The 57,671-nt window shown below is 69.5% G+C and carries 47 protein-coding genes and 1 tRNA gene (2 of these 48 cut by a window edge); 44 read left to right on the forward strand and 4 right to left on the reverse strand.

Annotated elements, in window-relative coordinates:
• The 35 genes from KF709_13480 to recG all read left to right on the forward strand — a co-directional run.
• Positions 1-1,447, forward strand: the 3' portion of a protein-coding gene (locus tag KF709_13480; protein ID MBX3175421.1) for a chemotaxis protein CheA. Its footprint begins 521 nt before the window's first position; 1,447 of the gene's 1,968 nt are visible here — the last part of the coding sequence; its start codon lies off the left edge, out of view; its stop codon occupies positions 1,445-1,447.
• Positions 1,444-2,073: a chemotaxis protein CheC gene (locus tag KF709_13485; GenBank protein MBX3175422.1), complete on the forward strand. Its 630-nt coding sequence runs from the start codon at positions 1,444-1,446 to the stop codon at positions 2,071-2,073. The genes KF709_13480 and KF709_13485 overlap by 4 nt, the downstream gene beginning before the upstream one ends.
• Positions 2,070-4,781, forward strand: a complete 2,712-nt coding sequence (locus KF709_13490; GenBank protein ID MBX3175423.1) for a tetratricopeptide repeat protein — start codon at positions 2,070-2,072, stop codon at positions 4,779-4,781. Before KF709_13485 ends, KF709_13490 begins: the two co-directional genes overlap by 4 nt.
• Positions 4,781-5,758: a DUF4388 domain-containing protein gene (locus tag KF709_13495; GenBank protein MBX3175424.1), complete on the forward strand. Its 978-nt coding sequence runs from the start codon at positions 4,781-4,783 to the stop codon at positions 5,756-5,758. Before KF709_13490 ends, KF709_13495 begins: the two co-directional genes overlap by 1 nt.
• 13 nt (positions 5,759-5,771) lie before the next feature.
• Entirely contained in the window at positions 5,772-6,644 is an 873-nt protein-coding gene (locus tag KF709_13500; protein MBX3175425.1) for a tetratricopeptide repeat protein, read from the forward strand.
• Positions 6,641-6,982 carry a roadblock/LC7 domain-containing protein gene (locus tag KF709_13505; GenBank protein ID MBX3175426.1) on the forward strand — a complete coding sequence of 114 codons (342 nt, stop codon included), beginning with the start codon at positions 6,641-6,643 and terminating at the stop codon, positions 6,980-6,982. The genes KF709_13500 and KF709_13505 overlap by 4 nt, the downstream gene beginning before the upstream one ends.
• A complete protein-coding gene (locus KF709_13510; GenBank protein MBX3175427.1) occupies positions 6,979-7,452 on the forward strand; it encodes a hypothetical protein in 474 nt (157 codons plus the stop codon). Before KF709_13505 ends, KF709_13510 begins: the two co-directional genes overlap by 4 nt.
• Before the next feature lie 32 nt (positions 7,453-7,484).
• Entirely contained in the window at positions 7,485-8,084 is a 600-nt protein-coding gene (locus KF709_13515) for a GTPase domain-containing protein (protein ID MBX3175428.1), read from the forward strand.
• Positions 8,084-9,982 (forward strand): ATP-binding protein, encoded by a 1,899-nt coding sequence (locus KF709_13520; GenBank protein MBX3175429.1) that lies wholly within the window; start codon positions 8,084-8,086, stop codon positions 9,980-9,982. The genes KF709_13515 and KF709_13520 overlap by 1 nt, the downstream gene beginning before the upstream one ends.
• Positions 9,983-11,599 carry a tetratricopeptide repeat protein gene (locus KF709_13525; GenBank protein MBX3175430.1) on the forward strand — a complete coding sequence of 539 codons (1,617 nt, stop codon included), beginning with the start codon at positions 9,983-9,985 and terminating at the stop codon, positions 11,597-11,599.
• Positions 11,599-12,429: a protein-glutamate O-methyltransferase CheR gene (locus tag KF709_13530; protein MBX3175431.1), complete on the forward strand. Its 831-nt coding sequence runs from the start codon at positions 11,599-11,601 to the stop codon at positions 12,427-12,429. The genes KF709_13525 and KF709_13530 overlap by 1 nt, the downstream gene beginning before the upstream one ends.
• Positions 12,426-12,902 (forward strand): hypothetical protein, encoded by a 477-nt coding sequence (locus tag KF709_13535; GenBank protein ID MBX3175432.1) that lies wholly within the window; start codon positions 12,426-12,428, stop codon positions 12,900-12,902. Before KF709_13530 ends, KF709_13535 begins: the two co-directional genes overlap by 4 nt.
• Entirely contained in the window at positions 12,892-13,968 is a 1,077-nt protein-coding gene (gene cheB / locus KF709_13540; protein ID MBX3175433.1) for a chemotaxis-specific protein-glutamate methyltransferase CheB, read from the forward strand. Before KF709_13535 ends, cheB begins: the two co-directional genes overlap by 11 nt.
• Positions 13,969-14,004: 36 nt before the next feature.
• Positions 14,005-14,865 carry a tetratricopeptide repeat protein gene (locus KF709_13545; GenBank protein MBX3175434.1) on the forward strand — a complete coding sequence of 287 codons (861 nt, stop codon included), beginning with the start codon at positions 14,005-14,007 and terminating at the stop codon, positions 14,863-14,865.
• A gap of 23 nt (positions 14,866-14,888) precedes the next feature.
• Positions 14,889-15,917, forward strand: a complete 1,029-nt coding sequence (locus KF709_13550; GenBank protein ID MBX3175435.1) for a hypothetical protein — start codon at positions 14,889-14,891, stop codon at positions 15,915-15,917.
• A gap of 54 nt (positions 15,918-15,971) precedes the next feature.
• A complete protein-coding gene (locus KF709_13555; protein MBX3175436.1) occupies positions 15,972-16,151 on the forward strand; it encodes a hypothetical protein in 180 nt (59 codons plus the stop codon).
• 32 nt (positions 16,152-16,183) lie between these two features.
• Positions 16,184-16,257: transfer RNA gene (locus KF709_13560), tRNA-Val, on the forward strand.
• Positions 16,258-16,333: 76 nt separating this feature from the next.
• Entirely contained in the window at positions 16,334-18,118 is a 1,785-nt protein-coding gene (locus tag KF709_13565) for a tetratricopeptide repeat protein (GenBank protein ID MBX3175437.1), read from the forward strand.
• Between the two features lie 88 nt (positions 18,119-18,206).
• Positions 18,207-19,166 (forward strand): 16S rRNA (cytosine(1402)-N(4))-methyltransferase RsmH, encoded by a 960-nt coding sequence (rsmH, locus tag KF709_13570; GenBank protein MBX3175438.1) that lies wholly within the window; start codon positions 18,207-18,209, stop codon positions 19,164-19,166.
• 2 nt (positions 19,167-19,168) lie between these two features.
• Positions 19,169-19,462 carry a hypothetical protein gene (locus KF709_13575; protein ID MBX3175439.1) on the forward strand — a complete coding sequence of 98 codons (294 nt, stop codon included), beginning with the start codon at positions 19,169-19,171 and terminating at the stop codon, positions 19,460-19,462.
• Entirely contained in the window at positions 19,459-21,429 is a 1,971-nt protein-coding gene (locus KF709_13580) for a hypothetical protein (protein MBX3175440.1), read from the forward strand. The genes KF709_13575 and KF709_13580 overlap by 4 nt, the downstream gene beginning before the upstream one ends.
• Entirely contained in the window at positions 21,426-22,943 is a 1,518-nt protein-coding gene (locus tag KF709_13585) for a UDP-N-acetylmuramoyl-L-alanyl-D-glutamate--2,6-diaminopimelate ligase (GenBank protein ID MBX3175441.1), read from the forward strand. The genes KF709_13580 and KF709_13585 overlap by 4 nt, the downstream gene beginning before the upstream one ends.
• Positions 22,940-24,283, forward strand: a complete 1,344-nt coding sequence (locus KF709_13590; GenBank protein ID MBX3175442.1) for a UDP-N-acetylmuramoyl-tripeptide--D-alanyl-D-alanine ligase — start codon at positions 22,940-22,942, stop codon at positions 24,281-24,283. The genes KF709_13585 and KF709_13590 overlap by 4 nt, the downstream gene beginning before the upstream one ends.
• A gap of 14 nt (positions 24,284-24,297) precedes the next feature.
• The gene (gene mraY, locus KF709_13595) at positions 24,298-25,431 is read left to right on the forward strand and encodes a phospho-N-acetylmuramoyl-pentapeptide-transferase (protein MBX3175443.1); all 1,134 of its coding nucleotides are present in this window, start codon (positions 24,298-24,300) and stop codon (positions 25,429-25,431) included.
• Positions 25,431-26,825, forward strand: a complete 1,395-nt coding sequence (gene murD, locus KF709_13600) for a UDP-N-acetylmuramoyl-L-alanine--D-glutamate ligase (protein ID MBX3175444.1) — start codon at positions 25,431-25,433, stop codon at positions 26,823-26,825. The genes mraY and murD overlap by 1 nt, the downstream gene beginning before the upstream one ends.
• A complete protein-coding gene (locus KF709_13605) occupies positions 26,822-28,084 on the forward strand; it encodes an FtsW/RodA/SpoVE family cell cycle protein (protein MBX3175445.1) in 1,263 nt (420 codons plus the stop codon). The genes murD and KF709_13605 overlap by 4 nt, the downstream gene beginning before the upstream one ends.
• Before the next feature lie 58 nt (positions 28,085-28,142).
• Complete coding sequence (locus KF709_13610; GenBank protein MBX3175446.1) at positions 28,143-29,228, forward strand: UDP-N-acetylglucosamine--N-acetylmuramyl-(pentapeptide) pyrophosphoryl-undecaprenol N-acetylglucosamine transferase; 1,086 nt, start codon at positions 28,143-28,145, stop codon at positions 29,226-29,228.
• Position 29,229: 1 nt separating this feature from the next.
• Positions 29,230-30,606, forward strand: a complete 1,377-nt coding sequence (gene murC, locus KF709_13615) for a UDP-N-acetylmuramate--L-alanine ligase (GenBank protein ID MBX3175447.1) — start codon at positions 29,230-29,232, stop codon at positions 30,604-30,606.
• A gap of 3 nt (positions 30,607-30,609) precedes the next feature.
• Positions 30,610-31,383, forward strand: a complete 774-nt coding sequence (locus KF709_13620) for an FtsQ-type POTRA domain-containing protein (GenBank protein ID MBX3175448.1) — start codon at positions 30,610-30,612, stop codon at positions 31,381-31,383.
• Positions 31,380-32,648 (forward strand): cell division protein FtsA, encoded by a 1,269-nt coding sequence (ftsA, locus tag KF709_13625; protein MBX3175449.1) that lies wholly within the window; start codon positions 31,380-31,382, stop codon positions 32,646-32,648. The genes KF709_13620 and ftsA overlap by 4 nt, the downstream gene beginning before the upstream one ends.
• A 288-nt stretch (positions 32,649-32,936) precedes the next feature.
• Complete coding sequence (gene ftsZ / locus KF709_13630) at positions 32,937-34,109, forward strand: cell division protein FtsZ (GenBank protein ID MBX3175450.1); 1,173 nt, start codon at positions 32,937-32,939, stop codon at positions 34,107-34,109.
• Entirely contained in the window at positions 34,109-35,365 is a 1,257-nt protein-coding gene (locus tag KF709_13635) for a M23 family metallopeptidase (protein MBX3175451.1), read from the forward strand. Before ftsZ ends, KF709_13635 begins: the two co-directional genes overlap by 1 nt.
• A gap of 36 nt (positions 35,366-35,401) precedes the next feature.
• On the forward strand, positions 35,402-36,985 hold the full coding sequence (locus tag KF709_13640) for a hypothetical protein (GenBank protein MBX3175452.1): 1,584 nt from the start codon (positions 35,402-35,404) through the stop codon (positions 36,983-36,985).
• Positions 36,986-37,017: 32 nt separating this feature from the next.
• A complete protein-coding gene (gene ftsY, locus KF709_13645; protein MBX3175453.1) occupies positions 37,018-37,932 on the forward strand; it encodes a signal recognition particle-docking protein FtsY in 915 nt (304 codons plus the stop codon).
• Positions 37,929-40,034: an ATP-dependent DNA helicase RecG gene (gene recG, locus KF709_13650; protein ID MBX3175454.1), complete on the forward strand. Its 2,106-nt coding sequence runs from the start codon at positions 37,929-37,931 to the stop codon at positions 40,032-40,034. Before ftsY ends, recG begins: the two co-directional genes overlap by 4 nt.
• A 68-nt stretch (positions 40,035-40,102) precedes the next feature.
• On the opposite strand, the gene KF709_13655 is transcribed toward recG, so the two are convergent.
• Positions 40,103-40,612: an SET domain-containing protein-lysine N-methyltransferase gene (locus KF709_13655; GenBank protein MBX3175455.1), complete on the reverse strand. Its 510-nt coding sequence runs from the start codon at positions 40,610-40,612 to the stop codon at positions 40,103-40,105.
• 142 nt (positions 40,613-40,754) lie between these two features.
• On the opposite strand from KF709_13655, the gene KF709_13660 reads away from it, so the two are divergent.
• Positions 40,755-41,711: a carbon-nitrogen hydrolase family protein gene (locus KF709_13660; GenBank protein MBX3175456.1), complete on the forward strand. Its 957-nt coding sequence runs from the start codon at positions 40,755-40,757 to the stop codon at positions 41,709-41,711.
• A 139-nt stretch (positions 41,712-41,850) separates the two neighbouring features.
• Here KF709_13660 and KF709_13665 read toward each other — a convergent pair whose 3' ends face one another.
• Entirely contained in the window at positions 41,851-45,408 is a 3,558-nt protein-coding gene (locus KF709_13665) for a PD40 domain-containing protein (GenBank protein ID MBX3175457.1), read from the reverse strand.
• Between the two features lie 155 nt (positions 45,409-45,563).
• On the opposite strand from KF709_13665, the gene KF709_13670 reads away from it, so the two are divergent.
• From KF709_13670 to KF709_13685, 4 genes are all read left to right on the forward strand, one after another.
• On the forward strand, positions 45,564-47,645 hold the full coding sequence (locus KF709_13670) for a PAS domain-containing protein (GenBank protein MBX3175458.1): 2,082 nt from the start codon (positions 45,564-45,566) through the stop codon (positions 47,643-47,645).
• 61 nt (positions 47,646-47,706) lie between these two features.
• Positions 47,707-49,014 (forward strand): asparagine--tRNA ligase, encoded by a 1,308-nt coding sequence (asnS, locus tag KF709_13675; GenBank protein MBX3175459.1) that lies wholly within the window; start codon positions 47,707-47,709, stop codon positions 49,012-49,014.
• A 76-nt stretch (positions 49,015-49,090) separates the two neighbouring features.
• Positions 49,091-50,038 carry a deoxyribose-phosphate aldolase gene (gene deoC / locus KF709_13680; protein ID MBX3175460.1) on the forward strand — a complete coding sequence of 316 codons (948 nt, stop codon included), beginning with the start codon at positions 49,091-49,093 and terminating at the stop codon, positions 50,036-50,038.
• 25 nt (positions 50,039-50,063) lie between these two features.
• Positions 50,064-52,457 (forward strand): aldehyde dehydrogenase family protein, encoded by a 2,394-nt coding sequence (locus KF709_13685; GenBank protein ID MBX3175461.1) that lies wholly within the window; start codon positions 50,064-50,066, stop codon positions 52,455-52,457.
• 140 nt (positions 52,458-52,597) lie between these two features.
• Here the strand turns inward: KF709_13685 and KF709_13690 are convergent, their stop codons facing one another.
• Together KF709_13690 and mazG are read right to left on the reverse strand one after the other, a co-directional pair.
• Positions 52,598-53,830 carry a queuine tRNA-ribosyltransferase gene (locus KF709_13690; GenBank protein MBX3175462.1) on the reverse strand — a complete coding sequence of 411 codons (1,233 nt, stop codon included), beginning with the start codon at positions 53,828-53,830 and terminating at the stop codon, positions 52,598-52,600.
• Positions 53,831-53,862: 32 nt separating this feature from the next.
• On the reverse strand, positions 53,863-54,657 hold the full coding sequence (gene mazG / locus KF709_13695; GenBank protein ID MBX3175463.1) for a nucleoside triphosphate pyrophosphohydrolase: 795 nt from the start codon (positions 54,655-54,657) through the stop codon (positions 53,863-53,865).
• Between the two features lie 34 nt (positions 54,658-54,691).
• Between mazG and alr the strand changes: the two genes are divergently transcribed.
• The 4 genes in view from alr to KF709_13715 are tightly spaced (at most 2 nt apart) and all read left to right on the forward strand, a layout consistent with a single transcriptional unit that may run on beyond the window.
• Positions 54,692-55,801, forward strand: coding sequence for an alanine racemase (gene alr, locus KF709_13700; GenBank protein ID MBX3175464.1), 1,110 nt, complete (start codon positions 54,692-54,694; stop codon positions 55,799-55,801).
• A gap of 2 nt (positions 55,802-55,803) precedes the next feature.
• Positions 55,804-56,970, forward strand: a complete 1,167-nt coding sequence (locus KF709_13705) for a phosphopentomutase (GenBank protein MBX3175465.1) — start codon at positions 55,804-55,806, stop codon at positions 56,968-56,970.
• Positions 56,967-57,380, forward strand: coding sequence for a cytidine deaminase (gene cdd, locus KF709_13710; GenBank protein ID MBX3175466.1), 414 nt, complete (start codon positions 56,967-56,969; stop codon positions 57,378-57,380). Before KF709_13705 ends, cdd begins: the two co-directional genes overlap by 4 nt.
• On the forward strand, positions 57,377-57,671 hold the beginning of the coding sequence (locus tag KF709_13715) for a hypothetical protein (protein MBX3175467.1). Its footprint extends 1,001 nt past the window's final position; the window shows 295 of its 1,296 coding nt (coding positions 1-295); the start codon lies at positions 57,377-57,379; its stop codon lies beyond the right edge, outside the window. Before cdd ends, KF709_13715 begins: the two co-directional genes overlap by 4 nt.

Below are 57,671 nucleotides of genomic sequence, written 5' to 3' on the forward strand. Positions count from 1 at the left end.
AGGCGTGCGTGCGTTCATGACGCTGCAGAAGCTGCGGGCGCTGGGCGCGGTGACCGGCGTCGAGCCCGCCGAGGCACGGCTGCAGGCCGCCACCACGCCGCAGGCATTCACGGTGCGCCTGCGCAGCACGGCGGGCCGGAGCGAACTGGAGGCCGCCGTACGTTCGGCCGGCGATGTGGCGTCGGTCGTGATCACGCTGCCGGCGTCGATGCGAGAGGCGGAGGCGGTCGGCGGCCATCCGATGCGTCGCGCCAGCGATGTCTTCGCTGCGGACGCGCTGGGGCCCGCCGAGCGCGGCGAGGCGCCGCGCGCGCGGCACGTGCGCATCGAGCTGTCGCGGCTGGACCGGTTGCTGGACTTGATCGGTGAGTTGGTGATTGTCCGCGGCCGGCTCGAGTCGATCGCCGACGGCCTGCGCGTGCAGGCGCTCGACGACACAATGCGCGAGGCCTCGCGGCTTGTCGGCGACCTGCAGGCGGAAATCATGACCAGCCGCCTGGTGCCGGTGGGGCAGGTGTTCGACCGCTTTCCGCGCCTCGTGCGCGACATCGCGCGGCAGCTGGGGAAGGACGTGGTGTTCGCGATCGAGGGCAAGGAGATCGAGATCGACCGTTCGGTGCTCGACGAGATCGGCGAGCCGGTCGTGCACTTGCTGCGCAACGCGATCGACCACGGCCTGGAGTCGCCGGAAGCGCGCGCCGCCGCGGGCAAGTCGCGCGCGGGCCGCCTCACGCTCGCGGCCCAACGCGAGCGGAACGCCGTGGTCATCACGGTGCAGGACGACGGGCGCGGCATCGACCGCGCCAAGGTGCTGGAGCGCGCGCGCGACGCCGGCATCGTGCCGCCAGAGACCACGGAGCTTGACGACGACGCGCTGTTGCGCTGCATCGCGCAGCCGGGCCTCTCCACCTCGGAGCACGTCAGTGAGGTGTCGGGGCGCGGGGTGGGTGTGGACGCCGTCTTGAGTCGCACGCGGGCGCTGGGTGGCGCGGTGAGCCTGACGTCGCTGCCCGGGCAGGGCACGACGCTCACGCTACGGCTCCCGGTCACGCTGGCCATCGTGCGGGCCGTGCTGGCCCGCGTCGGCAGCGAACGCTACGCGCTGCCGCTCACGCACGTGCGCGAGACGCTGGAGCGCAGGCCGTCGGCGGTGGCTCGTGAGGACGGCCGCGAGGTGCTCCGCCTTCGCGAGGAGTCGCTGCCCCTGCTGCACCTGCGGGAAATCGTCCGTTTGCCCGATGCGACAGCGCCGCAGGACGAGGAGATCGTGGTGATTGCCCGCGGTGAGCGTCGCGCGGGGTTGGTGGTGGACGAGTTGACCGGACAGGAGGACATCGTGGTCAAGCGCTTCGACGGCGCACGCGATGGCCTCGCCCTCTTCAGCGGCGCGACGATCCTCGCGGATGGCGTGCCCGCCCTCATCGTGGACGTCGGGAGCCTCCTATGAGCACGGACCAGCCAACGGACGATGTGCGCAACTTCTCGCGCGAGGCGCTGGATGCGCTGCGCGAGGTGGCGAACATCGGCGCCGGCCACGCCGCCACGGCGCTGAGCCAGATCACGGGCCAGCGCATCATGATCTCGGTGCCGCATATCACGGTCGCCGCGCTGGAGTCCGTCCCCAACCAGATCGCCGCGGGGGAGGACCCCGTCGCCGCCATCGCGATGCGCATCGACGGCGACCTCACGGGCGTCACGCTGCTCATCTTCCCGCAAGCCATCTCCCTGCGCATCGCCGGCCTGATGATGGGCAAGGAAGTGCAGGCGCTGGGCACCATCGAGGAGTCGGCGCTGAAGGAAGCCGGCAACATCCTCAGCGGTGCGTATCTCAATGCGCTGGCCGAGTTCCTGGAGATGCGCATCCTGAATTCCCCGCCGGCCTTGGCGGTGGACATGAGCGACGCGGTGCTCAACTCCACCTACCTCGAGGCCTCGCACGGCTCCGAGTACGTCTTCTGCGTGGAGAGCGAGTTCCAGTTGGCCAACGACACGATGCCGCTGCGGGGCTACTTCCTCCTGCTGCCGGACCCGCCGAGCCTGCGTCGCATGCTTGAGGTCATTCACGTCACGTGACCGCCCCGCACGCCGCCCACCCCGTGTCCGAGCGGGACCGCGAGGTCCTGCGCGGTTTTGCGCGTCGCATCGACCCCTCCGATGCCGGCGCGCACAACAACCTTGGCGTGCTCTACTACACGAAGGGGCTGTACGAGGAGGCAGTCGACGCCTTCACGAAGGCCCTGGAGCTGGACCCGAAGATGCAGGTCGCCCAGCGCAACCTCGAGGTGGCCTACTTCAACACCGGCTACTACGACCAGCGCGTGGCGCAGCTGCGCGAGCGGCTGCGCTTCCGCGCCGACGACCGCGAGGCGCGCTGGGAGCTGGGCCGTGCCTTCGCCCTGCTCGGACAGCCCGAGGATGCCATCCCGGAGTTCCAGGCGCTGCTGGCCATCCGCCCCGGCGATGTCGGCGCCATGATCCAGCTCGGTCTGGCGGAGAAGTCGTTGGGACGCCTCGGCACGGCGCTCAGCTGGTTCCGGACGGCGCTCTCGCGCGACCCGCAGAGCTCGCTGCTGCACTTCTACGTCGGCGAGGTGCTCTACAACCAGGGCGCCTTCGACGAGGCGCTCACGGCGCTGCAGCGGGCCATCCAGCTCAACCCGGACCATCCGGACGCGCACTTCCTGCTCTCCTTCGTACTCGGCGACATGGGCCGGCACGACGAGGCGCAGGCCGCGTCCAAGCGTGCCGTGCAGCTGAATCCGGCCCTCTCACGGGCGCAGGCCAACCTGTCGCTCGACGAGTACGACCCCAAGCGCTATGAGCAGTTGGTGCCGGGACGCCAGGCGCGGAAGTCGCAGCAGCAGATGCGCATTGCCGAGGGCGAGTCACTGGCGCACTTCACGCTCGCGCACGCGTTCCGGCAGCAGGGCCTGGCCACCGAGGCGATGCGCGAGTACGAGTTGGCGCTGCAGGGCGGCGAGGATCGCGCGTTGGTGCTGCAGGCGATGGCCGAACTGCACCTGTTGCAGAAGGCGCCCGAGCGCGCCCTGCCACTCTACGACGAGCTGCTGCGTGGCTCGCCCGATTCGCCGAAGCTCTGGAACGAGCGGGGCGTGGCCCTGCACCAGCAGGGTGACTACCGCGGGGCCGCCGAGTGCTACGTGCGGGCGCTCGAGTCCGACGCGAACTACGCCATCGCGCGCAACAACCTCGCGGTGTCGTACTTCCACGCGGGCGCGCCGGACGACGCCATCGACACCTTCCGCGACGCGTTGAGCTCGTCGCCCACGTTCACGAAGGCGCGGCTCAACCTCGCGCTGTTGCTGATCCGGAACAAGCGCTACCAGCTGGCGCTCGAGGCATATCGCCAGGTGTTGGAGCACGAGCCCGAGGCACCGGTGGCCTGGAACGGCATCGGCCTCGTGCTCGCCGAGCTGCGGCGCTTCGAGGAGGCGCGCACGGCCTACGCACGCGCCATCCAGGCGGACCCCGAGTTCGCCGAGGCACACTACAACCTGAGCTTCACGCTCTCAAATCTCGGTGACTACGCAGGCGCGCTGCGCGAGACAAAGCGCGCGCTGGAGATCGACCCGTACTACGTGCCGCAGTCGTTCCGCCTGGCGATCGACCTCGAGTATGAGGAGGCCAACCTGTTCGTCGTGCCCGACTTGGGCGGCGAACAGCGCGTCAGCCAGGGCGTGGACACCTTCGCATTTGATCGCGGGCTGCTGGACTCGATCTTCCAGCAGTTGGAGAGTCCTAGCGTCACGATCGTCGAGCCGGCGACGGGCAGCGATCCCTACGCGCTGGCCGAGGACTATCTCACGAAGGGCCTCGTGGATCGCGCGATGGCGGAAATCCGTCGCGTGGCTGGCCGGGGGGGAGACCCGGTGCGCGGCGAGGTGCTGCTGGGTGAGTGCTTCGGCCGGCAGGGCGCCTGGGGCGAGGCCCTCGAACGCTTCGAGGAGGCGCGGCGGCAGCAGGAGCGCAACCCGGAAGCTCTGCGCGGCGAGACGCAGGCGCTGTTGATGCTCGGCCGCGGTAGCGATGCCGCGGTGCCGGCGGCGTTGCTGCACGAGGTCTTGCCCGACGACGTCGATGCCTTGTTGTTGGTCTCGACGGCGCGTTTCGAGAGTGGGGATCCGGAAGGCGCACTGGAGGTCCTCGACGAGGCACGGCGTGCGGATCCGGGCCGGGCGGAAGTCCCGCGGGGCATTGGCAACGTCACGCGCGCGCTGGGGAACCTGGATGCAGCGATCGCGGCGTATCGACACGCACTCACGCTCGACGCCGATTTTGCGGCCGTGCGGTTCGACCTGGCGCAGCTGCTGGCGCAGCGCGGCGACTACGATGAGGCGGAGCGCGAGTTGATGCTGGCGCTCGACGTGGTGCCGACCTATGCCGATGCGATCCTGGCGCTGGTGGGGCTGCACAAGGTGCGCGGGCGCATCCAGGACGCGTTGGCGCTGCTGATTGAGTTCCTCGAGCGCGACCCGTACAGCTTTGATGGCCTGGTCGCGCTGGGCGAGCTGTTGCTCGAACTCGACCGCTTTGACGACGCTGGTTTCGCCTTCCAGCGCGTGCTGCGCTACGACCCCGAACACGTTGGGGCGGTGTTCCACCAGGGCCAGCTGCTGGTACGGCAGGGCCGCTACCGCGAGGCGGTGGCCTGCTATCGCCGCGTGGCGGAACTTGACCCGAACGGCGAGTTCTCGCGGCGCGCGTTCCGTGAGGCGCGGGCCGTGCAGCAGCGCCTCGATGGCGTGGACGAGGAGGGCTGATGGCGATCGAAGGCCCACTTCGCGAGCTCGGCATCCACGATGTCTTCCAGCTGCTGGACCTCAGCCGGAAGACGGGCACGCTCACCGTGCAGTCCGCGCTGCGCGACAACGAGGGCGTGGTGCACTTCGAGAACGGCAAGGTGATCTCGGCGTCCATCCGCTCGAACCCGCACCGCATCGGCGACCTGCTCGTGCGTTCGGGGCGACTCACCGACGACGACCTGGCGCGCGTGCGCGAGGCGCAGGCGGCGGGCGACCGCCGACGCTTCGGTGAGATCCTCGTCGGCATGGGGATGGTGACGGCGCGCGAGATGGAGCGGCAGATGCGCCTGCAGATCGAGGCCGTGGTCTTCGAGCTGATGGCCTGGTCCGAAGGCAGTTTCCGTTTCGACGAGGGTTTGAGCGAAGCGGTGCTGCGTGAGGCGTCGGTGCCGATCGGCACGGAGACGCTGCTGATGGAAGGCGCGCGACGCATCGACGAGTGGTCGCGGATCGCCGACCGCGTGCCCAATCTCGGCGTGATCCCCGATCTCGCGCCGGGGGACATGGACCACCCGGCGCTGCTCGACCTCCTGCCGCACGAGTGGCGGGTACTCGCCAGCATCGACGGCGACACCGACCTGCGGAGCATCGCGGCCACGGTCTCGATGAGTGAGTTCGACGTGGCGCGCATCGTGTACGGGCTGGTGAGCACCGGCGTGGTGCTGCTGCGGCAGCCGAAGCGCGAAAGCCAGGCGCTGCCGCTGCCCCAGGAACGGCGTGAACCTTCGGTCACACCGCGCGGCGTGATGCCCTCGGCGCTGCTGCGCGGGGCGGAGGCGTTCCGTCGAGGCGCGTTGGCGGATGGCATTGCGTTCTGGAGCGCCTTCGTCGAGGCCGCACCGACGTATCCGGGCGTGCCGGCGCTGCGCGAAGGCATCGTGGCGGCGACCAAGCTGTTGGAGACGCTGGACCGCGAGGTGCCTCGTGAGCGCTGAGCATATTCGACGGATGAGCGAGGAACTGGCACAGGATCCCTCCAGCCTGGTGTTCCTTCCGCTGGCGGAGGCGTTGTTGGCGCGCGGGGAACTAGCGAATGCCGCGCGCGTGGCGCGCCGCGGGGCCGACCGGCACCCGCAGCGCCCCGATGCGCACGACGTGTTGGCGCGCGTCGCACTGCAGCAGGGCGATCCGGCCGCGGCGGAGCGGGCCTGGCGGTCGGCGCTGCGGTTGGCGCCGCAGTTCGGGCCGGCGCACCGCGGGCTCGGATTCCTCTGCTACGAGCAGGAGCGCTGGTACGAAGCGGAGGAACACCTGGCCGCCGCTCGCGTCGCCACGCCGGGCGACCCCGCCATCGAGCGCGCCTGGGAGGCACTCCAGGTGGCGTGGACGGAAGCCACCTCGGCGCCGGATCCCGGGCCGCCGCCGGCGCGCGCCTCACAACCGTCGGCGCCGGTGCCGGTCCCACCGCCGGAGCCGGAGCCCCGCGACCCCTACGCTCCCTCCCCACGACGCTCGCTCGAGGCGGCCGCCCAACTCTTCGTGGACAGCCTTGACGGCACCCCCCAGGTCGCACTGCTGCTCGATGCCGACGGGCTCGTGAACGCCGGCCACTATGTGACCCGCAGTGGGGAGGACCTCGGATCGGTCATCGGCGCGCACCTCTCCGGGGTGAGCGACGAAGCCACGCGCGCGATGCGGCATTTCGGATTGGGGCGGTGGACCCGCATTCTGCTCGAAAGCGAGGCAGCCACCGTGGTCATGGCGCCGACCGGCGACGGCGTCACGCTGGTGGCTGCGCCGCGCGACCTCCCGCTCGGCTTCGTGCGGCGTACGCTCGAACAGTGTGCCACGGTTGCGCGCCGTTGGCTGGAGGGCGCGTGAGCGGCTACGCGCCGATGATTGCCACCCTCACGCGCCACCGCGGCGTGACGGCCTGCCTGCTCGTCATGGAGGGCGATGGCATCCTCGTGGATGGCACCGCGCAGATCGGCGTCGACACGTCGGCCTTCGCCGCGCTCACGGCGTCGCTGTATCGCAAGGCGGCCAAGGCGGTGGAGGCGGCAGGCTTTGGGTCCGTCGGCTTCTGCGAGCTCGAGGCCGAGCAGGGTCGCGTGCTCGCTGCGGGGCACAACGGCTTGGTCTTGGTGGTCGTCGCGCAGAGCCGAGTGAACGTCGGACTGCTGCGCGTGGACCTGCTGAAGGCGGCGGGCACGCTGTGATTCGGCATTCGATTTCCACAGGCTGGGGCGATGCCCCGCTCAAGCGCTTCGTCGACGACGCGCGTCTGCAGCTGGCCGTGCTGATGCACACCAGCGGCCAGGTGCTCGCGCAGGTGGGTTTCCAGAAACGCCTCGACGTGCAGACGGCCTGTGCGCTCTCCGCCGCCATCAACGCCTCCGCCGTTCACCTCGGCGGAATGGTCGACGGATCGCCGTTCCGCGGGCTGCACTACGCCGGTGTCGAGCGTCAGATTTACCTCGGGCAGGTACCGGCCCGGGGCAGCACGCTGCTGGTGCTCGCCGTGTTCGACAGCGAGAGCTCGCTGGGCATCGTGCAACTGTACCTCAAGGAGTTCCTGGCCAGCGTCGCGGCAACCGCGCCCGCGCAGGAAGATGCCAAGCCGGCGCTGGCCGAGGACTTCGAGCGGGACTTGAATCGCAACCTTGCCCAGTTGTTCGGGAAGGCCTGACCCATGACCGTCTGCGACCGCGGGGACCTGCTGTGAGTTTGGTCAACTACGCCACGCGTGAGATCACGTGCAAGATCGTCTACTACGGGCCGGGCCGGTCCGGGAAGACGACGAACCTGCACTACATCCACGGGCAGGTGCCGAACGACCGCAAGGGCCAGATGGTGTCGCTGGCGACGCAGACGGACCGCACGCTGTTCTTCGACTTCCTGCCGATCGACCTCGGGACCATTTCCGGATTTACGACGCGTTTCCAGCTCTACACGGTGCCCGGTCAGGTCTACTACCAGACCACGCGCAAGCTGGTGCTGCAAGGCGCCGACGGCGTGGTGTTCGTGGCCGACTCGCAGGCGCGGCAGCTGGCCGAGAACATCGAGAGCTTCCAGGACCTGCACGCGAACCTCGCGGAGCAGGGCGTGGACCTGCGCACGATGCCGATGGTGATCCAGTACAACAAGCGCGACCTGCCCGAGGAGTTGATCATGGGCATCCCCGAGTTGGAGGATGCGATCAACTTCCGCGGCGTGCCGTCGTTCGGGGCCGATGCGTTGCACGGCCCGGGCGTGTTCGAGACGTTGCGCGGCATCTCCGAGCAGGTCCTGCGGAAGCTCAGCGGGCGCGAGGAGGGCTGATGCGTCTCGATCCGCGCTACACGTTCGAGCGGTTGGTGGTCGGGGCGGGGAACCGCCTCGCCGCGGCCGCCGTGCGTGCGGTGGCGGAGGCGCCGGGCACCACGTACAACCCGCTGTTCATCTACGGCGGCTCGGGGCTTGGCAAGACGCACCTCATCACCGCAGCGGCGCACCTGCTGCGCCAGTTGCAGCCGGGCGCGGAGATCCTCGCGCTCACGATGGACGAGTTCTCGGAGCAGTTCCACGCGGCCGTCGGTGCGGGCGAGACCTCGGCCTTCGGGCACCGGCTGGGGAACGTGGACCTGCTGCTGCTCGATGACCTGCAGTTCCTCACCGGGCGCCGCGAGATGCAGGCCGAGCTGCTGCGCCTGTTCACGGTGATGCAGGACGCCGATCGCCAGATCCTCTGCGCCAGCGATCGTCCGCCGTCGGACATCACGGATGTCGACGAGCGCCTGATCTCTCGGCTGTCGGGCGGACTGGTCGTGGACGTCGGCCTGCCCGAGTACGAGGCGCGGGTGGCGATCCTGCGCTCGGCGGTCGTCGAGCGGCAGCTGAGCGTGCCCGATGTGGCGATCGAGGCGCTGGCCAAGCGCGGCGTCGCCAGCGTGCGCGAACTGCACGGCCTGCTCAACCAGTGGGTCGCCCAGGAGACGATGGGCGGGCGACCCCGGCGTCCGACGCTGACGCCGCGTCCGGGCTCCATCGACGCGCTGCGCCCCACCGGCGAGTTCCTGAGTTTCCTCACGGATGTCGCGGCGGTGGTGCAGGAGCAAGTCGAGTCCTGGCAGGTGCGGCTGCGCGAGGTGGTCGCGTACTGGAAGGGCGAGGGCTATCGCACGGCGGTGCTCGAGCGCGCACTCGCCCTGCCGAAGGAGCCGGACGTTGCGGGCCTGATCAAGACTTACGTGGCGGCGGTGGAGCACCTGCGTGCGCTGGAAGCCGAGGCCACCGAGGTCGACCGCGCGCTGGGCGGACACGAAGTCTTCCGCGATCCGGAGCGATTGGCGGAGGCGGAGGAGCTGGTGGAGAAGGCACTGGCCGGCGACATGCCGCCCAGCGGCCCGAACCCGGCCCTCGTGCGCGACGCCTTTGACGCGGGTGCGTCGAACCAACTCGCGCTGCACGCGGCGGACGGCGTCATCGAGTCGCCGGCCACGCGCTATAACCCGCTGCTGCTCACGGGGCCCAGCGGTGTGGGCAAGACCCATCTCGTGCACGGCATCGCGAATGCGCTGCAGCAGCTGCACGGCACGAACGTGGCCTGCGTGCACGCACAGGCCCTGGTAGACGAGTTGATCGCGGCCATCCAGCAGGGCAGCGTGGAGCGCTGGCGCGCTCGCTACCGGAATGTCGGCGCGCTCTGCGTCGATGACGTGCAGTTCCTTGCCGGCAAGGAGCGCACGCAGGACGAGTTCTTCTTCGTCTTCAACGCGTTGATTGAGGACGGCAAGCAGATCGTCCTCTCCAGCGACCGGCCGCCGGCGGAGATTGCGGACCTCGCCGCGCGGCTGCGCTCGCGCTTCGAAGGCGGACTCATCGCGCCGATCGAGGCGCCGGACCGGCCGCTGCGCGACAAGCTGGGCACGCGGTTCCTCGCGGCGCTGGGGCGCCCCGCCTCGCCGGAGTTGCTCGATGCCATCTGCGCGCCGGAACTGCGCAGTGTGCGCGAGTTGATCGGCATCGTGAACCGGCTGCACGCGGCCGCCGAGTCGGCGGGTGTGGCCCTCGACGCGGAGTTCGCACGCCGCGAGCTCGGCCTCGCCGCCGCCGATGTCGCCGCGGCGGCGCCCGCGGGCGCGGCGGCACAGGCCGACGACCGCACCTTCCTCGACCGCGAGAAGGCCGTGTGGGAGTGGGCCGACCTCGCCGGCCGCGTCGTCGAGGAGCTGCGCTAAGTGGCCATCAAGGGCTCCCTCAAGGAAGCGTCCCTGCCGGACGTGCTGCAGCTGCTCTCGATGGGAAAGAAGAGCGGCTGCCTGTCGGTGACACACCGCAGCAACTTCGGTTCGATCTACTTCGACAAGGGGCGCATCTCCTACGCGTCCATCGTGAACCGCCGCGACCGGCTGGGCGACATCCTCGTGAAGAGCGCTGTCCTCTCGCAGGAGAAGCTGGACGAGGCCATCGAGTTGCAGGGGAAGGCGCGCGGCAAGCGACTGGGCGAGATCCTCGTGGACGCGGGCATGCTCACGCGCGATCAGCTCAACGCGCAGATGCGCGTGCAGATCGAGGAGGCGGTCTACTTCCTTTTCACCTGGGCGGAAGGGACCTTCAACTTCGAGTCCGATATCGCGCCCGAGGAGCAGGACTTCCTCGTCGCCATCAATCCCGAGTCGCTGCTGCTCGAGGGCGCGCGCCGGGTGGACGAGTGGAGCCTGATCGAGAAGAAGATCCCCTCCTTCGACATCGTGTTCGAGTTGGACCGTCGCAAGCTGGCCGAGAGCGCGCCGCAGCTCACGCAGGAACAGCAGGCGCTGCTGCCCTTGATTGACGGCCGCCGCGATGTGGCCGCGCTGGTGGACGAGTCCGGACAGGTGGAGTTCGAGGTGGGCAAGGCGCTGTTCGGCTTGGCGACGGCGGGCTACCTGCACCGCGTCGGTCGCTCGAAGGCGCCCGAGGATGTTGCCGCCGATGTGCGCGTCGAGGAGCACCGCAATCTTGGCATCGCCTTCTTCCGCGCCGGCATGCTGGACGAGGCCGTGCGCGAGTTCCGCCGGGTCACGGAGCTTCGGCCCGACGATGTGGGGGCGCGCTTCCAGTTGGGATTGGCACACCTGCGACTGGGCAAGTGGCACGAGGCGCTGACGCACCTCGAGGTCGCCTCACGCCAGCGGATGGCGCGGCCGGCCGTCTGGGTGAACATGGCCATCGCGCTGGAACGGCTGGGCCGCGATGCGGAAGCGCAGTCGGCGTTGCTCGGCGCGCTGGACCGTGGCGGACAGGACGAGCCGCGCGTGCACCTCTCACTGGGTACGCTGGCACTGCGCAGCGGGGACTTCGCGGCCGCCGAGGCGCACTTCCAGCGGGCGCGTCCCCTGTATGGCAGTGGCGGGCCGTCGGCCGTGTGGTTCCACGATGCCGCCCTGGCCTCGGCGCTTGCCGGCGAGTTGGAACGCACTGTGGCCCTGTTGGAAGAGGGCACGGCGGCGCACCCGCGTGCGGCCGTGCTGCACAACAACCTGGCCGTCGCGCTGGAGTCGCTGGGGCGTGCCGACGCGGCGGAGCGGGCGCTGCAGCGCGGATTGCAGGAAGATCCGGGACTCGCGCAGTTGCATCGCAACCTTGGTGACCTCCGGCTCGCGGCGGGTGACGGGCCGGCGGCGCTCGAGGCGTACCAACTGGCCGTGCGCCACCAGGAATCCCTGGGGCCGGAGGTGTGGTCGCGCATCGGTGTGCTGCGCGAGCGGCAGGGCGACAAGGAAGGCGCGCTGGCGGCCTTTGACCACGCGCTGGCGCTGGACCCCTCGCATGCGGAGGCCCGCGCGCGCCAGACGGCCCTGCGGCCTGGGTGATGACGGGCCCTGACGACGAGCTGGCAGCCTTTCGTGCGCTGCTCGGCGAGATCGAGCGCAGCGCCGGTCTGGCCTGCACCAACTACAAGGATGGCTGCCTGCGGCGCCGCATTGCGGTGCGGATGCGCGCGTCGGGCTCGGCAGACTTCACGGCCTACACCGCGTTGCTGCGCCGCGAGCCGGCCGAGTTGGAGCGCTTGGTGGCGACGCTCACGATCAATGTCACGCGGCTCTACCGCGACGCCCCGGTGTGGGACCTGCTGGCGGAGCGCGTGCTGCCGGCGATGTGGGCGATGGAGCGCGCCGCGCTGACGGTGTGGAGCGCCGGCTGCGCCAGCGGCGAGGAGGCCTACACGCTGGCAGCCCTGCTACATCGGCACGCGGAGCGCGTGGGCGCGGCGGATCGCCTCCGCGGGGCGGCGGTCATCGGCACCGACATCGACGCGGACTCGCTGCGCGCTGCCGCGGCAGGGCGCTTCGTGCCGGAGGCGTTGGTCGAGGTTCCCGTGGCGTTGCGCAACCGATACTTCGGCGCGGAGCCGCCGCACGCGGCGACGGCGGAGCTGCGGTCCTTGGTACGCTTCGAGCGTCGCGACCTGCTGCTCGAGACGCCGCCGGCGCGCGCGATGCAGTTGATCACCTGCCGCAACGTGCTGATCTACGTGGAGCGGCAGGCACAGGAGCCCGTGCTGCAGCGCTTCCACGACGCCTTGGTGCCCGGGGGCTTCCTGGTCCTTGGCAAGGTCGAGACCATGCTCGGCCCCGCACGCGCGTTGTTCGAGGTGGTGGATCAGCGGCAGCGCATCTTCAGAAAGCGGGCGGCCGCGTGAGCGACCAACACGTCCGCATCGCGCAGCTGGCGGTGGCCAAGGGGACGGGGCGACTGATCGCGGTCGGCCTGGGGTCCTGCGTGGCGGTGATTCTCTACGATCGTGCGCGGCGCGTGGGCGGGCTCGCGCACGTGCTCCTGCCCGCGGGTGCGGCGCGCGATGAGTCTTCACCTGCGCGCGTCGCCCCGTTGGCGGTCCCGGCGCTGATCGCGCGCATGCAGGGCTTGGGCGCCCGTGCGCCGTTCGAGGCGCGCCTCGTGGGTGGGGCGGCGCTTTTCGGAACCATGCTCGTGGGAGCCGACGGGTCGATGGGTGACCGCAACGTGGCCGCCGTTCGCGCGGCGTTGTCCGTGGCCGGCGTTTCGGTGCAGGCCAGCGATGTCGGCGGAAGCAGCGGGCGAAGCGTCACCCTCGACGTGGCCAGCGGAAGCGTGATGGTGCGCGGTGTGCGAGGAGGCGAGCGTGTCCTCTGACCCGCTGCGCGTCCTGGTGGTGGACGACGTGGCCTTGGAGCGCGTGGCCGTACGCGGCTTGGTGGAGGGCTTCAAGGGATTTGCCGTCGTCGGCGAGGCCGTCGATGGCCTTGATGCCGCGCGCCTGGTGCACGAGCTGGCGCCAGACCTCGTGACGCTCGATGTGGAGATGCCTGGCGTGGATGGCCTGCAGGCACTGGGCTACATCATGAGCGAGGCGCCGCGTCCGGTGGTGATGCTCAGTGGTGCGACGACGCGTGGCGGGGAGGACCTCACGATCCGGGCGTTGGAGCTTGGCGCGGTGGACTTCGTGCGCAAGCCGCGCCCGGAGGACGCGCACGGCTGGCGCGACGTGGGCCCGCGCCTCGAGGATGCGCTGCGTGCGGCCGTGGGTGCGAACCTCGGCCTGCCGATGCTGGCCCGCGAGGTCTCGCGGCCCGTGCGGCCGCGCCGCGCGCCGCAGCCAGCGGATCGCGTGGTCGCGATTGCCGCCTCGACCGGGGGCCCCCGAGCGCTTGCCGAGGTCGTGCCGGCACTGCGCGACGACTGTGGCGCCGCAGTGCTCGTGGTGCAGCACATGCCGCGCGGGTTCACGGCCGGCTTGGCGCGGCGGCTGCACGCGCGGTCCTCGCTGGACGTGCGCGAGGCGCAGGATGGCGAGCCGTTGTTGGCAGGTCACGCCTACGTCGCGCCCGGCGGCCGGCATCTACGTCTCGTGACGGACGATGCCGTGATTCGCCTGGCCCTCAGCGACGGTCCACCGATGCACGGCGTCTGTCCGGCTGCAGATCCGACCTTCGAGGCCGCGGCGAAGGCATTCGGTGCGCGCTGCGTGGGCGTGGTGCTCACGGGGATGGGGCGTGACGCGGCGGCCGGGCTTGCCGCGATTGCGCGACGCGGAGGCGTCGCCGTGGTGCAGGACGCCGCGACGAGCGTGGTGCACGGGATGCCGGCGCAGGCGCGCGCGGCCGTTCCGCACGCGACGGAACTGCCCTTGGATGCCATTGCCGCGCGGGTGAACGACGCCCTCGTGGGGCTGGGTCCGACTACCTTACGTACTGGATGAGCCGCACGGGCGTGCGGCGACAGGGAGGATGGGCTGGTGGCTGACGAGACGTTGGCGGCATACAAGGCGAAGTACGCGGCAATCGACGCGCGGCTCGAGTCAGGAGTCGCGAGCGGCGATCGCGCGGCCGTGAAGGCCGAGATCATCGGCCTCTTCAAGGCCGTCGAGGCGCAGGTCGCCGACCTCAGCCAGCTCAAGGACGACATCAAGCAGTTGGTGGAGAAGTGGAAGGCGCAGGAGGGCACCGAGGCCCCGCAGGCACCGCAGTTCCAGGGCGAGAAGCCCGTCGTGCACAGCGATCACATCGGCGCGTCCACCTTCATTGAAAAGGGCTGGAGCCGGCTCTCGCTCGGTGACTACGAGGGCGCCGAGACCGCGCTGACCAAGGCCATCGAGCTCTCCCCCGGCGATCCGCAGAGCGAGGCACTGCTCGGCTGGGCGCAGATGCTGCAGGAGAAGTACGACGACGCGCTGATGAACTTCCAGAAGGTGCTGATGCGTGAGCCCGCCAACGCGCTGGCCCGCATCAACGTCGGCTACATCTGCCTGAAGAAGCGCATCTTCGGCGAGGCCATCGAACACCTGTCGAAGGCCATCCGCCTCGACAACGACCGCAAGGCGACGCTTTACGCGCACTTCTATTTGGGCCTCGTGTACCTCGAGCGCGAGATGTACGAGGATGCGCAGACGTTCTTCCAGAAGACGCTGGGCCTGGGCCCGAACCTGATCGAGGCCTACTACGAGTTGGGTCGCGCGCAGTGGTTCAACGACGAGCGCGCCGAGGCGCTGGCGACGTGGCAGAAGGGGTTCGCAGCCAACAAGTTCAATCCCTGGGGCAAGAAGTGCGCGGAGACGCTCAAGCTGGTCGAGGGCGGGGGAGAGTTGTCGCGCGCCTGATTGCGGCAGTCGCCGTTGCCGGCGTGCTGGCGCTCGCCAGCCCGGGCCGCGCGCAGGTTGCCATCGCGCAGGTTGCCATCGCGCAGGTTGCCATCGCGCAGGTTGCCATCGCGCAGGATGCCGCCCGGGGCGATGCGATCCCGCCCGGCGCGCTGACAATCGCCGAAGGCCGCTACACCGTGGCCTACTACTCCGACGAGGCGCGCCTCGCGCGCTCGCTGCTGCAGGAGGCGCTGGCGCGCGACTCGTTTCCGGGGTTGCCGCGCCCGACAGCGTCGGTGCTGCTGTTGCTCGCGCCGGACGCCGAGCGCTTCCGCGTGTGGGTGGGCGCCAGCGCCCCCGAGTGGGGCGATGCCATCGCGTTTCCGGTTGAGCAACGCATCGTGATGTATGGGCGCGACGCGGCGGCACGCAGCGGCGACCCGCGGATCACGCTGCGACACGAACTCGCACACCTGGCCCTGCACGAGGTGCTCGGTGCGGCGGTGCCACGTTGGTTCGACGAGGGTTACGCGTCCTACGCGGCCGGCGAATGGGGGCGCGACGAGGTGATTGCCACCAGCGTCGGGCTCGTCTGGCGCGGCCTGCCGACCTTGGCGGGACTCGATTCGGGATTTTACGGGGGGTCGGAGGTGGCGCAGCGCTCATACGCGCTCGCGCACCGGGCTGTGGCCGAGCTGGCCGGCCTCGCCCCAGATCGCGGCCTCGCGCTCCTCTTCAATCACTGGCGGCGAGAAGGGACCTTCGAGCGCGCGCTGCGGCGTGCGCACGGCATGTCCTCAGCAGACTTCGAACGCCATTGGCGGTTGCGCATCCGGCGACAGTACGGGGCGCTAGCCTTGGCGGCGGACCTCACGGTGCTCTCCGCGTTCCTGTTGCTACTACTTGGGCCCATGTGGTGGCAGCGGCGCACTCGCCAGCGGCTACGGCTGGAGCGTATGCGACAGGCGGACGCGGCGCAGGAAGCGCGAGAGCGGGCAAGTGCCCTTGCGGCGCTGCTCGGCGAGGATGTCACGGAATCGCCCGGTGACGACCGCATTAAGGGTTCGTGAAGGCGCCCCGATTTGGTTGACGACAACTATAGGGTGTCCTAGACTTCCCGACCTATGTCCGAACACGTGAGCTCGACGGGCGGTCTGTGGTCGCGTCCTGCGCTGTGGTGGGGGCTATCTGCAGCGGCCTTGGCCCTGGGGTACGCCGACCTGTGGCGGGGGGGCATTACCGTGGCCCCGATTCTGCTGGTGGTTGGCTACTGCATCCTGATTCCAGTCGCCATCCTGAAGTGACGCGCGTTCGGCGCGTCGGGAACCGAAGCGCCGGGCGAATAGCTCAGTTGGTTAGAGCACCTGCCTTACACGCAGGGTGTCGGGGGTTCGAGTCCCTCTTCGCCCACTGTAGTTGATGGATCCCCGGAACCCTTTCGGGAGCCCGCGGGATAGCACATTCAACGCCTTCTGAGGAGTTGGCAGTGACCGTACGTGCCCGTTCCCTGGCCGCCGCCGCGGCGATCGTTGCCCTGGCCGGCGCCGTTCCAGCCGATGCACAGCCGGTGCGGCGTCCGCCGCGCCCCGATACGCCCTTCCTCACCGTCCAGGTCTTCCGGTCGGCGGACAAGCAGGCCGGTCCCGCCGCGTCGGACGCCCTGCGCGAGCGCCTGATCCAGGTCTTCCCGGGCCCCGTGCTCTGGGTGATCGAGAAGGAGCGCATGGTGGAGCTGTTGCAACAGTCGGGCTACCCGACGAATGAGCAGCTGGCCCGCACGGACGAGAACTCGCTGGCCAAGTTCATGCGCGCCGACGAGTACGTGCGCGGCAACGTGACCCGCCAGCCGGACGGCGAGTACCGCATCGATGCCCAACTGGTGCTCACGCGCGATGCCTCGCTGACGCAGCCGTTGCCGGCCGTCACCGGCCGCTCGCCGGAGCGGGCCGCCGTGGCCCTGGTTCGCCCGCTGCAGGATGCGCGGCGGCAGCTGGACAACGAGAAGAAGTGCCGAGAACACGCGATCAACGGCCGCTTTGACGATGCCGTGGCCGAGGCGGACAAGGCGATTTCGGATTATTCAAACGCCACCCTGGTCCGCTACTGCAAGATCAACGTGCTGGTGCAGAAGAAGGCCTCGAGTGCCGAGCTGATCCAGGCGGCGGACGAGATCCTGGCGATCGATCCGAACAACCGCGTCGCCCTGGCCATCGGCGCCGACGCCCAAAAGGAAGCGGGCAACGTGGAGAAGGCGAACGAGCTGCTCGTGCGCCTGCTTTCCAATGACCCGACGAATGCGAAGCTGGCCGAGGACGTGGTCAATGCGTTGGCGTCCAGCCGCCAGTATGACGTGGCCAAGCAGATTGTGACGCAGGCGGTGAAGGACAATCCGGGCGACGTGTCGCTGGTGCGCCTGCAGTTCCTCATCCTGGCGACGGCTGGCGACTACAAGCCGGCCATCGCGACGGGCGAGGAGATGATCCAGCTGGACACGGCGCTCGCCGACGTGCAGTTCTGGACCCGCCTCACGGCGCTCTACACCGCCGATAGCCAGCCGGCGAAGGCTGCCGATGCGGCGCGTCGCGGTACCAACAAGTACACGGAGAACGCCGAGCTTTGGCAGCTGTATGCGCAGGCGCTGCGGCAGTCTGGCGATCTGCCCGGTTCGATCAACGCGGCCAAGCGGGCCCTCGAGATCAATCCGTATATCCCCTCGGCGTGGCTGCAGATCACGCAGGGTTATATGCAGCTGCAGCAGCCCGACAGCGCCTTGGTGGCCCTGCGGCACGCCACTGCTGCGGGAGACAATGCCGACCTGATTGCCAGCGTCGCGTCCAGCATCGGCAACCAGATGCGTGTTCGTGCGGACTCAGTGCGCTTGGACATCCGCCCGGATTCCACGAAGGACATCCCGGAGTTCCAGCGCGCCATCGCCGTGCTGCAGTTCGCCGATTCGGTGGCCATGTTGACGGACGAGGTGGGACCCTCGGAGGCGCGTCGTCCGCGCGTGCAGGCGTCTGGTGAAACGCGAGCCCGCGTCAAGTTCATCCTGGGTGCCGCCGGGGCGCAGCTGGCGCTGGCGGCTGGGACCAAGGCCGGCAAGGACAGGAGCTGTGAGTTGACCGCCATCGCTGACGAGGGACTGTTGACGGCGCAGATCAACTTGCCGGCGGGCGGCCAGTTCGATCCGCAAGCGGCGGGTTCGCTGCTGCAGTCGATTCCGGCAGTGCAGAACTTCCTGGAGCAGTTGAAGCAGGCCTACTGCAAGTAGCCTCGCCTCGCGCGAGACCCGATGCCCGCCGTCGTCTTTGACGACGGCGGGCATCGTCGTTTCGCCGCCGCGCGTTCATCTTTCAAGCGTGCAACCGTCCAACGCTTCCCTCGGCGCCTATGATAGCGCCTGGCACGCCCCGGTCTTGGTCACCGAGGTGTGCGAGATGCTTGGGCCCTGCATACGCGTGCTCGACGGCACGCTGGGCGGTGGCGGACACACGCAGGCCTTGCTCGAGCGCGGGCACACGGTGACCGGCCTTGACCGCGATGCGTCGGCGCTCGCGGAGGCCAGGGCGCGGCTGGCGACCTGGGAGCGGCCGGGGACCTTCGAGGCGGTGCAGGGAAACCACGACGCGATCGACGACGTGCCCGAACTCCGCGATCGCAGTTGGGACGGCATCCTGCTCGACCTCGGCGTGTCGTCGCGGCAGCTGGACGACGATGCGCGCGGGTTCTCGTTCCGGCCGGGCGTCGCGCTCGATATGCGGATGGACAGCAACGCGGGACAGACGGCCGCCGAGTGGCTGAATGAGAGCGAGGAAACGACGCTTGCCGCCACGTTTCGCGAGGCGGGCGACGAACCCAAGGCCCGCCGCCTGGCCCGTGAGATCGTGCATCGACGCGAACGCTCGGCGTTCGCGATCAGCGACGACTTGGTGGGCGCCATCCGCGCGACCCTGGGGCCACGGAGCGGACCGAGTGACTTCGCGCGCCTGTTCCAGGCCGTGCGGATCGCCGTGAACGACGAGCTTGGCGGCCTCGCACGCGGATTGATGAGCTTGCGTGACCGGCTCAGCCCCGGCGGGCGCCTCGCGGTGATCGCCTACCACTCCGGCGAGGACCGGACGGTGAAGCACCTGTTTCGCGACTGGAGCACCGCCTGCAGCTGTCCGCCAAAGCAGCCGATGTGCACCTGCGGCGGCGTGGCCCAGGGCGAGACGCTGACGCGGAAGCCGATCCTGGCGCGTGAGGAGGAGCAGGCGGCCAATCCGCGCGCACGCAGTGCGCACCTGCGGGTCTGGCAGAAGGCCGGGGCGGGGACATAGCGATGCGCGGCCGGACCCTGATTCTGCTGGCCCTGCTCGGTTTCTTTGTGGTCGCCACAGGCGTCATACTGAGGCGGAGCAAAGGCATCGCCCAGAGCCTCGAAATCCGCGCCCTCGAAGACCGCCGGACCACGCTGGAAGCACAGGAAGCCGCCCTTGAGGCGGAGATCCGCGATGCGTCCAGCCGGGCCCGGCTCGCCCCCATCGTCGAACAGCAACTCGGTATGCGCATCCCGCCCGAGAGTCTCGTCATCATCATTCCGCGGCCCGACGGCCGGGATACGCCGCGCCCGTGATCCGCATCAGCCGTGTGGGGGGGGTGCACGGCGCTTTCGTAGCCTTCGCCGTGGCGCTGCTGCTGCGCGCAGGTTACGTGCAGCTCGGCGAGACCGAGCGCTGGCGAGCCAAGGCGCGTGGGCAACAGGTGACGAGTGCGGAGCTGCCGGCACCGCGCGGGTCGCTGCTCGATGCCTCGGGCCAGGTCTTGGTCGAGAGCCGCGCAATGCTGCGCTTGGCCGTCGCCCCGAGCGAGGTGCGCGACCGTGGGGCGCTGGCCACGGCACTGCGCCGCGCCGGCGTGCGCGACGAGTTCGTGCGCCGCGCCACGGACCCCGCGCGCAAGTGGGTGGAGTTGCCCGATCTCTACCTCGCCTCCGCGGCCGCAGACGCGTTGGCAATGCGCGGGGTGCACGCCACGCCGGCACTTGAGCGCGTCGCGCCGCCCACGGACGGGCTGCGACGCCTGCTGGGGACCACCGACCGTGAGGGAGAGCCTGCCGGTGGGCTGGAGCAATCGCTCGACAGCCTGTTGCGCGGACATTCCGGGCGGCGCGCCTTGGTGCGCGACGGGCGTGGCCAGCGCTTGGTCTCACCCGAGGAAACGACTGTCGCGCCGACGGCTGGGCACAGCGTGGTGCTCACCCTGCATGCGGGACTGCAGGACATCGCCGAGCGCGCGCTGGCGGACGCCGTGGCTCGGATGGGAGCGAGCGGCGGCGACATCGTCGTGCTCGATCCCCACACCGGCGCCATCCGCGCACTGGCCAGCCGCCGCGCGAACGCCGCCGCGAACGGCGCCACGGCGTTGACGGAACCCTACGAGCCTGGCTCGACCCTGAAGCCGTTCATTGCGGCGGCGCTGCTGGAACGCGGGCGCGTGGCGCTTACCGACTCGGTGCCCACGTACAATGGCGAGTTCCGACTCAACGGCCGCACGATCCGCGACATCCACCGGGCGCGGGCGATGAGCTTCGGTGAGGTGATCCGCCAATCGTCGAACATCGGCATCGTGCAGTTCGCCGAACGCCTGACGCCGCAGGAGGAGTACGAGGCGCTGCGCGATGCGGGCTTCGGGATGTCCACTGGCCTGCCGTATCCGTCGGAGTCGTCGGGGCGGCTGTATCCGGTGGGGCAGTGGTCGCGGCAGTCGGCGGCGTCGCTGGCGATGGGCTATGAGATCTCTGTCACCCCGTTGCAGCTGGCCGCGGCTTACGCGGCCATCGCCAACGGCGGCGAACTGTTGGAGCCGCGGCTGCTCGAGGAGGTTCGGGACGCCTCCGGCCGCACGACCTGGCGCGCCGAGCGGCGCGTGGTGCGGCGGTTGATGAGCGAACGCACCGCCAGCACGATGCGCGAGCTGCTGCGCGAGGTCGTGACGGAAGGCACCGCAACCTCGGCGGACCTGGCGACGTTCGAAGTGGCGGGCAAGTCGGGCACGGCGCGACGCACGACCAGTGACGGCCGTGGCTACGCCGCCGGGTCCTACACGGCGAGCTTCGTGGGATTGTTCCCGGCCGAGGCGCCGCAGTACGTGATCTTGGTGAAGCTCGATAATCCGAGTGGTGCGTACTACGGCGGGCGTACCGCCGCGCCGATCACCAAGGTTGTGTTGGAGGCCGCGATCGCCGCGCGCGACGCCGCGCTCGACCGACAGGCACTCGCGCAGTCGCCCAAGCGTGCCGCGCCGTCGGCGGTCGTGGCCGCGGACAGCGTCCGCAGCGAAGCGGTGGCCGAGGCGGCATCGGAGCGCGAGGCGCCGGCCTATGTGTTCGAGCTGACGGCCCCGGTCGAGGCACCGGCGGTGTTGGCGCGCTCGGAGCGGACGGTGCCAGATGTGCGCGGCCTGCCCACGCGCGAGGCTGTGCGCACGCTGCACCGCGCAGGCTTCCGGGTGCAACTCGTGCGGGGATCCTCCGCGCAGCAGCCGGCGGCTGGTACGCGCGCGCGGGCAGGGGCCGTGGTGCGCCTGGGCGACTCGCAGTGACGACGAGCGTACGTACCGAGGTGCTTCGCGCGGCGCTTGAGCGGGCAGGGCAGTTGGTCGAAGTGCGCGATTCGTTGCCCGAGTCCATTGCCGATCTCACGGATGACAGTCGGCGCGTGGGCACTGGTACCTGCTTCGTGGCGGTGCGTGGCAGCCTGCGCGACGGACACGCCTTCCTCGGAGATGCCGCCGGCGCGGGGGCGAGCTGTGCCATCATCGCGGAGGATGGCGCAACGGCGCTGCCGGCGCTGGTGGTTCGCGACACGCGGGCGGCGGCGGCCGTGGCGGCCGCTGCGTTCTACGGCCAGCCGGCGGAGCAACTGCAACTCGTGGCCGTGACCGGCACGAACGGCAAGACCACGACGGTCGGGCTGTTGCGGCATCTGCTCGACTCACCGGAGGCGCCGGCCGCAAGTCTCGGCACGCTGGGCGTGCTGCTCGGCGACGGCACGCCGTTCCCGGGCGGGAGTGGGTTGACCACGCCGGGACCGATCGAGTTACACCGCCTGCTGCGCGCGTTGGTCGAGGCGGGTGTGCGCCGCGTGGCGATGGAGGTGTCCTCGCACGCGCTGGACCAGCAGCGGGTCGGTGGCCTGCGCTTCGATGCCGCCGTGTTCACGAACCTGACGCGTGACCATCTCGACTACCACGGGACGATGGACGCGTATCTGGCGGCCAAGGCGCGGCTGATTGGCTTGCTCTCCGCGGACGGAACCGCAGTGGTGAACGCGGACGACGACGCGTGGCGCGCGTTGCCGAAGGCGCCGCGCGTGCTGCGCTTCGGTGTTGGGCTGAGTCTGGTGGCGGACTCCGGCAGCGGCGGCCGCAGCAAGAACGCAGGCGTCGACGTGCGGGCCACCGAGATCCGCTACACGCCACGGGGAAGCGCGTGGCTGCTGGGCGTCGGCGGCACGACGCGACCCGTCGTGCTGCCGCTGATCGGCGACTTTAACGTGTCCAACGCACTGGCCGCTGCAGCCGCCGCCACGGCGCTTGGCCTGTCGCCCGAGCAAGTGGCGGCGCGCCTCGCGACGACGCCGCAGGTACCGGGCCGACTCGAACTGCTCGCCGAGCAGCCGACCGTGCTGCGCGATTATGCGCACACACCGGATGCACTGGCGCGAGCGCTGGCAGCGCTGCGTCCCTTCGCGCCAGGCCGACTGATCGTGCTCTTCGGCTGCGGTGGCGACCGCGACCGCGGCAAGAGGCCGCTGATGGCGGAGGCGGCGCGCGCAGGTGCCGACCATCTCGTGGTGACGAGCGACAACCCGCGCACCGAGGATCCCGAGCGCATCCTCGACGAGATCGTGGCGGCGTTGCCGGCCGGTAGCTACGATCGGATCGAGGATCGGCGCGCCGCCATCGCCCACGCCATCGCGCTGGCGGATCCCGCGCGCGATGTCGTGCTGCTGGCCGGGAAGGGACACGAGACTTACCAGATCCGCGGCACGACCTCGCACCCGTTTGACGAGGCGCAGATTGTTCGCGAACTCCTGGCAAGAACCACCGCATGAGCTTCTGGACGCTGGATCGCGTGGCTAAGGCGCTGGGCCTGCGCGGCTACGACTCGCGCGCCATCGCCGGCATCTCCACGGACACACGCAGCATCAAGGCGGGCGAGGCCTTCGTCGCGCTCATCGGCGAGCGCTTCGACGCGCACGACCATCTGCAGGACGCGGTGGCCAATGGAGCCGCGGTACTCGTGGTCTCCGACGCGCGGCGTGCGCCGACGTCAGGCGTGCCCGTGCTCGAGGTGCCAGACACCTTGGTCGCGCTGGGGCAGCTCGCCCGGTACCGCCGCGATGCCTGGGCGAAGCCCGTCATCGCCATCGGTGGCTCGAACGGGAAGACCAGCACCAAGGAACTGCTGAAGGCCGCGCTGGGCAGTCGCTACGAGGTGCACGCGACCACCGGCAACCTGAACAACCGCATCGGCGTGCCGCTCACGCTGCTGGCGCTTCCCGATGGCGCGGACCTCGCGATCGTCGAAGCGGGGACGAACGAACCGGGCGAAATCGAGGCGCTGCGCGAGATCATCCGGCCTGATGTCGCGCTGGTCACCACGGTGCAGGAGGAACATCTCGAGGGCTTCGGTGACCTGGCCGGCGTGCTCGAGGAGGAGCTTGCCCTCACCGTAGACGTGCCGATTGCTGTGGTGCCGGCGGCCGAACCAGATGTGGTCAGCGCGGCTCGTACGCGCGCCGCGCGTGTGATCACCGCGGGACTGACCAGCGCCGATCGCACGCCGCAGGAGTTTGGCTTAAAGCCCAACGGCCGCGGCTGGCTCGACTGGGGCGGGGCGCGCGTACACATTCCGCTGCCGGGCGCGCACAACCTGCGCAACGCCGCCCTTGTACTCGCCGTGAGCGACGAGTTCGGTGTGGCGCCAGCCGACGCCGCACTCGGCATCTCGCGGATGCCGCAGCCGCCGATGCGCTCGGCCGTCGAATCGCTCGGCGAGGCCCTGCTCGTTAACGACTGCTACAACAGCAATCCCGGCTCGGCGCGCGCTGCGATCGAGCTGTTGCGCGATGTCGCCGAGGGGCGTCCCCAGGTAGCGGTGCTTGGCACGATGCGGGAGCTGGGCGCGGCGAGCGAGCGGGCCCACCGGGAGGTCGCCGAGGCGGCGTTGGCTAGTGGCGCCGAGACCGTCGTGGGGATTGGGGCCTTCGGCGCTGCGCTGCGCGCCCTCGCTCCCGATGACCCGCGTGTGCTCATCGCCGAGGATGTGGATGACTTGTGGCCGAATCTCGCGCCGCGACTGGCGCGCAATGCGGCCATCCTGCTGAAGGCTTCGCGCGGCGTTCGGCTCGAACGACTGCTTCCGCTGTTGACCACCTGGGCGACGACCTAAGGACCGAACGACCGATGCTCTACGAGTTCCTGCTGCCCCTGACGAAGTTCGAGACGGCGTTCAACATCTTCCGCTACATCTCATTCCGCGCGGCCGGGGCGGCGATCACGGCGCTGTTGATCTCGTTCATCGTCGGCCCGTGGTTCGTGCGGCGGCTCCGGTCCATGCAGGTGCACCAGGTCGTGCGCGAGGGGACGCCGGACTCGCACGCGTCCAAGGGACAGACCCCGACGATGGGTGGCCTGATCATCATCACGGCCGTGATGCTTTCCTCGCTGCTGTGGATGCAGCTGGGCAGTCACTACGTGTGGCTGGCGCTGGTCGTCACGGTGCTGATGGGAGCGATCGGCTTCCTCGACGACTACCTGAAGCTGAAGCAGAAGCGCGAGGGCAAGGAGAACCGCGGCCTGGTCGAGCGCTACAAGCTGGCCGGGCAGGTGACGATCGGCCTCGCGCTGGGCTTCTACCTGTGGCAGTTCCCGTTGAACAACCTGCCGGGCGCGTCGACCACGCTGCCGTTCTACAAGTATGTGCTGGTCGAGCCCACCTGGGCCTGGCTGTATCTGCCCTTCGTGACCTTCGTGATGACGGGCACCAGCAACGCCGTGAACCTCACCGATGGGCTCGATGGCTTGGCCGCGGGACTGATGGCCATCGCGATGCTGACGCTGGCGGTCTTCGCGTACCTGATGGGGCGCTTCGACGCGTCGGAGTATCTCGGCTTGATCTACCTGCGCGGTGCCGGCGAACTCACCGTGTTCTGCTCCGCGGTGTTCGGCGCGGCGGTGGGCTTCCTCTGGTACAACGCGCACCCCGCCGAGGTCTTCATGGGCGACACGGGCTCGCTCGCGATGGGTGGCGCGCTGGGAGCGGTGGCGATCCTGCTCAAGAGCGAGTTTCTGGTGTTGATCCTGGGCGGCGTGTTCGTGGCTGAGACGCTGTCGGTGATCCTGCAGCGCAGTGCATTCAAGTGGCGGCGGCGTCGCCACGGCCTCGAGTATGCGAAGACGCACCGCGTGTTCCTGCGCGCGCCGATCCATCACCACTTTGAGCTCAAGGGCTGGCCGGAGACGCAGGTGGTGGTGCGCTTCTGGATCCTCGGGATCCTCTGCGCCTTCCTCGCGCTGTCCACGCTGAAGATTCGCTGATGGCCGCGTCGCCGCTGCTGCCGACGCTGGAGGAGACCGCGGCCCGCGGTGAGATCGCCGTGCTCGGGGCGGGGCGAAGTGGGGCGGCCGTCGCGCGGCTGCTGCACGCGCAGGGCGCGCGGGTCTATGTGTCCGACGCCGGCAACAGTGCCGCATTGCAGGGGACCGCGCAGGCGTTGCGCAGCGAAGGCATCGCGGTGGATGTGGGCTCGCACGACCTGGCACGCATCGCGCGCTCGGGCGTGGTGGTGGTGAGCCCCGGGATTCCGCCGCAGGCGCCACCGCTGGTGGCGGCGCGCGAGGCCGGCGTCGAGGTGCTGAGCGAGATAGAGATCGCCTTGCGGGCGATGCCGGCCATTCCCTACGTGGCCGTGACCGGCACGAACGGCAAGACGACCGTGACGGCGCTGATCGCCCATCTCTTTCGCGCGGTGGGCGTGGAGGCCACGGAAGGTGGCAACATCGGCACGCCGCTGAGCGAACTCGCGCGCGCCGCCAAGCAGCCCGCCTGGCTCAGCATCGAGCTGAGCTCGTTCCAACTGCACGACACGCCCTCGGTAGCTCCGGCGGTGGCGGTGCTCACCAACCTCGCGCCCGACCATCTGGATCGCTACGCGTCCCTGGAGGACTACTACGCCGACAAGGACCTGCTCTTCCGCAACGCCGGGCCGAGCAGCCTGCGCGTGGTGAACGCCGACGATGCCGAGGTGCTGCGGCGCACGGCCGAGGTGCCGGGAATCGCCAAGACGTTTTCGGTTGCCGGCCGGGCAGCGGAGGCCTCGTACGACGCGGAGCGGCGTGTGCTGCTGCTTGAGGGCGCGCCTTTGCTGGAGCGCGACCGCCTCCCGATGCTCGGTGAGCACAACGTGGCCAACGCGCTGTGTGCGGTGTTGGCCGTCTGGCAGGCGTTGCCGACGCAGCGTAGTGCCGCGATGCGGGCCAAGCTCGCCGTCGGCCTGCAGAGCTTCCGGCCGCCGCCGCATCGCCTGGAAATCGTCGGGGAGCGCGCCGGGGTGCTGTGGGTGAACGACTCCAAGGCCACCAACGTGGGCGCGGCGCGGGTGGCCATCGCCGCGATGGAACGCCCGACCGTCCTGCTGCTCGGCGGCCGGCACAAGGGCGAGCCGTACACGGAGCTGTTGTCGGCCATGCAGGGTCGCGTCACGCAGGTCGTGGCGTTTGGTGAAGCGGGAGGGCAGGTGGAAGCGGACCTGCGCGGGCACGTGCCGGTGGAGCGTCTTGAATCGTCCTTTGAGGCAGTCGTCGCGCGTGCGCGTGCACTGGCACGCCCGGGCGACGCGGTCCTCCTTGCCCCTGCCTGCTCGAGCTTCGACATGTTCGCCAACTATGAGGAACGCGGCGCCGCGTTCCGTGCGCTGGCCCTGCCGCAGTGACCGCCGTCGGTGATGTGTTCTCGCCGGCCGCCACGGCCGGTGCCGCCGCGCGTGTCACGACGCGCGCCACACCACGCGACTCCGCGCGGGCGCCCCACGAGCGCATCCGTTGGGAGATGAGCCTCGCCGCGCGGGCGCTGGTGATGCTCACGGCCGCGCTGGTGGTCTTCGGCCTCACCACACTTTACTCCGCGAGCTCGATCGTCGCCGTGCAGGCCGGCAACCCCAGCTGGCACTTCTTCGTGAAGCAGTTGACGGGTGTGGGCGTCGGCATCGTCGCGTTTGCCGTGCTTGCCAAGGTGGATGCGGAGCGCTGGCGTACCCTCGCGTGGCCAATGCTTGCCGTGGCCGTGCTCACGATGCTCATCACGGTGATCCCCGGCATGCCCGCGAGCATTGCGCCGCGCATCAATGGCTCGCGTCGTTTTCTGCTCGGCGGCTCCATCCAGCCCTCGGAGTTCGGCAAGCTGGCCCTCGTGATGTGGACGGCGATGCTGATCGTGAAGAAGGGCGGCGCCGAGGGCCTGAAGCGGCTGACCAAGGGGCTGATGCCGTTCGGTGTCATCTTCGGTGTGCTGAGCGTGCTCTGCGTGCTGCAGCCCGACCTCTCCGTGCCGCTGTTCTACGCCGTCGTGATGGGAGCCATGCTGTTCTCCGCCGGCGCGCGCATCGGCCACTTCGTGCTGCTTGGCGTCCTGCTGCTACCGGTGCTCTGGTCGCAGGTGAACCGCCTTGAGTATGTGATGGCGCGCATCCTCGGCTTTGCCGGTGCCAGCGGCGCCGAGGCCGAGGTGAACTACCAACTGACGCAGTCGCTGATTGCCGTGGGCTCGGGCGGACTGCTCGGCGTCGGCTTCGGGCAGGGCCGCCAGCAGTACGGCTTCCTGCCGCTGCCGTACAATGACTTCATCGGTTCGAACGTCGGCGAGGAGTGGGGCTTCATCGGGCTGGCGGGACTGATCCTCGTCTACGCGCTCTGGGGCTGGCTGGGCTTTCGCATCGCCAAGCACGCGCGCACGCCGTTCACGCAGTTGGTGGCCTTGGGGCTGACGGTGACGATGCTCGTGACCGCGTACCTGCACATCGGTGTCGTCATCGGACTGCTGCCGACGACGGGCCTGACGCTGCCGTTCATCTCGTATGGCCGGTCGAACATCCTGCTCTCGCTGGTGATGACGGGCATCCTGGTGAACATCGGCAGCACGGCGGAGCGCGTCGTGGGCGATCGAGCTTCGGACCCGCTGGCTGCGCGGCGCTAGCGTGAGCCGCGAAGGTCGCCCTGGCAGTGAAGGCGCGGCAGGCAGCGCCGGGCACAGGGTGCACGTCTGGTTCAGCGGCGGTGGAACGGGCGGACACCTATACCCGGGGCTCGCCATCGCGCGGGCCTTGGTGCGCACGCGTCCCGACGTGCAGCCGTTCTTCGTCGGCGCGATGCGGGGCATCGAACGCGACGTGCTGCCGACGACGGAGTTTCCGCATCTGCTGCTGGACCTGCATCCGCTGTATCGCCCGCAGGTCTGGAAGAACTGGCGCACGCTGCGCGGCGCCTGGGCGGGGTGGAGTCGACTCGATGACGCGGCGCGCGAACGTGCGCCACGACTTGTCGTCGGTACGGGCGGCTACGCCGCAGGCCTGACGCTGTTCTGGGCCTGGCGTCGCGGGATTCCCGCCGTTCAGCACATCGGCGATTCGGTGCCGGGCATTACGGCGCGTTGGAGCGCGCGCTTCACGCGCGAGGCGTACCTCGGCTTCCCCGAAGCAGCCTCGCACCTGCCCAGCGGTCGTGCGGAACTTCGCGATACGGGGAATCCGATCGAACCGCCGCCTGACATCCGACCGGCGCGCGCCGAGGCGCGGGCGCGTTGGGGCTTTCCCGCCTCGGCGTCCGTGCTGCTTGTGTTCGGCGGCTCGCAGGGGGCGCGCGCCATCAACCAAGCGGTTGCGGCCTGGGTGGAGCAGGGGATCCCCGACGGACTCTGCGTACTCTGGGCCACGGGGCGTGCGCAGCACGATGCCTACGCGCATCTGGATCGGCCGGACGTCCGCGTGCTGCCGTATCTCTCGCCGATCGCCGAGGCCTACGCGACGGCGGATCTCGCCTTGGTGCGCGGTGGGATGATGGGCAGCAGCGAGCTCTGTGCCTGGGGCGTGCCGATGTTGATCGTGCCCTTGCCGAGCGCGGCGGCCGACCACCAGACGGAAAACGCGCGGGTGCTCGAGGCCGCAGGGGCGGCGTTGCACCTGCCGCAGTCGGCGCTGTCGGCGGAGCGGTTGTCGCGCGAGATCGGCGGCCTGCTGTCGGATCCCACTCGGCTCGCGGCGATGTCCGCGGCTGCCAAGGCGCGCGGCCGCCCGCAGGCCGCGGCAGAGATTGCGCGATACATCGCCGCGTATCTTTCCTGACATGCCATTGATCGATCCAACCGACCCGCGACCCGTGCACTTCATGGGGATCGCGGGTGCGGGGATGAGTGCGCTCGCCGAGCTCTGCCATCGGCGCGGCACGCGCGTCACCGGTTGCGACCAGTCGCTCGCCGGTGCGGCGGACCTGCGGACGCTGGGCATCGCGATGCACGAGGGGCACGATGCGGCGCACGTGGCGGGGCATCGCGCGCTCGTGGTCACGAGTGCCGTGCCGAAGGACCATCCGGAGATTGCCGCCGCGCGCGCTGCCGGCATCCCGGTGATCCGGCGCGCCGAGGCCTTGGCGGAGGCGACGGCCGGCGGCACGCTGATCGGCATCGCGGGCACACACGGCAAGAGCACGACGACGGTGATGACGACGGAAGCGCTCGCCGCCGCCGGACGGAATCCGACTGGAGTCGTGGGCGCGAGGGTGCGTGCCTGGAACGGGAATCTCTCGGACGGCGGGCACGAGGTGTTCGTCGTTGAGGCCGACGAGTACGACCGCTCGTTCCTCGCGCTGTGGCCCACGGTCGCGGTGGTGACGAACGTCGAGGCGGACCATCTCGACATCTACGCGGACCTGGCCGACATCACGGCGACCTTCGCGGAGTTCGTGCGGCGGGCGCGGTACGTGGTGCTCTGCGCAGACGACCTTGGCGCCAACGCCCTGCCGAGTCCGGCGACAGCCGAGGTGATTCGATACGGTGTGACGAGCCCCGACGCGCGATTGGTGGCGCGCGATGTGCGTGCCGTGGACGGCGGCAGCGTCTTCACGGTGCACTACGACGGCAAGGCGATGGGCGAGGTGCGCCTGGCCGTGCCCGGGCTGCACAACGTGCGCAACGCGCTCGCCGCGCTGGCCTGTGGCATCGGGCCTTGGGGACTGACGGTGGAGCAGATGGCGCCGGGGCTCGCGCGCTTCGTGGGTGCGGAGCGGCGCTTCGAACGCTTGGGCTCGGCACAGGGCATCGAGGTTGTGGACGACTACGCGCACCACCCGACCGAGGTGCGGGCGACGCTCGCCGCCGCGCGCGACGCGTTTCCAGGGCGGCGCATCGTCGTGGCCTTTCAGCCGCACCTCTTCAGCCGCACGCGGGACTTTGCCGATGACTTCGGCGCGGCGCTGGCGCAGGCCGACGCCGTCTTCCTGGCGGACATCTATCCGGCGCGTGAGCAGCCAATCCCCGGAGTGACGAGCGCCCTGGTCGCCGATGCGTTGGCGACACGCGAGCGAAGCCCGCGGTGGAGCGGCCCGCGCAGCGAGCTGGCCGCAGCGCTCACGACCGAAGTGCGCGAGGGCGACGTGGTGTTCACTGTCGGGGCGGGGGACATCACCAAGACCGGACCCGAGCTGCTCGCGCGGCTCGGGGGCTGATCAATGCGCGACACGGCTGCAGATGGAACAGGTCGGTCGGCGCGCGGCCTCGGTGCGTCGGGCACGGGCGATGGCGGCGGGCCCAGCAAGTCGCGTCGCCTACTGCACCGCATCACGCGTGTTGCGCTGGTGCTGGCCGTGCTCGCCAGCCCCTGGTGGGGACGCGCCCTGCTGCAGCAGATGGACTTCTTCCGCGTGCAGCGCGTGGAGCTCGAGGGCCTCCGTTACGCCGCGCCCGACGAAATCGTTTCGCGGTTGAGGGTCGACACGACCGCGTCCGTGTGGGACGACGTGTCGCCGCTCGAGGCGCGGGTGGCGGAGCATCCGCAGGTGCGCACGGTGCGTATCCGGCGAAAGCTTCCCGGCACGCTCGTCGTCGTCGTGACGGAGAATCCGCCGGTAGCATTGGTCAACACGCCGCGCGGGATGGTGGTCACGGATGCGGCGGGGGACTCGCTACCGGTGGATCCCACGGCGGTTGACGTGGACCTGCCGGTGCTCGCCCGGGAGGACACGCTGCTGCTCCGGCTGCTCGCGGAGACGCAGGCCGATGAGCCGGCCCTCTTCGCGCGACTGAGCGAAGCAGGCCGGACGGCGCGGGGGGATGTGCTGCTGGAACTCGCCGAGTTCCGGATCCTCGCGACGCCGGCGGTAACGGCCGCGCGGCTGGCCGACGTGCTCCCCGTGGAACTCGATGCGGCGCGACGTCAGTGGACGATCCGTGAGCTCGACCTACGCTACCGTGACCAAGTGATCGTCCGTCTAAAGACCAAATGAACCTCGACCGTCTCGTCGCTGGCCTCGATATCGGATCCGCCAAGACCACCGCTGTCATCGCGGAGGTCGTGGGGGATCTGCCCAAGCATCCCACGGTGAACATCCTGGGCGTCGGGCAGGCGCGCACCACGGGCCTGCGGAAGGGCGTGGTGGCCGACATCGAGGAAACGCAGCGCTCCATCACCAAGGCCATGCAGGACGCCGAGCGAATGGCAGGCGCGCGCGTCGAGACCGTCTATGCGGGCATCGCCGGCGAGCACGTGCAGGCCATGACCTCCACGGGCATCGCCAGCGTGACCGGCAAGGAAATCACCCGCGCCGACGTGGACCGCGCCAATGCGGTCGCCCGCGCGCAGGCCATTCCGCAGGACCGCGAGCTGATCCACGCAATCCCGCAGGAATACACGGTCGACAAGAACCAGGGCGTGCGCGATCCCGTCGGCATGATCGGCACGCGGCTCGAGACGGAGATGTACCTCGTCACCATCGGCGCCTCGCCGGCGATGAACCTGCGCAAGGCGGTGGAGCGGGCCGGGTATCAGGTCGGTGAGCTGGTACTGGAGCCGCTCGCGTCTGCGCTCTCCGTGCTGACGGACGACGAAAAGGAACTGGGTGTCGCCCTGATCGAGATGGGCGCCGGCACCACCGACGTCGCCGTCTTCCACGAAGGCAAGATCCGCTACCTCGGCACCGTCGGCTTCGGTGGCGTGAACGTCACCAGCGACATCGTGCACGGACTCGGCGTGACGCAGTTGGATGCGGAGCGCCTCAAGGAGCAGTACGGCGCGGCCTATGAGCCGATCGTGAAGCAGACGGGCGAGGTCATCAAGCTGCCGAGCACGGCGGCGCAGGGCGACCGGGAGATCCCGCGCGAGTTGCTGGCACACATCATCCACCAGCGCACGCAGGAGATCTACGAGATGGTCCTGCGCAACGTGGAGGAGGCCGGCCTGCTGCCGCGCCTCGCCGCGGGTGTGGTGGTGACCGGTGGCGCCGCGGCCCAGCCGGGCTCGGATCTGTTGGCCAGCGACGTCTTCGGCACCGGCGCCCGCGTCGGCGTCCCCGGTGAGTACCTTGGCGGCCTCGCCGACAGCGTCCAGAGCCCGCGCTTCTCCACCGTGACCGGCCTGGTCCAGTATGGCGCCCACCGCGTGGCGATCGGGGCCAGCCAAGGGAAGGGGCGGCGGCTGTCGCTCTCGAATGCGGCGCCGAACATGGACTCGATGGCGCAGCGGTTTAAGACTTGGCTGCAGGATTGGTTTTAAGACGGAAGACGGAGGACGAAGGACGGAAGAGAACGGCGGACAGCGGCGATTCGGGGCGGGGCTCCGGATCGCCGTTTGGCTTCCGTCCTTCGTCCTACCACCTTCGCCTCTGTCCGAGGTCACAAATCTGCTCAATCCAGTCGAAGGCAGTGGACAACCCCACCGTTTCCCCCGCACCCCCCGAGTCGTCATCCCACGTGTGAAGGCGGGCCCGGATTGGGCTATATTTCCCGTCCTCCGGCGCCGCCCGTGACCCGTTCACCCTCCACCGTTCCCCATTCTCCCTCTATGAGCATCTTCGAGTTCGAGGAGACCAACGCCCAACACGCCCGGATGAAGGTCGTGGGGGTTGGCGGCGGCGGTGGCAACGCGGTCAACCGGATGATCGAGGAGCAGCTCGAGGGCGTCGAGTTCATTTCCGTGAACACCGACGCGCAGGCGCTGCTCAACTCCAAGTCCGACGTCAAGATCCAGATCGGCAAGAAGCTCACGCGGGGCCTCGGCGCCGGCGCCCGCCCGGAAATCGGGCGTCAGGCGATCGAGGAAAATCGCGATGAGGTGATGCGCGCCATCCAAGGCTCGGACCTCGTGTTCGTGACCTGCGGCATGGGTGGCGGCACCGGCACCGGTGCGGCGCCGATCGTCTGCGAACTCGCACGTGAGGTCGGCGCGCTCACCGTGGGCATCGTCACCAAGCCGTTCCTGTTCGAAGGCCGCAAGCGCATGCGCCAGGCCGACGAGGGCATCGCCGAGATGGCCAAGCACGTGGACACGATGATCGTCGTGCCCAACGAGCGGCTGCTCGCCGTGGTGGGCAAGGGCATCCCGTTCCAAGACGCGCTCAAGAAGGCCGACGAAGTGCTGCTGCAGGCCACGGGCGGCATCTCCGGCATCATCACGAAGGCCGGCATGGTGAACGTGGACTTCGCCGACGTGCGCACGGTCATGAAGGACGGCGGCTCGGCCATCATGGGCACCGGCATCGGCCGCGGCGACAACCGCGCGCTGGACGCTGCCCGCATGGCCATCGAGAGCCCGCTGCTCGACAACGTGTCGATCGCTGGCGCGCGCGGTGTGCTGATCAACATCACCGGCGGCCACGAGATGACGCTGGACGAGGTCACGACCATCGCCGAGGTGGTGAAGGAAGCGGTGGGCGAGGAGGCCGAGATCATCTTCGGCTCGGTGAGCGAGCCGGCCATGCAGGGCGAGGTGCGCGTGACGGTGATCGCCACGGGCTTCGCGCGGAAGGCGCAGGGTGGGATGGCGATCCCGCAGCGGGCCAGCACGCCGGTGATCCCGTTGGATCCGCTCGCGCGTTCGCAGCGTCCGTCGATCGGTGGCACGCAGGCTCCGGCGGCAGGGAATGCTGTGCCGCGCCCGCGGCCCTCGCAGGCCCGCCCGGCGGAGGATCTCAGCGACCTCGAGATCCCGACGTTCATTCGGAGACAGATGGACTGATGCCGGGCACTGGACGGCGGATTCTGACGGGCGCGGTGGTCGCGGGTCTCGCGATCGCCGCGCTTCGGTTGCCGGCCCCCACGCCGGGCGACCCGTCCGCCGTGCTGTCCATCCTGCAACCGGACCTGCAGCCTTGGACCGCGCACGACACGCTGGGTGAAGGGGAGACGCTGAGCGGCCTGTTGGCGCGCCGCGGCCTCACGGGTGTCGAGGCGCTGAACGTGATCAAGGCGGCCACGCCGCTGAATCCGCGGCGCCTGCGCCCCGGACTCGCCGTGGAAGTCTCCGGTGACACAACCGACACGCGGCCGCACGAGATCCGCTTCCGCCTCGCGGTGGACCGCATCGTGCGCTTGGCGCGCTCCGGCGACTCATGGGCGGCCACGGAAGAGATTCTGCCGTGGAAGATCGACACGCTGATTGTGCGCGGCACGGTGGAATCGTCGCTGTACCAGGCCATTGGCATGGGCAGCGAGGGCATGCTGAGCGGCCGCGCGCGCGACGAACTGGCCTGGAGCATCGCCGACATCTACGAGTACAAGATCGACATGTCGCGTGAGCTGCGGCAGGGCGACAAGGTGCGCGCGCTCTTTGAGCGGCATACCGCGCCCGACGGGACACAGCGCATCGGGAAGGTGATCGCAGCGGGTCTTCAGCAGGCGGGCACCGAGATCCAGGCCTTCCGTCTGGAGAAGGCGGACGGCGGCGTGCGCTACTACGATGAGAAGGGACGCTCGCTGGCGTCGATGTTCCTGCGCAATCCGGTGTCGTTCCGCCGCATCTCGAGCAGCTTCGGTCGCCGCCGTCACCCGATCCTCGGGACGATGCGCAACCACAACGGCATGGACTACGCGGCGAATGCCGGTACGCCGGTGCGCAGCATCGGTGATGGCGTCGTGATCTCCGCCGGCCGCAACGGTGGCTACGGCAACCAGATCGAAATCCGGCACTCGAACGGCTTCGTGTCGCGTTACGCGCATCTGCGTGGCTTCGCCGAGGGCATCCGGAAGGGCACGCGGGTGCGGATTGAGCAGACGATTGGCTACGTGGGCTCAACGGGCCTTTCGACCGCGCCGCACCTGCATTTCGAGATTCTCGTCGGCGGGCAGTTCCGCGACCCGCGCCGTGCCCTGGCCATGGTCGAGTCTGGCCCGCCGCTTTCGGGTACCGAGCTGGCGCGCTTTGAGCAAGCCCGGGATGCCGTCCTGTTCGCCCTTGAGCAACCAGCGGGACCACTTCGCGCGCTCGGCAACTAGCTTTCGGCGCGTGACCAGCGCCGGTAGACCACACACATGATTGCATGGCTCGTCGCCCTCCTGGTGGGGGCGTCGTTGGCGTTGCTCACGTACCGTGGTGTCCAGCCGCGCGGTGTGGCCGCGCTGCGCGCCCTGGCCGCCGTGGCCGTGACCGCGCTGCTGCTGGACGCGCCGCTGGCGCCGGCCCGGCCCTTGGCCCCCTGGGTTGTGGTGGACGCGTCCGCGAGTTGGGGCACGGATGGCAGTGGGGCGGCGTGGTCGGTGGCCCGGCGGGTGGTGGACTCCCTGCAGGCCGCGGGTGCGGATTCGCTGCTCCTCTTCGGCGACTCCCTGCGGGGCGACTCCCTCCCGGTGCAGCCCAGGGACCGCAGCTCGCGCGTGGAGCCCGTGGTCGCGGCGGCCCGCGCGCTGGGCCGACCGGTGGTGGTCGTCACCGACGGCCGCCTGACGGACACGGAGCATCTCGCGGACCTGCCCCGTGGCTCGCGCCTGCTGCGCGTGGATCCGACGGAGCTCTCCGACCTGGCGGTGGCCGGGCTGAACGCGCCGCGTGCAGCGGTCATTGGCGACACGCTGGACCTGCGCATCATCCTGCGCAGCGGCGCGTTGGCCACGCAGGCACGCCGCGTCGGCGTCCGGCTGGGCGGGCGCGACCTCGGCGGGGCGCAGGTCCCGGCCCTTGAGGCCTACGCCGAGCGCGAGGAACACCTGCGGGTCGTGGTGCCGGCGCTGGAAGGCGAGCAGGACCTGGTCGTGTCGATTGAGCCCAATGATGCATTGGCGGCCAACGACAGCCTGCGCGTGCCCATCAACGTGGTGGGCACGGCGCGCATCGCGCTGGTGTCGACGGCGCCTGACCAGGACGCCCGCTTTGCGCTGACCGTGCTGCGCGGCACCCAGCGGGCTGCGGTGCGGGCCTACTGGCGCGTGGCACCCGGCCAGTGGCGCGAGGGCGACGCCCTGCGGGCCGTGCCGGAGGCGACGGTCCGACGCGCCGTGGAGCAGGCCTCGCTCGCCGTGTTGCACGGCGATACCGCGTATTTCGGTGCGCCGCGCAGCCGCAGTCGCGGCGCCCTGGTGTTGATGCCGACGCCACCCGCCGGTCCCGACGAGCATTACGTCGTCGCCGCTGGGGACTCGCCGCTGCGCCCGCTGCTCGGCGATCTCCCCTGGGACGCGCTGCCGCCACTGACGGTCGGCGCGCCGGTCGCGGCTGACGGTACGCTCGGCGCGCTGCTTGCGCGCCGCGCGCGTCGCACGGATGAACGCGCCGTGGTTGCGCTTCGCGAAGGTCCGCCCCGTGTGGTGGTGCTAACGGCGGCCGGATTCTGGCGCTGGCGCACCCGCGGCGGCCGCCCCGCCGACGCCTTCGACGCGCTGTGGGGGACTATATTCGACTGGGCCACCGCCACGCCGCGGGTGGCCGGTTCCGCCGCCGGGTCGGCAAGCGTCAACGCGGAACTGGTGCCACAGCCAGCCACGGTGCAATCAGGGAGCGTCGGGGAGGGGCCGGCGAGGGACCTGGCGCCCCGGGCGCGAGGGGCGTGGTGGCTGGCCCTGCTGGCCCTCGTCGCGCTCTGCACGGAATGGGTGCTGCGGCGGCGAATCGGATGGCGCTGACGTAGCGCCTCGCGTTTACCTCCTTCGAATCCATGGCCAACCTGCTGTCCCGCCGCTCCCTCTGGCAGCGGATCAAGGATGTCGCGCTCACCGACGTCGGCGTGCTCGCCCGCGGCGGGGTGGACGGCGACACTCTCGAGCGCCTGGAGCAGACCCTGCTCGAGGCGGATCTGGGTGTGCCCGTCACCATGCGACTCGTGGACGCCGTGCGGGCCAAGGCGTCCAAGGGCGTGATCCGCACCGCCGAGGACTTTCGCGGGACCATCCGCGACCTTGTGTCGTCGGCCCTGCAGAGCGGCAACGCCACGCCAACGCTCGCCACGGCGACCTCCGGCCCGACGGTCATCCTCGTGCTCGGCGTGAACGGGGCCGGCAAGACGACCACCATCGGCAAGCTGGCCGCCCGCTTCCGCAAGGAAGGGAAGACCGTGCTGCTCGGGGCGGGCGACACCTTCCGTGCCGGTGCCATCGATCAGTTGAAGGTTTGGGCCGAGCGCACGGGTGCCGAGTTCATCGGCGCCACCGCCGGCGCTGATCCGGCGGCGGTGGCGTTCCAGTCCATCGACGCGGGCATCGCACGGGGCGTGGATGTGATCATCGTCGACACGGCCGGTCGCCTGCACACCAGTGGCGCGCTGATGGACGAACTTCGCAAGGTGCATCGCGTGGTGGCGAAGAGACTCGAAGGCGCACCGCACGAGGCCTTGCTCGTGCTCGACGGCACTGTCGGGCAGAACGCCGTGCAGCAGGCCAAGCAGTTCGCCGAGGTGGTGCCGCTCACGGGCTTGGTGGTCACCAAGCTCGATGGCACGGCACGCGGCGGAGTCGTCGTGGCGGTGCACGAGGCCGTGGACGTGCCGGTGAAGTTCCTAGGCCTTGGCGAACAGGCCGCGGACCTGCTGCCCTTTGAGCCCGCGCGCTTCGCGGCGGAGTTGCTGGAGGGATGAGCCCGGCCGCCGGCGGAGCAGGCGCAGGCCGACGCTCGCTCGATATGCCGGTGGAGTTCCTCACCGGGGTCGGGCCCCGGCGCGCCGAGGCCCTGCGACGGCTCAATATCTTCACGGCGCGCGACCTGCTGCTGCACGTGCCGCATCGCTACGAGGATGCGAGCACCGTGACGCCCATCGCGCGGCTCAAGGTGGGCGACGACGCCACCGTGATCGGCGAGGTGGTCTCGAAGGGCATCCTGCCCACGCGCAAAGGCCTGCGGATCTTCCAGGCGGTGGTGAAGGATGCGTCGGGGCTCATCGAGGTCGGCTGGCCCGGGCAGCCCTGGCTGGACCGGCAGGTCCAGAAGGGCGATCAACTCTTGCTGAGCGGACCCGTGCGCTTCTATCACGGGCGTCAGTTGGCTCCGCGCGAGTTCGTCAATCTTGGTCCCGAGGGCGACAGCACCGGCGCCGGCCGCGTGCTTGCCGTGTATCCGGCCACTGAAGGACTCTCGTTCAAGCTGATCCGGCAGCTCATCGACCGGCATCTCGATGCGCTGTTGCCGTTGGTGCAGGAGTACCTGCCGCCTGAACTGCTCGCCGAGGCCGGCCTGCCGACGCTGCCGGACGCATTGCGGGCGATGCACAGACCGACGTCCGTGGCCCAGGCGTTGCGGGCGCGCGCGCGGTTGGCCTACGAGGAACTGCTGTTTGTCCACCTGCTGCACCAACGCGCCCGCAGCCTGGCCCGTGAGGCTCGCGATGGCATCGTGTTCGAGAACCGCCGCGAGCTGACCACGCGATTCCGCGAGGTGCTGCCGTTCGAGCTCACCAAGGCCCAAGTGCGCGCGGTGCGCGAGATCGTGCAGGACATGTCGGCGCCGCAGCGCATGCATCGCCTGCTGCAGGGCGATGTCGGCTCGGGCAAGACGGTGGTGGCCGTGTTCGCCGCGTTGCTGGCGATGGAGAACGGCTACCAGGTCGCGCTGATGGCGCCGACCGAACTCCTGGCCGAGCAGCACGCCCGCACGGTGGACCGGCTGCTGGCACCGCTCGGGATCGTGCCGGTGCTCATCACGGGCTCGCGCAGCGCGAAGGAGCGGAAACTCGCAGCGACGCGGTTGGAGGGCGGGGAGCCGGTGCTCGCCATAGGCACCCACGCGCTGCAGGAGCAGGGCACCACGTTCGCTCGGCTGGGCCTCGCCATCATCGACGAACAGCATCGCTTCGGCGTGGAGCATCGGCGCTCGCTGGCGGAGCGCGGCAAGCGCGGCGAGCGGCCGGATGTGCTGCTGATGTCGGCCACGCCGATCCCACGCTCCTTGGCGCTGACCGTGTACGGCGACCTCGACGTGAGCATCCTCGACGAGCGGCCGCCTGGTCGCCAGCCCGTCACGACCGCGCTGCGGCCGGAATCGGCACGCAGCCGCGTGCTGGCGTTCATCAATCGCGAGTTGGACGCGGGTCGGCAGGCCTACCTCGTGTATCCGTTGATCGAGGAGTCGGAGAAGTCCGCCCTGAAGGCCGCCAAGGTCGCCTTCGAGGAACTGCAGGCCGGCCCCTTCGCCGGTCGCCGCGTGGCGTTGTTGCACGGCAAGCTCAAGGCCGACGAGAAGGACGGCATCATGCGCGACTTCCGCGACGGCAGCATCGACGTGCTGGTGGCGACAACGGTGATCGAGGTTGGCATCGACGTGCCCAACGCCACGGTGATGATGGTCGAGCACCCCGAGCGCTTCGGCCTCTCGCAGCTACACCAGCTGCGCGGCCGCGTTGGGCGCGGGGCGGAGGAGTCCTACTGTATCCTGCTTGGCGACGTTGGCGAGGAGGTGGCAGAGCGGCTGCAGCCGTTCCTCGAGACCGAGGACGGGTTTGCGATCGCGCGGGCGGACCTCGAACAGCGGGGCATGGGCGACCTATTCGGCGAACGGCAGAGCGGCGTGCCGATGTTCAAGGTGGCGGACCCGCTGCGCGACGAGGGGCTCAGCGAGCTCGCGCGCGCCGCAGCGGGGCGTGTGCTGGCGCGCGATCCCGCACTCTCGCGGCCCGAGCACGCCGCGCTGCAAGAGACGCTCAAGCGGCAGTATGGGCGGGCGCTGGAGCTGTTTCGGGTGGGCTGACGCGAGGGTGCGCAAGCAGTTGTCGTGCATGGACGCTGGCTCGCACGGCCGCGTGGCGCTCCCGTCAGCTACCGCCGCCGGAAGCGCGCCCCGCGCACCACACCGACGCAGCGTGGACTGCCGCAGGCGCAGCTGAACGGCTCCGCCAGCTCCCACTCGGTCGTGTTGTAGTCGAAGGTCACGTCCTCACCCTCGGCGATGTCCCGCAGCGCCACCAAGACGCGCTCCCGCAGCTCGGCGTTCGGCTCGCAGTGGTGGTTGAGGTACATCCAGGAGCGCCATTCGACCTGCGCGGCGTCGTCGAAGAGGTCGAAGGGGTCGATGTGCTGTGAGGCGCCGACCTGCACCGAATGACGCGTCGGGAGGTCGGTCAGCCGCCCCTCGATGCGAAGGATCGGCGTGCCAGCGGCGATTGCGACCCGGGCGATGACGCGGCGCGCATCAGCCTCGGCCAGCACCGCGATGAGCGGGTTCGCGCTTGGGAGGATGCCCGGCGCGGAACGCAGGGACGCCCCGGTGTTCGGCCGGGGCGCCTCGTCGGGTTGCTGCGGATGTATCGGTGGGGTTGGGCCGGTCATGCGCGCGGAAACCTAGCGCCTATTGGCATCGGCGCCAGAGGCGTAGTTGGCCCGGTTGAGGGGTCGCCGGCGCGCGGGTCCACGCCGCGCGCCGCCCGAACCGGTCCTGCCGTCCCCTCGGTGACCGCATAGCTTCTGCCGGATGCAACCGCCGCCTGACACCCTTCGCGTCGCCGCCGCGCAGATCGCGCCCGTCTGGCTTGACCGCGAGCGCACGCTGGCCAAGGTCGTCGCGGCCATTCGAGCCGCGGTAGAGCAGGGCGCCCAACTCGTGACCTTCGGCGAGGCGCTGGTGCCGGGCTATCCGTTTTGGCTGGAGCACACCGACGGCGCGCGCTTTGAGTCCGCATTGCAGAAGGAACTGCACGCGCACTATCAGCGTGAGGCGGTGCAGATCGAGGCCGGCCACCTGCGGCCCGTCTGCGATGCGGCGCGTGAGCTGGGAGTCGCCGTGGTGCTCGGCATCATCGAGCGTCCGCAGGATCGGGGCGGGCACAGCCTGTATGCGAGCCTCGTCTACATCGCGGCGAGCGGGGAGATCGGCAGCGTGCACCGCAAGCTGGTGCCGACGTATGAAGAGCGCCTGGCCTGGTCCCCCGGCGATGGGCACGGCCTGCGCACCCATCGGCTCGGCGCCTTTGCGGTGGGCGGATTGAACTGTTGGGAGAACTGGATGCCGCTGCCGCGTGCGGTGCTGTACGCGGAGGGCGAGGACCTGCACGTGGCGATTTGGCCCGGCGGAAAGCACAACACGCGCGACCTCACGCGCTTCATTGCCCGCGAGGGGCGGTCATTCGTGATCTCGGTGAGCGGCCTGATGCGGCGATCGGACGTCGGGCCGGATGTGCCCCAGCGCGAACTGTTGATGGCCGCCCTGCCCGAGGTGCCGGCGAACGGCGCGAGCTGCATTGCCGCGCCGGACGGCAGTTGGATCGTGGAACCCGTGATCGGCGAGGAGCGCGTGATCGTCGCGACCATCGACCACGCCTTGGTGCGTCGCGAGCGCCAGAACTTCGACCTCGCGGGTCACTATGCTCGACCTGACGTGACGCGGCTGGTCGTGAACCGCGAGCGGCAGCGGACGGTGTCTGAAGGATGAACGTGGGAGGACGAAGGACGGAGGACGAAGGACGAAGGACGAAGCAAAACACGCGAACGGGCCGCCTCCCGAGGGAGACGGCCCGTTCGTCGCTAGGCGCGGCCAGGTACGTGCGGCCGGTCGCCGCGCCTGATCGCCGCTACCGCATGCCAATGCCCGCGCGCGTCGAGGGCGGCTGATACGCCCAAGGCTGGCGGGGTAGCGTCCGCTGGCGCGGGTAGACCTCGTTCAGCGTGTTCGCGTCGTAGAGCCGCCCACCCAGCATCACCATCGCGATGCTGTTCGAGTTGCGGATCTCGCTCAGCGGATCGCGGTCCAGCACCAGCAGGTCGGCAAGCTTGCCGACCTCCAGCGACCCGATGTCCGTCGCCAGCCCGATGGCCTCGGCGCCCACAATCGTGGCGGCGCGCAGGGCATCGTGGTTCGGCAGACCACCGCTGGCGATGAGCCACAGCTCCCAGTGCATGCCGAGTCCCTGCAGCTGGCCGTGTGAGCCGACGCCGATCCTGCCGCCGGCCGCGACCGTCTTGGCGATGTCCGCGCCGTGCTGCCACATCGCGTACTCCTCACGCAGCGCGAAGCCGGCGGGTCCGGGTGCGTTCCCCGTGCCGCGGCGTCGAATCTTGCCCGCGAGGTCGATTGGATGCGTGAACGTGCGAAGCTTGAGATCGTTCGCGAGGTCCTCGGTCTGATAGAACCAGCCTTCGCCGAACGGTCCGCCGTATTCGACGATGAGGGTGGGCGAGTTGTAGGTGCCCGTCGCCTTGTACCACTCGAACACATCCGCGAACTTCGGCGTGATGGGCAGGGTGTGTTCGATGCCCGGGTAGCCGTCGATGCCGTGCGTCAGGTTGAGCTTCTGGTCCAGCCCACCTTCCGTCGTGGGCATGATCTCCAGCTCCCTCGCCGCCTGGATCAGCCACTGCCTCTGCTGACGGTTGCCGCTCATGTACATCTTGAGCGTCTTGGTGTCGTAGTAGGTGGCGTAGCGCTTCATGATCTGCCGCGCGTGGTCCAGGTCGCGCACGTTCTCGGCCGAGAAGACGCCCGGACCCGTGGTGTAGATGCGCGGGCCGATCATCTCCCCCATCGCCACACGGTCGCCATACGTCAGGAAGTCCGTGGTGGCCGTCTGGGGGTCGCGCGTGGTTGTCGTGCCGTAGGCCAAGGTGGCGAGATACTGCCAGGTCTGGGTGTTGTGGACGCCCGGCGTGAGCCACTGTGGGTGGTAGTGCGTGTCCACCATGCCCGGCATGATGACCTTGCCGGAGACGTCGATGATGCGCGCCCCCGTCGGCACCTGCACCTGGCCGCGGGCGCCGATGGCCACGATGCGTTCGTCGCGGATCACGATGTCGGCGTTCTCGATGATCTCGCGGCCGCGCATGGTGATGGCCTTGCCGCCGCGCAGCACGACCGAGCCCTGCGGCTTGTCGCGGGGCACGCTGACGCTGATGCGCTGCTCCGCTGGCTTGTAGCCCGGCTTCTCCTTCTTGGTCGTGTCGGCCTTGGCGATGCTATCGGCACGGGCCAAAGAGTCCTTCTTGGTGGTGTCCGCCCGGATGGCGGCCACGCGGCGCGCATCGGCCTTGAGGGAGTCCTCGACCACCTTGGCGCGGTCAATGTCGTAAGTCCACACGGCGTTGCCCAGGCCCCACATCACCTTGCGGCCATCGCCGCTCCATGCCGGAAACTCCCCTCCGACCTCGTTGAGCTTGCGCACCGGGACCGGCGCGCTGGCAGGGTTGGCCACGCTGACCGTCGGCGCGTTGGCGCCCGTCTGCGGGATGGTGACCACATAGAAGTCCATGCCCACCGAGGCCAGCGCCTGCGTGCCCGTCGGCGAGACCTGAATGAGGCCGGCCGCTGGCGGCGTCGGGTTGTTCTCGAGCTCGTGGTCGTCGCCCAGGTGCGACTGCGACATCGGCGTATTGCGCGTGATGTCGTAGGCCCGCGGCTCCGCGCTCGTGAGCGGACGCGCCGCGCGGCCGCCCTGGATCATCGCGGCCTGCATGTCGTTGCCGGCGTCGAGCGTGAGCGGCCCGCCCGCGCCCGGCGGCATCGGGCCTGTCACGCGCAGGTGGTTCTGCAGGTCGGTGCCGTCCCAGCGGAACGAGACGAGTCCCTCGCGCCGGCTGTACGCGTAAATGCGATCTGCGGCATTCGCAAAATGCGGGTTGCCGAGGCCGCTCGTGGGCATGATGGACGTGGCGTCGCCTCCGTTGGCCGGCATCCACACAAACTCTGCGGCGGCCGGTCCGAAGAACGCGCCTCCCGCCTCCTGCATCTCGCGCGAGGCGGCCCGCGTCACGACAATCCGGTCACCGGCCGGCGACCAGGCGGGGTCGAAGTAGAGCGCCCCGGACGCCAGTGTCTGCGTGGTCCAGCCACGGCGGGCCGTGGTCGCCTTCACGAGCGAACCGCCGGTCTGGTCGTTCCAGGTCACCCAGACAAGGCTGCGCGAGTCGGCCGACCAGGCCGGCATGAACTCGCCGGTCGTGGCCGCGCTGACCCGCTGCGGCGTGCCATTGGGCAGGTCCATCACGTAGATCTTGCCCACCGACGAGAACGCGAGCTTGGTCCCGTCCGGCGACGGTGCGAGATCGCGCACCTGACGTGCGGTGAACGTGCTGGTGGTGTCCACGCGGTATTGGAACATCACCTCTGGACCCATCTCCAACTCGACGTCCGCCTCGAAGGGGATTCGCGTGGGGGCACTGCCGTCCACGGGCACGCGCCAGATGCCGCCGCCGTAGAACACCACGACGGCACGCGAATCGGGCGTGAAGGAGAAGCCCGGGTAGGCGTCCATCGGCGCGCGAGACTCGGTCTCGTCGCGCTGCACCGGGAAGGCCAGCCACTTCTCCTCGCTGCTGCCGAGGTCGCGGATCACGAGGCCCGTCTGGGTCTCGAAGCGCGAGGCATAGACGGCGTACTTGCCGTCCGGTGAGAGCGCCGGCCGGAAGCCCGACCCAAAGCGCGTGGTCATCTGCGCGGTGCGGCCCGTCTCACGGTCCCAGCTGTAGATCTGGTATTGGGGGCCGAGCGCGTTGTACTGCCAGTCGCCCTGCCGTGCGGCGAACCAGAGGAACCGCGGGTCGGCGCCGTAGGCAGCGCCGAGCATCTTGAGGTTGGCCGGTGGGGTGGGCGTCGCGGAGAGCGCCACGCCGTTGCCGCCGTCCACGTGGTACATCCAGAGCTTGTGCGCGCCGCCCAGGCCGCCCGCACGGGAGGCCACGATGTACTGGCCGTCGGGCGTCCACTCCGGCGAGACGTAGAGGTTGTTGTTGCCCTTGGTCAGCTGCAGCGTGTCCTTGCCGTCGAGCGAGAGGACCCAGACGTTGTCGCCGCCGCTGCGGTCGGAGACGAACACCACGCGCCTGCCATCCGGCGAGAAGCGCGGTTGCACGTCGTAGGCCATGCCCTTGGTCAGGCGCGTGGCCTTGCCGCCGGCGATCGGCAGGGTGTAGAGGTCGCCGAGCAAATCGAACACGATCGTCTGGCCGTCGGGCGAGACGTCGAGCGACATCCAGGTGCCTTCGGTGGCCGTGAAGCGGTGGGTGCGAGCCGTCTTCAGGGGCAGGGTGGTAGCGGCCGCGCCCGAGGCGCTGGGACCGCCTTGGGCAGCGAGCGTCGGGATCGGGGCGGAGAGCGCGCAGAGCGCAGCGGCCGCCAGGGTAAACCGGCGAGTCGACATCGGCGTTGGGTTGGGGTCCAGGTGGGGGCCCGGAGTGTCCGAGGGCCTCGGAATATGGCTTGCGGGTCCGCGTGCTGTCACGCTTGGCCGATCACCGAGAATCTGCCGATACTCCATTGATGGCACCCTTCAACCCGGCACCGTAGGCCACATCCGTGAGACGCGTAGACGCCGTGCGCGCCGCAGCTGCGCCGTCGCATCGTCCGAGGCGGACGGTGTGGATTGTCGCCGGGGCGGCCTTCGTGGTGGCGTCGGCCTGCGCGATGGCCGTCGACCTCTGGTACGCGGCGCGGGTGGACCGTGAGCTCCGCGTCCGCGTCAGTTCGCAGATGGCGCCCACGGTCGAAGCGCTGCGGTCCGCCGTGGAGCGCCGCGTGGCACTGCTTGAGGGACTCTGGTCCTTCGCGGAGGCTGAGGACTCGCGCATACGGCTCGAGGCTCAGTTTCCGGTCTTCGCCAGCGGGCTGCTGACCGGCACCAGCGGCGTGCGCACCGTGCAGTTCGTCGAGAGCGGCCGGATTGTCCGGACCTGGCCAACGCAGGGCAATGCCGCGGCACTCGGCTATGACCTCAGTCGCGATCCCCGTCCTGCCATCCGCGAGGGCTATGAACGCTCGATGGCGTTCACCACACCGATCGTGACTGGGCCGATCGAGCTGGTGCAGGGCGGCAGCGGGCTCATCGTGCGCAAGCGGCTCACCCAGCGTCCCGGATTTCCCGACCTGGCCGCCATCGTCTTGGACATTCCCACCCTCATGGCGGATGCGGGCATCTCGCCGGAACGCAGCGACCTGCTCTTGGAGGTGCGCGACCGATCGGGCATCTGGTTCGGCGGGGACAGCGCGGGCAGCGTGCAGCGGCCGGTCGAGGCACCGGTTGAGGTCGTGGACGGCGACTGGCGGCTGCTGGCAGCGCCGGAGGGAGGCTGGGAGGCCGCGCTCGCCCGCGAGACCCAGCCGGTGCGCCTGGGCCTCCTGGCCTTCGTGCTCGCCGTGACGCTTGCTGGCGTGCTGGTGGGCCAGCGGCAGGCGCGGCTCTCCCGCACCATCGCCGACCGGGAGAGTCAGCTCGACATCGCCCTCCGGGCGGGCCGCATGGGCCGCTGGGAGATCGACGTCGTGGCCGAGACGATGCGCTTCGACGCCGTTGGTGCGACGATCATGGGCCGGGACCAGGCCGAGCTCAGCGGTCCGCTCGAGGGACTGCTGCCGCTGCTGCATCCGGAAGACGCAGCCGTTGTCGCCCGCGTGTTCATCGAGGTGCTCTCGTCAGGCCGGAACGACTACACACTGGAGCATCGCATCTCGTTGCCCGACGGGTCTGCCCGCTGGGTCTTCGTGACAGGGGACGTCGAGCGTGACGCTGCCGGAGTCGCCCAACGGGTGCGCGGGATCATCACGGATGCATCGGACCGTCGGGCAATCGAGTCGCGGGCTCGGCAGCTCGAACGTGTGGAGACGATCGGCACGATGGCCGGCGGCGTCGCCCACGACTTCAACAACCTCTTGATGGCCATCGCGGGCTGCGCGGAGCTTGCCCGCGAGGCCCTGCGTAGCGCACCGACAGACGACCCCGTGCGCCGTGCCGCCGAGCCGGATCTCGATGAGCTGCTGCGCATCACAGGTCGCGCCCACGGACTGACGCGCCAACTGCTGGCGTTCAGCCGCGGGACCTCGGCCGAACCGCGCAGCATCGATCTGCGGCAGACGGTGCAGGAGTTGGAGCCCGTGCTGCGGCGTCTGCTGGGTCGGGCGCTGCGCCTGCGGGTCGAGGTGGCCGAAGGCGTTCCCCGGGTATGGATCGAGCCCTCGCAGCTGACGCAGGTGCTGCTCAATCTCGTCGTCAACGCGCGTGACGCGATTGCCGGATCGGGCAGCATCACGATTCGCCTGTACGTCGTAGACGTGGCCGCAGAGGCGGCGGCGCGACTGCCGGAGGGTCGTTGGGTCGTGCTCGAGGTTGAGGATACGGGCAGCGGCATGCCGGACGAGGTCCGTCGCCGGATCTTTGAGCCGTATTTCTCCACCAAACCGACAGGCGCAGGCACCGGGCTGGGATTGGCGGTAGTCCAGGGCGTCGTCCGCGGCGCGGGTGGGCACGCGCTGGTGGAGAGCGAGCTGGGGCGTGGCACGCGGTTCCGCATTCTCTTGCCGCCCCACGACCAGTCGAGTCGCGTGCGGGCCCTCTCGGATGCCTCCGCCCCTGTGACCAGGGGTCGCGCCGAACCGGGCAGCTGAGGGTCGGTCGGCCGCGACGGCCATCCTACCAGCGCTCCTGCAGTGCCTCTAGCTTTCGGGGATGTCTAGCACGCCCGAACCCATTCGCATCTCCGACCTTCCGACCCTTGTCGGCCAGACCACCAGTGTCAGCGGCTGGGTGACGCACACCAGATCCTCCGGCAAGGTCGCCTTTGTGACGATGCGCGACGGTACGGGCCTGCTGCAGTGCGTCGTCGTGAAGCCGCAGGTGAGCGCCGAGACCTGGGAGGCGTTCCAGTCGCTGACGCTCGAGTGTTCGCTGCGCGTGACCGGTGAGGTCAAGGCGGACGCGCGCGCGCCGGGTGGCGTGGAGCTCGGGGTTGCCGAGCTGCAGCTGATTGGGTCGAGCGCGCTCGACTACCCGATTCAGCCCAAGGAACACGGCGTCGACTTCCTGCTCGACAATCGCCACTTCTGGCTGCGCACGCCGCGCCAGGTGGCGATCATGCGCATCCGCAACGAGATCGAGCAGGCCATCCACGACTTCTTCTACGCGCGCGGCTTCCTGCGCACCGACACGCCGATCCTCACGGCGGCGATCGGTGAACGCTCTGGGCTCTTTGCCACGGAATACTTCGACGAAGGCAACGCCTACCTCGCACAGACCGGTCAGCTCTATGGTGAGGCGCTGGCGGCGGCCTTCGGCAAGGTCTACACCTTCGGCCCGACCTTCCGCGCGGAGAAGTCCAAGACGCGGCGCCATCTCACCGAGTTCTGGATGATCGAACCCGAGGTGGCCTTCTACGACACACACGACAACATGCGGCTGCAGGAGGACTTCGTGTCCTTCCTCGTGCAGCGCGTGGTGGAGCGGCAGCTGCCCGCCCTCAAGGAGCTCGAGCGCGACGTCTCCAAGCTGGAGAAGATCAAGGCGCCGTTCCCTCGCATCGATTACTCCGATGCGGTGAAGACCCTGCAGGGCAAGGGCAGCGCCGTCCAGTGGGGCGACGACCTCGGCGCCGAGGATGAAGCGCTGCTGGTTGCCGACTACGAGACGCCGATCTTCATCTGCAACTATCCGAAGGAAGCCAAGGCCTTCTATATGAAGGAGAACCCGGCTGACCCGCGGACCGTGCTCTGCGACGACATGCTGGCGCCCGAGGGCTACGGCGAGATCATCGGCGGCTCGCAGCGCGAAGACGACCACGACAAGCTCCTGCAGCGCATCCACGAGGAGAAGCTGCCGGTGGAGGCGTACTCGTGGTATCTCGACCTTCGGAAGTACGGGACCTTCGTGCACTCAGGCTTTGGTCTGGGCCTCGAGCGCACGGTGGCTTGGATCTGCGGCACGCCGCACATCCGCGAGTGCATCGCCTTCCCGCGGATGATGACCCGCCTGCATCCGTGATGCCGATGCGCGATACCGTGCCGCCCGTGACAACGCCGCGCGTTGCGACCGAGTGCGTCGCGTGAGCGCCTCCGATCTGACGCGCAACGCGGGCCAGCCGCTCGACCTCGACGTCGTGCGTGCCATCCGCGTGAACAAGAGCGCGGCCGAACGCCGTGCGGCCACGATCCCGACGCGCCGCACGGTGAAGAAGCAGTGGCAGGCGGCGTGGCTGCTCAAGGCCATCACGCTGATGGATCTCACGACGCTCTCCGGTGACGATACCGCCGGCAACGTGCGCCGCCTCTGCGCCAAGGCGCGGCGCCCGCTGCGCGACGATCTGGTCGACGCGCTGGGCGCGAACGACCTGGGCATCACCGTCGGGGCAGTCTGCGTCTATCACCAGTGGGTGGAGACGGCGGTGGCGGCTCTCGACGGGTCGGGCATTCCCGTCGCCGCGGTGAGTACGGGTTTCCCGGCCGGGCTCTCGCCGTTCAAGCAGCGGCTGGCGGAGATTGGCGAGAGCGTGAAGGCCGGCGCGCAGGAGATCGACATCGTCATCACGCGTCGCCACGTGCTCACGGGTGATTGGCAGGCGCTGTACGACGAGGTGAAGGCCTTCCGCGAGGCCTGCGGCGACGCGCACCTCAAGGCCATTCTCGCCACGGGCGAGCTGGCCACGCTGACCAACGTGGCGCGCGCCAGTTGGGTGGCGATGCAGGCGGGCGCCGACTTCATCAAGACCAGCACTGGCAAGGAAGGGGTCAACGCGACATTGCCCTTCTCGCTGGTAATGGTGCGGCAGATCCGCGAGTACGAGCGCGCCAGCGGCTTCAAGGTCGGCTACAAGCCCGCCGGTGGGATCCGCACCGCCAAGCAGTCGCTCGACTACCTGCTGCTGATGAAGGAAGAGCTGGGCGAGCGCTGGCTGCAGCCCGACCTGTTTCGTTTTGGCGCGTCAAGCTTGCTGACTGACATCGAGCGCCAGCTCGAACACTTCGTGACGGGCCGCTATGCCGCGGCGCACCGTCATCCGATGCCTTGACCTGCCTTCGATCCGCGAGCGACGTATGGCAAGCGTAGCAGAGATCTTCCGCACGATGGACTACGGCCCCGCGCCCGAAAGCGCTGCCGAAGCGCGCGCCTGGCTGAAGCGCCACGAGTCGCGCTTCGGGCACTTCGTGAACGGCGCCTTCACCAAGGTCGGCGCGACTTTCGACGTGATCGACCCGAGCAGCACCGACAAGCTGGCCAAGGTCACGCAGGGCACGACCAAGGACGTCGACGCCGCCGTGGCCGCGGCGCGCAAGGCGCAGCCAAAGTGGGCGAAGCTCTCCGGGCACGCGCGCGCGCGGCATCTCTACGCGCTCGCCCGTATGGTGCAGAAGCATTCGCGTCTGCTGGCCGTCGTGGAGTCGATGGACAACGGCAAGAGCATCCGCGAGACCCGCGACCTCGACATCCCGCTCGTCGCCCGACACTTCTACCATCACGCTGGCTGGGCGCAGCTGATGGAGTCGGAGTTCGTCGGCTACGGTCCCGTGGGCGTAGTGGGACAGATCATCCCCTGGAACTTCCCGCTGCTGATGCTGGCGTGGAAGGTCGCGCCGGCGCTGGCCGCGGGGAACACGGTGGTGCTCAAGCCCGCCGAGTTCACGCCGCTTTCCGCGCTGCTGTTCGCCGAGTTGGCCCACGAGGCCGGGTTGCCGGCCGGCGTGCTCAACATCCTCACGGGCGACGGCAAGACCGGCGCGGCGTTGGTGGAGCACAAGGGCGTCGACAAGATCGCCTTCACGGGCAGCACCGAGGTGGGCAAGATCATCCGTCGTGCGACGGCGGGCAGCGGCAAGAAGCTCTCGCTCGAACTCGGCGGGAAGTCGCCGTTCATCGTCTACGAGGATGCCGACCTCGACGCCGTGGTCGAGGGCGTCGTGGATGCCATCTGGTTCAATCAGGGACAGGTCTGTTGCGCGGGTTCGCGCTTGCTCGTGCAGGAAGGCATCCACGACCGCTTGATCGAGAAGATTCGCGCGCGGATGGAGAAGCTCCGCGTCGGCAATCCGCTCGACAAGGCGGTGGATATGGGGGCCATCGTCGCGCCCGAACAGTTGGAGCGCATCACCAAGCTGGTGAAGCAGGGGAAGGACGAGGGCGCCACGATGTGGCAGCCGAGTTGGAGCGTGCCCAAGAACGGTTGTTTCTATCCGCCGACGCTGTTCACCAACGTCGAGCCGGCGAGCACGATCGCGCAGGTCGAGATCTTCGGCCCTGTGCTGGTGGCGATGACGTTCCGCACGCCCGAGGAGTCGGTCGCGCTCGCGAACAACACGCCCTATGGCCTGGCCGCCAGCGTGTGGAGCGAGAACATCAACCTCGCACTGGACATTGCGCCGAAGCTCAAGGCGGGCGTTGTGTGGATCAACGCGACGAATCTCTTCGATGCGGCGGCGGGCTTCGGCGGCTACCGCGAGTCGGGGTACGGGCGCGAGGGTGGACGGGAAGGGATGTATGAGTACTGCAGTCGTAAGTCATCAGTTGTGAGTCGTAAGGGAACGGCAGTATCGGCGCGTTCGAAGGCTGTACTCTCACAACTCACGACTCACGACTCACAACTGCCGTCCGTCGACCGCACCCCGAAGCTCTTCATCGGCGGCAAGCAGGCGCGGCCGGACTCCGGGTACTCGCGCGTCATCGTCGGCCCCAAGGGTCAGCGCGTGGGCGAGGTCGGCGAGGGCAATCGCAAGGACATCCGCAACGCCGTCGAGGCGGCGCAGGCGGCCGCCAAGTCGTGGAGCAAGGCGACGGCGCATCTGCGCGCGCAGATCCTCTATTTCATCGGCGAGAACCTCGATGCGCGAGCTGAGGAGTTTGCCACGCGTCTTCGTGCAATGACCGGTTCGACTGCGGCGCAGGCGCGCGCCGAGGTGCAGGCCAGCGTCGCGCGGCTGTTCAGCTACGGCGCATGGGCCGACAAGTGGGATGGCGCCGTGCACAGCGTGCCCATCCGCGGCGTCGCGCTGCAGATGAACGAACCGATCGGCGTGGTGGCCGTCGCCGCACCCGACGAGTCGCCACTGCTCGGGTTCATCTCCGCTGTCGCGCCGCTCGTTGCCACCGGCAATGCCGTGGTGGCCGTGCCAAGTGCGCCGCATCCGCTGAGCGCGACGGACCTCTACACGGTCTTCGAGAGCAGCGATCTGCCCGGCGGCGTGGTGAACATCGTCACGGGTGACAAGGACCCGCTGGCCAAGACGCTGGCGGAGCACGACGACGTCGAAGGGATCTGGTACTGGGGCGCGCGCGAGGGCGTGAAGGCCGTCGAGCTGGCGAGCGCAAGCAATATGAAGCGCACCTGGTGCCACGCGGGCGTTGTGGACTGGTCGTCAGCCGAGCACGGAGAGGGCCGCGAGTTCCTGCGCGAGGCCACGCAGGTAAAGAACATCTGGATTCCGTATGGCGAGTAAGCCTTGAACTGCATTGCCACAGAGACACAGAGGCACAGAGCAGGCAACGACTGAAGTGCCTTGGAACGACGGAGGGCTCCGCAACACTGCGGAGCCCTCTGTGTCTCTGTGCCTCTGTGGCAAACTTCAGCGCGCCGATCTCACTTCCCCCGCGCCCGGTACCGCGCGAGATACTCGGCCGCCCAAGCCGGGAATCGTCCGGCCGCCAACTCGAGCCGCGCCCGTCGCATCAAGCCAACCAGATAGTGCACGTTGTGCAAGGAGAGCAGCCGCAGCCCCAGCATCTCTTCCGCATTGAAGAGATGCCTGAGGTAGGCCCGGTCATAGTGCGTGCACGAGTAGCAGTCGCAGCCCTCCACCAACGGCCGCTTGTCGAAGCGATGGTCCGCACGCTTGATCTGCACCGTGCCATCGGGCGTGAACGCCGTGCCGTGCCGACCCATCCGCGTCGGGACGACGCAGTCGAACAGGTCCACGCCGCGCGCCACGCTCTCCACCAAGTCATCCGGGAAGCCCACGCCCATCAGGTACCGCGGTTTGTCGCGCGGCAGTTCGGGATCGCAGACCTCAATCGTGGCGTACATGTCCGGCTTCGCTTCGCCGACGCTGAGTCCGCCGATCGCGATGCCGTGCCAGTCGCCGGCCTGCCGGATGCCGCGCACGCTCGCGCGCCGCAGCTCCGGATGGATGCCGCCCTGGACGATCGGGAACAGCGCCTGCGGCGGCGCCACGCGCTCGAGGTCCAGGTTGCCGAACAGGGCAGGGGCGCCCGGCGGCAAGGCGATCGAATCCAACGGCGCGCGACCCTCGCGCCCGAGCCGCTCGAACTCCTCGCGGCAGCGCTCCAGCCAGCGCAGCGAGCGCTCCATCGCGCTGCGCGAGGCCGCCTCGTCCGACTTGCCTTCGATCAGCTCGTCCAGCTGCATGATCACGTCGGCGCCGAGGTTGCGCTCGATGCGCATCACGGACTCGGGCGTGTAGTCGTGCAGCGAGCCGTCGAGGTGTGAGCGGAACTCGATGCCGCGCTCGCGCACCGTGCGATGCTGGGCCAGCGAGAAAACCTGGAAACCCCCGGAGTCCGTGAGCATCGGCCCCTTCCAGCGTGCGAAGGCGTGCAGCCCACCGAGTGCGCGCACGGCGGCGTCGCCGGGCCTCAGGTAGAGGTGATAGGCGTTCGCCAGCACCATCTGGGCGCCGGTGGCCTCCACCTCCTGCACACTCAGTCCCTTGATGGTCGCGTGCGTGCCGACCGGCATGAAGGCCGGGGTTTCCACGACGCCGTGCGGCGTGTTGAACCAGCCGCAGCGCGCGGCGCCGGTCTCGTCGGCGGTCGCGAAGCCGAAGTGGGGAAGCGAGGCGACTTCGCTGGGCACCGAAGGGGCGCCCCACACCGGAACGTCCTCGCTCACGCGCCGGCCTCGCCCCGCTTCACTTCGTCCCAGAGCGCGTCCAGCGCCTCGAGTCCCGCCGAGCGCACGTCGATGCCGCGGACCGCCGCCAACTGCTCGATCTGCTCGAAGCGGCGCTGGAACTTCGCATTTGCGCCGTCCAGCGCCAACGAGGGATGCACCCCCGCCTTCCGGCACAGATTCACCACCGCAAACAATAGGTCGCCCAGCTCCTCCGAGAGCTTGCCGTGTTGTGGATCGCCGCTCGGCACGCCGTGCGTGTCGAACTCCGCGCCGTCCACGGCGATCTGTGCGCGCACCTCCTCCAGCTCCTCGGCCACCTTCTGCATCGGCCCGTCGGTGTCCGGCCAGTCAAAGCCGACCCCGGCGGCGCGTTCCTGCAGGCGATGCGCTCGGTGCAGGGCGGGCAGGCCGCTCGGCAATCCCTCCGCCAATGAACGCCGCGTCTGCGCCTTCATCTGCTCCCACGGCGTGCGCTCCTTCTCGTTGCCGTACAGCCAGGGATGGCGTCGCGTCATCTTCCCGACCAGCGAGCCGGCCACCTGTTCCGGACCGAAGGCCCCGCGCTCCTCGGCGATCACCGCGTGGAACAGCACCTGCAGCAGCACGTCGCCCAGCTCGCCGCACATCGCCGCGTCGTCACCCTCGCGCAGGGCGTCGTCCAGCTCGTGCATTTCCTCGTTCAGGTAGGGCCGCAGCGACTCGTGCGTCTGCGCGCGATCCCAGGCGTCGCGCGCGCGCAGGTCGCGCATGATCGCGAGGGCATCCTCAAGCGTGGCTTTGTCTTGCATCGCGTTTTTTGGTCCGGTACACTTCGAGGCTCCAATGCCCACGCAATCTAGTCCGGACGCGTTGCCCCGTGCCTGGGTCGAGGTGGACCTCGACGCCGTCGTCCGGAACGCGAAGGCCCTCGCGAATTGCGCGCGCGTCCCCTTGATCCCGATGGTGAAGGCCGACGCCTACGGGCTGGGTGCCGTCCGCGTGGCCCAAGCGTTGGAATCGCTCCACCCGTTGGCCTACGGCGTGTCGTCAATTGTTGAGGGCGAGGAACTCCGGCGCGCCGGCATCACGCGGCCCGTGCTGGTCTTCACGCCCACGCTGCCCAGCGACCTCGCGCGGCTGCGCTCGGCGGCGCTGGTCCCCACGCTGGCGAGCCGCGAGGGCATTGCGACCTGGGCGGCCCTCGGTGGGGGCGACTGGCATCTCGCGATCGACACGGGGATGCATCGCGCGGGCATCGGCTGGCGGGACGTCGGCACGCTCGCCGCTGAGCTGCAGCAGTGCCCGCCCAGCGGAGCATTCACGCACTTTCACTCCGCCGAGCTCGACGATGGCTCGCTCGAGGCGCAGGAGCAGCGCTTCCGCGAGGCGCTGAGCGCGCTGCCGGCCCTGCCGCCGCTGCTTCACGCAGATAACAGCGCGGCCATCGTGCGACGCTCGCCGTCGCCCTGGCAGGCGGTGCGACCCGGCGTGTTCCTCTACGGCGTGGGCAGCGGCAATGGCGCCGCCCTCCAGCCCGAGCCAGTGGCACATCTGCGGGCGCGCGTGGTCGAGACCCGCAGCCTCCGCCGCGGCGAGACCGTCAGCTACGACGCGACGTGGACGGCCGCGCAGGACAGCATCATCGCGACGGTCGGCGTTGGCTACGGCGATGGCTATCGCCGATCGCTCGGCAACGTGGGAGAAGCCTTGGTGTCAGGAGGCGCGGGCCGGGCGAGACGCGCACCCGTGGCGGGCACCGTGACGATGGACATGCTGATGCTCGATGTCACGGGACTCGACGTCGCAGCAGGAGATGTCGTGACCTTGCTCGGCCGCCACGAGGATCAGTTGCTGACCGCCGAGGACGTCGCGGCGCGCGCGGATCTCTCGCCGTACGAGCTGCTGACGGGTCTGCGCCAGCGCCTGCTGCGCCTCTACACGGAGCGTCGTTGACGATGACCCATCGCGCTGTGATCCTCGTGCTGGATGGCGTCGGCATCGGTGCCGCGCACGACGTGGCGGCCTACGGTGACGAGGGCTCCGACACGCTGGGCAACCTCGCGCGGGCCGTCGGCGGGCTGCAGCTGCCGAACCTCGCGCGCCTCGGACTCGGGCGCATCCGGTCGTTGGAGGGCGTCGCGGCGGATCCCGCACCGCAGGGCGCCTGGGGCCTGCTCCAGCCGCGTTCCGCGGGCAAGGATAGCACGACCGGGCACTGGGAAATCGCGGGCGTACATCTCGCGCAACCGTTTCCAACGTACCCGCAGGGCTTCCCGGCCGACGTGATCGACGAGTTCTCGCGCCGCACGGGGCGTCCAGTCATCGGCAACGTCGTGGGGAGCGGTACGGCGATCATCGATCGCTACGCCGATGAGCATCGGCAGCGCGGCGCGTGGATCGTCTATACCTCGGCCGATTCGGTCTTCCAGGTGGCGGCGCACGAGGAGACCATCCCGCTCGACGAGCTCTACGCCGCCTGCGAGACGGCGCGGGCCATGCTTGTGGCGCCCCACGACGTCTCGCGGGTGATCGCCAGGCCATTCGTGGGGACGCCCGGCGCGTGGCGACGCACGGCCAACCGTCGCGACTTCTCCATCGCCCCGCCCGAGGAGACGCTGCTCGACGCCCTACAGGCGGCCGGAATTCCACGCAGCGGGGTGGGGAAGGTGGACGACCTGTTCGCCCGCCGAGGCCTCGAGGGCGGGCACACAACCAACAACGCCGAGGGTGTGTCGAAACTCCTGGATTGGCTGCGTGGGGGCCCCAATGGGTTGTTGTTCGCCAACCTTGTAGATTTCGACCAAGCCTTTGGGCACCGGAACGACGTTCCGGGGTTCCATCAGGCGCTGCGTGAGTTCGATGCGGCGCTCCCTGACATCATTGCCGCCCTCCGCGAGGACGACCTGCTGTTCATCACTGCCGACCACGGCAACGATCCAACGACGCCATCGACTGACCACGCCCGGGAGAACGTCCCGCTGCTCGTGGCCGGTCCGCGTGTGCAGCCGGTGGATCTTGGGCAGCGGGAGACGTTTTCCGACCTTGGCGCGACGGTGGCCGAGTGGCTGGGCATCGGGTTTCGGGGCCGTGGGCAGTCGTTCCTGACGACGATCGTCCCGTGAGCACCGCTGCCTCGACCCGCGAGCAGGAGCTCACGGCGCGCGCGCGCCAGGCGCAGGCCCGCGCCTATGCGCCGTACTCGAAGTTCACTGTTGGCGCGGCCTTGCTCTGTGCCGACGGCAGCATCGTCGAGGGTTGCAACGTCGAGAACGCGTCCTATCCGGCCGGCACCTGCGCTGAACGTGTGGCGCTTGGCGCGGCGGTCGTCGCAGGTCAGCGTGAGTTCGCTGCCATCGCCATCGCCACCGACGCCTCGGTGGCCACACCTCCCTGCGGCATTTGCCGCCAGGCGCTGGCGGAGTTCCAGCCGGCGCTTCCTGTCGTCGCCATCGATCGCGAGGGGCGCGTGACGCGCTGGACGCTCGCCGAGTTGTTGCCGACACCTTTCACGCCTTCATCGCTCCACTCGTGATTTCTTGGCGCTTCCCCCGTTCACTGCTGCTCGTCGCGGTGCCGCTGGTTGCGGCAGTCGCCGCCTGCAGCGAGAAGCTTGAGACCAGCGGGACCTGTCCGTTGCTTTGCCCCGGGCAGGGCATCGTGGTGCAGGACTCGGCCGTCCAGCCGGCGTATGCCTTCGACACGGTGCTGACGGGCTTCCCGTTGCAGGGCCTCGAGAGCCCGCTGCTGCTCGCGCAGTTTGGCGACACCTTCGACGTGCGCGCCGTGGTGCGCTTCGACACGCTGGTGCGGCAGTGGGTGCCGC

This window comes from Gemmatimonadaceae bacterium, from assembly GCA_019637445.1.
GTDB lineage: Bacteria > Gemmatimonadota > Gemmatimonadetes > Gemmatimonadales > Gemmatimonadaceae > Pseudogemmatithrix.

Coding starts and splice junctions, on each gene's coding strand:
- KF709_13485 (MBX3175422.1), top strand. CDS start 1,444: ATGAGCACGGACCAGCCAACGGACGATGTGCGCAACTTCTCGCGCGAG.
- KF709_13495 (MBX3175424.1), top strand. CDS start 4,781: ATGGCGATCGAAGGCCCACTTCGCGAGCTCGGCATCCACGATGTCTTC.
- KF709_13500 (MBX3175425.1), top strand. CDS start 5,772: ATGAGCGAGGAACTGGCACAGGATCCCTCCAGCCTGGTGTTCCTTCCG.
- KF709_13520 (MBX3175429.1), top strand. CDS start 8,084: ATGCGTCTCGATCCGCGCTACACGTTCGAGCGGTTGGTGGTCGGGGCG.
- KF709_13530 (MBX3175431.1), top strand. CDS start 11,599: ATGACGGGCCCTGACGACGAGCTGGCAGCCTTTCGTGCGCTGCTCGGC.
- KF709_13555 (MBX3175436.1), top strand. CDS start 15,972: ATGTCCGAACACGTGAGCTCGACGGGCGGTCTGTGGTCGCGTCCTGCG.
- KF709_13575 (MBX3175439.1), top strand. CDS start 19,169: ATGCGCGGCCGGACCCTGATTCTGCTGGCCCTGCTCGGTTTCTTTGTG.
- KF709_13590 (MBX3175442.1), top strand. CDS start 22,940: ATGAGCTTCTGGACGCTGGATCGCGTGGCTAAGGCGCTGGGCCTGCGC.
- mraY (MBX3175443.1), top strand. CDS start 24,298: ATGCTCTACGAGTTCCTGCTGCCCCTGACGAAGTTCGAGACGGCGTTC.
- murD (MBX3175444.1), top strand. CDS start 25,431: ATGGCCGCGTCGCCGCTGCTGCCGACGCTGGAGGAGACCGCGGCCCGC.
- murC (MBX3175447.1), top strand. CDS start 29,230: ATGCCATTGATCGATCCAACCGACCCGCGACCCGTGCACTTCATGGGG.
- KF709_13620 (MBX3175448.1), top strand. CDS start 30,610: ATGCGCGACACGGCTGCAGATGGAACAGGTCGGTCGGCGCGCGGCCTC.
- ftsA (MBX3175449.1), top strand. CDS start 31,380: ATGAACCTCGACCGTCTCGTCGCTGGCCTCGATATCGGATCCGCCAAG.
- ftsZ (MBX3175450.1), top strand. CDS start 32,937: ATGAGCATCTTCGAGTTCGAGGAGACCAACGCCCAACACGCCCGGATG.
- KF709_13635 (MBX3175451.1), top strand. CDS start 34,109: ATGCCGGGCACTGGACGGCGGATTCTGACGGGCGCGGTGGTCGCGGGT.
- KF709_13640 (MBX3175452.1), top strand. CDS start 35,402: ATGATTGCATGGCTCGTCGCCCTCCTGGTGGGGGCGTCGTTGGCGTTG.
- ftsY (MBX3175453.1), top strand. CDS start 37,018: ATGGCCAACCTGCTGTCCCGCCGCTCCCTCTGGCAGCGGATCAAGGAT.
- recG (MBX3175454.1), top strand. CDS start 37,929: ATGAGCCCGGCCGCCGGCGGAGCAGGCGCAGGCCGACGCTCGCTCGAT.
- KF709_13655 (MBX3175455.1), bottom strand. CDS start 40,612: ATGACCGGCCCAACCCCACCGATACATCCGCAGCAACCCGACGAGGCG.
- KF709_13660 (MBX3175456.1), top strand. CDS start 40,755: ATGCAACCGCCGCCTGACACCCTTCGCGTCGCCGCCGCGCAGATCGCG.
- KF709_13665 (MBX3175457.1), bottom strand. CDS start 45,408: ATGTCGACTCGCCGGTTTACCCTGGCGGCCGCTGCGCTCTGCGCGCTC.
- asnS (MBX3175459.1), top strand. CDS start 47,707: ATGTCTAGCACGCCCGAACCCATTCGCATCTCCGACCTTCCGACCCTT.
- KF709_13685 (MBX3175461.1), top strand. CDS start 50,064: ATGGCAAGCGTAGCAGAGATCTTCCGCACGATGGACTACGGCCCCGCG.
- mazG (MBX3175463.1), bottom strand. CDS start 54,657: ATGCAAGACAAAGCCACGCTTGAGGATGCCCTCGCGATCATGCGCGAC.
- alr (MBX3175464.1), top strand. CDS start 54,692: ATGCCCACGCAATCTAGTCCGGACGCGTTGCCCCGTGCCTGGGTCGAG.
- KF709_13705 (MBX3175465.1), top strand. CDS start 55,804: ATGACCCATCGCGCTGTGATCCTCGTGCTGGATGGCGTCGGCATCGGT.